45 protein-coding genes (1 of these 45 cut by a window edge) are annotated in these 51,622 nt (G+C 40.8%); 29 read left to right on the top strand and 16 right to left on the bottom strand.

Annotation, left to right across the window (positions count from 1 at the left end; genetic code table 11):
* Positions 1–352 precede the first annotated feature (352 nt).
* Positions 353–2,281 carry a 1-deoxy-D-xylulose-5-phosphate synthase gene (dxs, locus tag DSM08_RS18960; RefSeq protein WP_149527605.1) on the bottom strand — a complete coding sequence of 643 codons (1,929 nt, stop codon included), beginning with the start codon at positions 2,279–2,281 and terminating at the stop codon, positions 353–355.
* 148 nt (positions 2,282–2,429) lie between these two features.
* On the opposite strand from dxs, the gene DSM08_RS18955 reads away from it, so the two are divergent.
* Complete coding sequence (locus DSM08_RS18955) at positions 2,430–3,179, top strand: segregation and condensation protein A (RefSeq protein WP_149527604.1); 750 nt, start codon at positions 2,430–2,432, stop codon at positions 3,177–3,179.
* Here DSM08_RS18955 and DSM08_RS18950 read toward each other — a convergent pair.
* From DSM08_RS18950 to DSM08_RS18940, 3 genes are read right to left on the bottom strand one after another with little or no spacing between them, the layout of a single operon-like run.
* Positions 3,176–3,922, bottom strand: a complete 747-nt coding sequence (locus tag DSM08_RS18950; RefSeq protein WP_149527603.1) for an enoyl-CoA hydratase-related protein — start codon at positions 3,920–3,922, stop codon at positions 3,176–3,178. The two genes, DSM08_RS18955 and DSM08_RS18950, sit on opposite strands and share 4 nt — an antisense overlap.
* Positions 3,912–4,772 carry a beta/alpha barrel domain-containing protein gene (locus DSM08_RS18945; RefSeq protein ID WP_149527602.1) on the bottom strand — a complete coding sequence of 287 codons (861 nt, stop codon included), beginning with the start codon at positions 4,770–4,772 and terminating at the stop codon, positions 3,912–3,914. Before DSM08_RS18945 ends, DSM08_RS18950 begins: the two co-directional genes overlap by 11 nt.
* Positions 4,762–5,913, bottom strand: coding sequence for an acyl-CoA dehydrogenase family protein (locus tag DSM08_RS18940; RefSeq protein ID WP_149527601.1), 1,152 nt, complete (start codon positions 5,911–5,913; stop codon positions 4,762–4,764). The genes DSM08_RS18945 and DSM08_RS18940 overlap by 11 nt, the downstream gene beginning before the upstream one ends.
* A 136-nt stretch (positions 5,914–6,049) precedes the next feature.
* Here DSM08_RS18940 and DSM08_RS18935 point away from each other — a divergent pair, with 136 nt between their 5' ends.
* Positions 6,050–7,657 carry an acyl-CoA carboxylase subunit beta gene (locus DSM08_RS18935; protein ID WP_149527600.1) on the top strand — a complete coding sequence of 536 codons (1,608 nt, stop codon included), beginning with the start codon at positions 6,050–6,052 and terminating at the stop codon, positions 7,655–7,657.
* A 697-nt stretch (positions 7,658–8,354) separates the two neighbouring features.
* Here the strand turns inward: DSM08_RS18935 and DSM08_RS18930 are convergent.
* The 3 genes from DSM08_RS18930 to nadA all read right to left on the bottom strand — a co-directional run bounded on the left by DSM08_RS18930 (position 8,355) and on the right by nadA (position 11,486).
* The gene (locus DSM08_RS18930; protein WP_149527599.1) at positions 8,355–9,092 is read right to left on the bottom strand and encodes a LuxR C-terminal-related transcriptional regulator; all 738 of its coding nucleotides are present in this window, start codon (positions 9,090–9,092) and stop codon (positions 8,355–8,357) included.
* Positions 9,093–9,441: 349 nt separating this feature from the next.
* Complete coding sequence (gene thiL, locus DSM08_RS18925; protein WP_149527598.1) at positions 9,442–10,479, bottom strand: thiamine-phosphate kinase; 1,038 nt, start codon at positions 10,477–10,479, stop codon at positions 9,442–9,444.
* An 8-nt stretch (positions 10,480–10,487) separates the two neighbouring features.
* Positions 10,488–11,486, bottom strand: a complete 999-nt coding sequence (gene nadA / locus DSM08_RS18920; RefSeq protein WP_149527597.1) for a quinolinate synthase NadA — start codon at positions 11,484–11,486, stop codon at positions 10,488–10,490.
* A 479-nt stretch (positions 11,487–11,965) separates the two neighbouring features.
* Between nadA and nadB the strand changes: the two genes are divergently transcribed.
* Positions 11,966–13,558, top strand: a complete 1,593-nt coding sequence (gene nadB / locus DSM08_RS18915) for an L-aspartate oxidase (protein WP_149527596.1) — start codon at positions 11,966–11,968, stop codon at positions 13,556–13,558.
* A 15-nt stretch (positions 13,559–13,573) separates the two neighbouring features.
* Positions 13,574–14,092, top strand: a complete 519-nt coding sequence (locus tag DSM08_RS18910) for a gamma carbonic anhydrase family protein (protein WP_149527595.1) — start codon at positions 13,574–13,576, stop codon at positions 14,090–14,092.
* Here DSM08_RS18910 and DSM08_RS18905 read toward each other — a convergent pair.
* From DSM08_RS18905 to apaG, 4 genes are all read right to left on the bottom strand, one after another.
* A complete protein-coding gene (locus DSM08_RS18905) occupies positions 14,089–15,651 on the bottom strand; it encodes an Ig-like domain-containing domain (protein WP_246172368.1) in 1,563 nt (520 codons plus the stop codon). The genes DSM08_RS18910 and DSM08_RS18905 overlap by 4 nt on opposite strands.
* Before the next feature lie 202 nt (positions 15,652–15,853).
* Positions 15,854–17,713 carry a tRNA uridine-5-carboxymethylaminomethyl(34) synthesis enzyme MnmG gene (gene mnmG / locus DSM08_RS18900; RefSeq protein WP_149527593.1) on the bottom strand — a complete coding sequence of 620 codons (1,860 nt, stop codon included), beginning with the start codon at positions 17,711–17,713 and terminating at the stop codon, positions 15,854–15,856.
* Positions 17,714–17,786: 73 nt separating this feature from the next.
* Positions 17,787–19,634, bottom strand: a complete 1,848-nt coding sequence (locus DSM08_RS18895; RefSeq protein WP_149527592.1) for an ABC-F family ATP-binding cassette domain-containing protein — start codon at positions 19,632–19,634, stop codon at positions 17,787–17,789.
* Positions 19,635–19,731: 97 nt separating this feature from the next.
* Positions 19,732–20,118 (bottom strand): Co2+/Mg2+ efflux protein ApaG, encoded by a 387-nt coding sequence (gene apaG, locus DSM08_RS18890; RefSeq protein WP_149527591.1) that lies wholly within the window; start codon positions 20,116–20,118, stop codon positions 19,732–19,734.
* Positions 20,119–20,346: 228 nt separating this feature from the next.
* Between apaG and DSM08_RS18885 the strand changes: the two genes are divergently transcribed.
* From DSM08_RS18885 to DSM08_RS18840, 10 genes are all read left to right on the top strand, one after another.
* The gene (locus DSM08_RS18885) at positions 20,347–21,060 is read left to right on the top strand and encodes an SAM-dependent methyltransferase (protein WP_149527590.1); all 714 of its coding nucleotides are present in this window, start codon (positions 20,347–20,349) and stop codon (positions 21,058–21,060) included.
* An 89-nt stretch (positions 21,061–21,149) separates the two neighbouring features.
* Positions 21,150–21,635 (top strand): hypothetical protein, encoded by a 486-nt coding sequence (locus tag DSM08_RS18880; protein WP_149527589.1) that lies wholly within the window; start codon positions 21,150–21,152, stop codon positions 21,633–21,635.
* A complete protein-coding gene (locus tag DSM08_RS18875) occupies positions 21,625–22,722 on the top strand; it encodes a Nif3-like dinuclear metal center hexameric protein (RefSeq protein ID WP_149527588.1) in 1,098 nt (365 codons plus the stop codon). The genes DSM08_RS18880 and DSM08_RS18875 overlap by 11 nt, the downstream gene beginning before the upstream one ends.
* On the top strand, positions 22,722–23,459 hold the full coding sequence (locus DSM08_RS18870) for a zinc ribbon domain-containing protein (RefSeq protein WP_149527587.1): 738 nt from the start codon (positions 22,722–22,724) through the stop codon (positions 23,457–23,459). Before DSM08_RS18875 ends, DSM08_RS18870 begins: the two co-directional genes overlap by 1 nt.
* A gap of 220 nt (positions 23,460–23,679) precedes the next feature.
* Positions 23,680–26,979 carry a S41 family peptidase gene (locus DSM08_RS18865; RefSeq protein ID WP_149527586.1) on the top strand — a complete coding sequence of 1,100 codons (3,300 nt, stop codon included), beginning with the start codon at positions 23,680–23,682 and terminating at the stop codon, positions 26,977–26,979.
* Positions 26,980–27,044: 65 nt separating this feature from the next.
* Positions 27,045–27,758: a DsbA family oxidoreductase gene (locus tag DSM08_RS18860; RefSeq protein ID WP_149527585.1), complete on the top strand. Its 714-nt coding sequence runs from the start codon at positions 27,045–27,047 to the stop codon at positions 27,756–27,758.
* Positions 27,759–27,772: 14 nt separating this feature from the next.
* Positions 27,773–28,702 (top strand): CPBP family intramembrane glutamic endopeptidase, encoded by a 930-nt coding sequence (locus DSM08_RS18855; RefSeq protein WP_149527584.1) that lies wholly within the window; start codon positions 27,773–27,775, stop codon positions 28,700–28,702.
* A complete protein-coding gene (locus DSM08_RS18850) occupies positions 28,683–28,910 on the top strand; it encodes a putative signal transducing protein (protein ID WP_149527583.1) in 228 nt (75 codons plus the stop codon). Before DSM08_RS18855 ends, DSM08_RS18850 begins: the two co-directional genes overlap by 20 nt.
* Positions 28,900–29,697, top strand: a complete 798-nt coding sequence (locus DSM08_RS18845; RefSeq protein ID WP_149527582.1) for a phosphatidate cytidylyltransferase — start codon at positions 28,900–28,902, stop codon at positions 29,695–29,697. Before DSM08_RS18850 ends, DSM08_RS18845 begins: the two co-directional genes overlap by 11 nt.
* Positions 29,698–29,703: 6 nt before the next feature.
* Entirely contained in the window at positions 29,704–30,366 is a 663-nt protein-coding gene (locus DSM08_RS18840) for a DUF2461 domain-containing protein (protein WP_149527581.1), read from the top strand.
* Here the strand turns inward: DSM08_RS18840 and DSM08_RS18835 are convergent.
* Positions 30,360–31,556, bottom strand: a complete 1,197-nt coding sequence (locus DSM08_RS18835) for an anhydro-N-acetylmuramic acid kinase (protein ID WP_149527580.1) — start codon at positions 31,554–31,556, stop codon at positions 30,360–30,362. The genes DSM08_RS18840 and DSM08_RS18835 overlap by 7 nt on opposite strands.
* A 73-nt stretch (positions 31,557–31,629) precedes the next feature.
* On the opposite strand from DSM08_RS18835, the gene gcvH reads away from it, so the two are divergent.
* Positions 31,630–32,010 (top strand): glycine cleavage system protein GcvH, encoded by a 381-nt coding sequence (gene gcvH / locus DSM08_RS18830; RefSeq protein WP_149527579.1) that lies wholly within the window; start codon positions 31,630–31,632, stop codon positions 32,008–32,010.
* 66 nt (positions 32,011–32,076) lie between these two features.
* On the opposite strand, the gene DSM08_RS18825 is transcribed toward gcvH, so the two are convergent.
* The 3 genes from DSM08_RS18825 to mqnB form a co-directional block, all read right to left on the bottom strand.
* Positions 32,077–32,823: a DUF6263 family protein gene (locus DSM08_RS18825; protein WP_149527578.1), complete on the bottom strand. Its 747-nt coding sequence runs from the start codon at positions 32,821–32,823 to the stop codon at positions 32,077–32,079.
* A gap of 501 nt (positions 32,824–33,324) precedes the next feature.
* Entirely contained in the window at positions 33,325–34,311 is a 987-nt protein-coding gene (locus DSM08_RS18820; RefSeq protein ID WP_149527577.1) for a pyruvate dehydrogenase complex E1 component subunit beta, read from the bottom strand.
* Positions 34,312–34,431: 120 nt separating this feature from the next.
* The gene (mqnB, locus tag DSM08_RS18815) at positions 34,432–35,058 is read right to left on the bottom strand and encodes a futalosine hydrolase (RefSeq protein WP_149527576.1); all 627 of its coding nucleotides are present in this window, start codon (positions 35,056–35,058) and stop codon (positions 34,432–34,434) included.
* Positions 35,059–35,110: 52 nt separating this feature from the next.
* Between mqnB and DSM08_RS18810 the strand changes: the two genes are divergently transcribed.
* The 14 genes from DSM08_RS18810 (at position 35,111) to DSM08_RS18745 (ending at position 50,646) form a co-directional block, all read left to right on the top strand.
* Positions 35,111–35,524 carry a 6-pyruvoyl trahydropterin synthase family protein gene (locus DSM08_RS18810; RefSeq protein WP_149527575.1) on the top strand — a complete coding sequence of 138 codons (414 nt, stop codon included), beginning with the start codon at positions 35,111–35,113 and terminating at the stop codon, positions 35,522–35,524.
* 26 nt (positions 35,525–35,550) lie between these two features.
* Positions 35,551–36,174: a GTP cyclohydrolase I FolE gene (folE, locus tag DSM08_RS18805; RefSeq protein WP_149527574.1), complete on the top strand. Its 624-nt coding sequence runs from the start codon at positions 35,551–35,553 to the stop codon at positions 36,172–36,174.
* A gap of 141 nt (positions 36,175–36,315) precedes the next feature.
* Positions 36,316–36,951 carry an O-methyltransferase gene (locus tag DSM08_RS18800; RefSeq protein ID WP_149527573.1) on the top strand — a complete coding sequence of 212 codons (636 nt, stop codon included), beginning with the start codon at positions 36,316–36,318 and terminating at the stop codon, positions 36,949–36,951.
* Between the two features lie 48 nt (positions 36,952–36,999).
* The gene (locus DSM08_RS18795; protein ID WP_246172366.1) at positions 37,000–37,479 is read left to right on the top strand and encodes a glucosaminidase domain-containing protein; all 480 of its coding nucleotides are present in this window, start codon (positions 37,000–37,002) and stop codon (positions 37,477–37,479) included.
* A 13-nt stretch (positions 37,480–37,492) separates the two neighbouring features.
* Positions 37,493–38,341, top strand: a complete 849-nt coding sequence (locus DSM08_RS18790; protein ID WP_149527571.1) for a glucosaminidase domain-containing protein — start codon at positions 37,493–37,495, stop codon at positions 38,339–38,341.
* A 68-nt stretch (positions 38,342–38,409) separates the two neighbouring features.
* Positions 38,410–39,171 (top strand): hypothetical protein, encoded by a 762-nt coding sequence (locus DSM08_RS18785; RefSeq protein ID WP_149527570.1) that lies wholly within the window; start codon positions 38,410–38,412, stop codon positions 39,169–39,171.
* 1 nt (position 39,172) lies between these two features.
* Positions 39,173–40,219 (top strand): DUF3078 domain-containing protein, encoded by a 1,047-nt coding sequence (locus tag DSM08_RS18780; RefSeq protein WP_246172365.1) that lies wholly within the window; start codon positions 39,173–39,175, stop codon positions 40,217–40,219.
* Between the two features lie 5 nt (positions 40,220–40,224).
* Entirely contained in the window at positions 40,225–41,151 is a 927-nt protein-coding gene (locus tag DSM08_RS18775) for an N-acetylmuramoyl-L-alanine amidase (protein WP_149527568.1), read from the top strand.
* 83 nt (positions 41,152–41,234) lie between these two features.
* Positions 41,235–41,828 carry an RNA polymerase sigma factor gene (locus tag DSM08_RS18770; protein WP_149527567.1) on the top strand — a complete coding sequence of 198 codons (594 nt, stop codon included), beginning with the start codon at positions 41,235–41,237 and terminating at the stop codon, positions 41,826–41,828.
* Between the two features lie 102 nt (positions 41,829–41,930).
* A complete protein-coding gene (locus tag DSM08_RS18765) occupies positions 41,931–43,112 on the top strand; it encodes a FecR family protein (protein WP_149527566.1) in 1,182 nt (393 codons plus the stop codon).
* An 86-nt stretch (positions 43,113–43,198) separates the two neighbouring features.
* The gene (locus DSM08_RS18760; protein ID WP_149527565.1) at positions 43,199–46,837 is read left to right on the top strand and encodes a SusC/RagA family TonB-linked outer membrane protein; all 3,639 of its coding nucleotides are present in this window, start codon (positions 43,199–43,201) and stop codon (positions 46,835–46,837) included.
* A gap of 4 nt (positions 46,838–46,841) precedes the next feature.
* Positions 46,842–48,290 carry a RagB/SusD family nutrient uptake outer membrane protein gene (locus DSM08_RS18755; protein ID WP_149527564.1) on the top strand — a complete coding sequence of 483 codons (1,449 nt, stop codon included), beginning with the start codon at positions 46,842–46,844 and terminating at the stop codon, positions 48,288–48,290.
* Positions 48,280–49,497, top strand: coding sequence for a thioredoxin family protein (locus tag DSM08_RS18750; protein WP_149527563.1), 1,218 nt, complete (start codon positions 48,280–48,282; stop codon positions 49,495–49,497). The genes DSM08_RS18755 and DSM08_RS18750 overlap by 11 nt, the downstream gene beginning before the upstream one ends.
* A gap of 3 nt (positions 49,498–49,500) precedes the next feature.
* On the top strand, positions 49,501–50,646 hold the full coding sequence (locus DSM08_RS18745) for a TlpA disulfide reductase family protein (RefSeq protein WP_149527562.1): 1,146 nt from the start codon (positions 49,501–49,503) through the stop codon (positions 50,644–50,646).
* A gap of 39 nt (positions 50,647–50,685) precedes the next feature.
* Here the strand turns inward: DSM08_RS18745 and DSM08_RS18740 are convergent, their stop codons facing one another.
* Positions 50,686–51,622, bottom strand: partial view of a sodium:solute symporter gene (locus DSM08_RS18740; RefSeq protein ID WP_149527561.1) — the 3' portion only. The gene runs 761 nt beyond the window's last position; the window shows 937 of its 1,698 coding nt (coding positions 762–1,698); its start codon lies beyond the right edge, outside the window; it ends in the stop codon at positions 50,686–50,688.

Below are 51,622 nucleotides of genomic sequence, written 5' to 3'. Positions count from 1 at the left end.
TCTATATTTGTTAATAACTTGATAACCAATAATTGACAAAAATTCTGTTCATAACTTTTGCCTACTACGAATATGACCATTTTTTTCTACCAAAAAAACTAATTTGGTAAAAAAATGTTAAATCACTTGTTTACAGTATCTTAATTGTAATTTTTAGGATTTAACAGGTTTAGAAATGAACACAAATTTAGTTTTCAACACCTTGAAAATACCGCTATCAAAATTCAATTTTTTAAAGGAAAAATTAAGTTTAAGTTTTTGAGTGTGGAAAACTTTTAATAAAAAAAGAAGCCGTATGGCTTCTCTCCTTTATTCTTTTAAAGTTTCTGTAAAACCTTATAAATGATAGCAATTATCCTACCAAACTTTCTGTCTTTATCCCCTTGGTTAATTTTCTGACCGCCGCTTCGATACCTGTAGCATCATAACCACAAATATGCCACAATTCCGCTTGTTCACCGTGCTCCACGATCGTATCCGGAATACCTAATCGGGTCACGTCAGCATCGTAATGATGCTCCACCATGAATTCCAATACGGCAGAACCAATACCGCCAGGAAGACATCCGTCTTCAACGGTAATAACTTTGTTGAATTTCTTAAATACTTCGTGCAGCATATCCACATCCAATGGCTTTGCGAAACGCAAATCGTAATGCGCCGGATGTATAGCATCTTCAGAAAGCTTCTGAATAGCCTTACTGGCTTCATTACCGATATGTCCAAAGGTCAAGATTGCAATATCTTCTCCATCACAGATCTTTCTACCCTTGCCGATAGGAATCTCCTTGAAAGGTAACTTCCAATCAGGCATAACTCCATTACCGCGCGGATAACGGATGACGAAAGGTCCTTTATCAGGCAGTTGGGAAGTGAACATCAAATTACGCAACTCTTCCTCATTCATTGGCGATGAAACCACTAGATTCGGAACACAGCGCATAAAAGAAATATCATAAGCCCCATGATGCGTAGGTCCATCCGCTCCCACTAAGCCCGCACGGTCTAAACAGAATACAACGTTTAAATTCTGTAAAGCAACATCATGTATCACCTGATCATAGGCGCGCTGCATAAAGGACGAATAGATATTACAAAAAGGAACCAATCCCTGTGCTGCCAAGCCGGCACTGAATGTAACAGCATGCTGTTCCGCAATACCCACATCGAAAGCTCTATTAGGCATTGCTTTCATCATAATATTCATCGAAGATCCACTCGGCATAGCCGGCGTGATCCCCATGATTTTATCGTTAGCCTCTGCCAATTCCACCAAGGTATGTCCGAAAACATCCTGATATTTCGGTGGCTGTGGTTTATCCGATATACTCTTCTTGATTTCTCCAGTAATTTTATCAAATAGACCCGGAGCATGCCATTTGGTCTGATCTTTCTCCGCTAAGGCATATCCTTTTCCCTTTACCGTAACAACGTGTAACAATTTCGGACCATTGATATGCTTTAAATCTTCAATGGTCTTCACCAATTTATTGACATCATGTCCGTCCACCGGTCCGAAATAACGGAAATTTAAAGATTCGAAAAGATTAGAATTCTTTAATAAAGTTCCTTTTATGCTTTGTTCTAGTTTCTTTGCCCATCCATAGGCATTTGGACCGTTTTTAGAGATCTTCGATAATACCGATACCAAATCATCACGGAACCGGTTATAGCTCTTAGAAGTCGTTATACTGGTCAAATACTCCTTCATTGCTCCAACATTCGGATCGATCGACATACAGTTGTCATTCAAGATGACCAATAGATTCGATTTCTCAATACCCGCATGATTTAAAGCTTCAAAAGCCATCCCACCCGTCAATGCGCCATCACCGATGATTGCCACATGCTGACGATCTGTTTCGCCCTTGTACTCTGAAGCAACCGCCATACCCAATGCTGCAGAAATCGATGTCGACGAGTGGCCTACGCCAAAAGCATCATATTCACTCTCCGAACGTTTCGGGAATCCCGATAAACCTCCGATAAGACGATTGGTATGAAAATTATCGCGACGACCAGTCAGGATCTTATGACCATAGGCTTGGTGCCCAACATCGAATAAAATCTGATCATAAGGAGTATTCAAGGCATAATGTAAGGCAACTGTCAATTCAACAACACCTAAACTTGCCGCAAAATGTCCACCATTGACCGATACAATATCGATAATGAATTGCCTAAGTTCTTTACAAACCTGCTCTAGGTCAGCTTCTTTTAAGTCTCTTAGATCTGCTGGATATTGTATTTTCTTTAGTAGCTCTCCTGCTTCTACCTGCATAACTTGAAAAATTTCAAAATAAGATACAAAGTAACAATTTATTCTTTTAACTGTGGTATATATATACAATTTTATCGAGCATATTGTTTTCTCCAATTCCGCAAAAATCGATAACATTCGGGATTAAATCCTTATTTTTGATCCTTCTATGGAGGCAACCAACTACGAAATTAAACTAGCCCAATTTGAGGGGCCATTTGATTTACTTCTCTTCTTTATCGAACGAGATGAATTGAATATACACGATATCCCCATCTCAAAAATAACCGATGATTTCCTAGCCTATATACAACATATGCAGGCGCTGAACATCGAACTGGCGAGTGAGTTTATCTTCGTTGCCTCTACGCTTATGCGTATCAAAGCCAAAATGTTATTGCCTCGTCCGGAGCTTGATGAAAATGAGAACGAAGTCGACCTGAAAAAGGAACTTGTTCAAAAACTATTGCTCTACAAGCAGTTCAAGGAAGTAACAGAAGAACTTAAAGTGATGGAAGAGTCGCGTTCTATGCATTTCCAACGCGGTAATATCGCACAAGACCTCAAGATTGCCTCAAAATCTATCCGCAATACAGAAGAAGAACTTTCTTCCTTTACGCTCTACCGCCTAATGATAGTGTACGAAAGGATGATGTACAATTATACCCATCGGATTCAGGAAGTAAAACATACGGTCGTTAAGTACCCTTATACCATCGAGCAGCAAAAGAAAGCTATTTCTGAACTTATAGAACTAAATAAAACCTTGGATTTCTCGGCAATTGCCAAGCACTCGGAAAATAAAGTACAGTTTGTTTATAATTTCTTAGCGGTACTGGAGATGTTGCAACAAAAGTTACTGGATATCGAAATTGGCTTGGGATACAATAACTTCTTTATCAATAAAAAAGTTTCTTAATCTTTCTTAAGCTGATCAGCAATTTGCTTTTTGACCTCTTCTTTATCTCTAAGTTTAGATAAACAGGTCAACAAGTAGTCGTACTGTCCCTTTGAATCCATTCCTCTGATCGCTTTCATGGCTTCCATTCCAGCTTGCAGAGCATAAGTGTTTTTATTCTCGAAAGAAGCAATCAAATCGCGCAAACGCTCATCCACTAAATAATCGTCGACAATGCCGTATTCCTTTGCCGTGGAGGTAGTAAACGGTTCGCCATCTAAACAAAGCTGCAAGGCTTTCTTTTCGGGCATTACGCGGACTAAGCTCGCCAATACCTGAAACGGAAAAATACCTAAATTAACTTCCGGAAGCTTAAAATTTAAGTTTTCTTTAGCCAAAACATACGTACAACCCAAGATAAACAAAAAGCCACCGGCGATAACATCACCCTCAACCACAGCAATCGACGGCTTGTTCAAACGGTCAAACACCTCACCTAGTGAGATAGTCCGATTGGTAATTTCAGGATTCTGTTGATCTAAGCTTGGATCTTGATAGGTCTTTAAATCCATACCCGCACAAAATACCGGACCATTTGCACGAACGACAACCACTTTCACACGATCATCTGCATCCGCTTCCGCCAGGGCATGAGCAATCTCATTGACCATCGTCGGTGTAAAAGCATTACGCTTCGCCTCACGATTCAGTGTAAGCGAGAAAATATAACCATCAACGTTTGTTTGAATGTAATTATAGTTCATTGCGAATCAAATCTTGAAAACCAAACATCAATTGCTGCACCTGCTCGTAAGACCCCTTATTAAAGCGGTCTACCAACAATTCCGTAGGAATATTGCCTACTAATTCGTCTTTCGCAAACGGACAGCCACCATAGCCTAATATCGCTCCCTCAAAACGTCGACAACCAGCATCGTAAGCTGCATTCACTTTAAGCAATGCACTTTCGATTTGGCTATGCAAATGAATGCTGAAGGAGTTATCGGGAAAATCAGTTCCTAATTTTCTAAACAATTCACCCACGGATTCAGGCGTAGCTTCTGCCGTCGTATCTGCAATAGAAAAATTGCTTACGCCAGCTTCTTGCAACTTACCAATCCAGTCGCTTACCAAATCCATGCTCCAGTCATCCCCATAAGGATTACCGAACGCCATCGAGATGTAAACAACCAGCTCTTGGCTACCTGCTTTATTTAAAATATCCAGGATGCCCTGCACATTCACATAAGCTTCCTGGATACTTGAATTCGTATTATTCTGTTGAAAGGTCTCCGAAATAGAAAACGGAAAACCCAAATAATCAATTTGTTGATGCTCAGCCCCAATTTGAGCGCCTCGTTGATTCGCTATAATAGCCAATAACTTAACCTGCTCATCTTTTTCCAATCCTTCCAATACTTCTTTTGTGTCTGCCATTTGCGGAACCGCTTTAGGAGAAACAAAACTGCCAAAGTCTATACAATCAAACAGTTTACTCTTTATCAACTGATTGATATATTGAATCTTGCGTTTCGTATGGATAGGATATTTTATCCCCTGGATCGCATCCCGAGGACAATCCACTAAGCTTACAAAAGGATTATTATTCGACATCTTTTTTAATTTCTCTAGCAATAACCATACGTTGGATCGAGCTTGTTCCCTCACCAATCGTACATAACTTCGCATCTCTAAAGTATTTCTCCGCCGGGAAATCCTTGGTGAATCCATAACCACCTAAGATCTGTACCCCTTCGTTCGATACTTCAACTGCGGTTTCCGAAGCAAATAACTTCGCCATAGCACCTTCACGAGTCACCTTCTTGCCTTGATCTTTTAATAGACCAGCTTTACGGATCAATAGCTCCGAAGCTTCAATCTTCGTCGCCATATCTGCTAATGTAAAGCCTACAGCTTGAAAATCAAAAATTTTAGAGTTGAATTGTTCGCGCTCATTCGCATATTTCAAAGCACATTCGTAAGCACCACGTGCAATACCTAATGATAACGCCGCGATAGAAATACGTCCGCCATCTAATAATTTCAATGCCTGCACAAAACCATCACCGATCTCGCCGATCAATTGGTCCTTGTGGATACGACAGTTATCGAAGAATAAAGATCCAGTTTCCGATGCACGCATCCCTAACTTATCCATCTTCGCACCAGCTGTAAATCCTGGCGTTCCTTTTTCAATAATAAATGCTGAAATGCCTTTTTTATCACCTTTCTCACCTGTACGAGCCATCACCACGGCCACATCACCGCTAATCGCATGCGTAATAAAGGTTTTATCACCGTTCAAAACGAAGTAATCTCCGTCAACAACGGCTGTAGTGTTCATACCGCCAGCATCGGATCCCGATCCTGGTTCTGTTAAGCCCCATGCACCAATCCACTCACCGCTAGCCAGCTTCGGCAAGTAACGTTGTTTTTGCTCTTCGTTCGCAAAAGACAAGATATGATTTGTACATAATGAATTATGCGCAGCTACCGATAGGCCGATAGATCCACACACTTTAGAAATTTCGTCAAGAATAGTGATGTATTCCTGGTAGCTTAAGCCGGAACCACCGTACTGCTCAGGTACGACGATACCCATGAAGCCGTGCTCTCCCAATTTTTTAAATACGTCGATAGGGAAGGTTTGGGCTTGATCCCACTCCATCACGTACGGCTTAATGTAATTGACGGCAAAATTTCTAGCGCTTTCTTTGACCAGCATTAACTGCTCGTCCGAACTAACTTGAAACATAATATTATTTTATTTTAGTTTATATTTGGGTTTAAATATTTTTTACAAAGATTATAAAAAACAAATAATATTTTATGATATTTATAAAATAAAGTTTTTTTGACCAGTTTAAATTTACATTATTTTAATAACCAATATGCACACTTTAATTAATGAACTTCAGAAAAAGAGGGAGACTTTGCTATTAGGTGGAGGCTTAGATAAGATCCAAAAACAACGTAAAAAAGGGAAGATGTCGGCGTGGGAGCGCGTTATTTACCTGTTGGATGAAAACAGACCTTATACCGAAATAGGGATCTTTGCTGGAGAAGGACAATACAAGGAACATGGCGGATGCCCAAATGGCGGAGTCGTAGTTGTGATGGGCTATGTAAAGGATAGATTATGTATTGTTGTATCAAATGACGCAACGGTAAAAGCCGGAGCCTGGTTCCCCATTACTTGTAAAAAGAACCTGAGAGCGCAGGAAATTGCAATGGAAAATAACCTTCCTATCATTTATCTTGTTGACTCTGCCGGTGTGTATTTACCGATGCAGGATGAAATCTTTCCGGATAAGGAACATTTCGGCCGTATCTTCCGTAACAATGCGAAGATATCTGCGATGGGAATTCCACAGATCGCTGCGATCATGGGTTCCTGCGTAGCAGGGGGCGCATATTTACCGATCATGTCCGATTATGCACTTATCGTTGAAGGTACTGGTTCGGTCTTCTTAGCGGGTTCATACTTGGTCAAATCGTCCATCGGCGAAAATATTGATAATGAAACTTTAGGCGGAGCAGCTACGCATTCCGAAATATCAGGCGTAACAGACAATAAATATCCGAATGATGAATCCTGCTTAGATGCCATCAAGAATATTGTGGATAAGTTCGGAGCTAGCCCAAAAGCGTTGTTCTCCAGAGTGGAATCTATTGCTCCGGAATACTCTGTAGATCAACTATACAATTACTTTCCTGAAGACCGCTTGAAGCCTTACAATATGCTGGAGGTTTTGAAAAGCATTGTGGATAAAGACAGTCTAGAGGAGTATAAAAAAGACTATGGAAAGACTTTAATTTGCGCCTTAGCACGTATTGATGGTTGGGCGGTCGGTATCGTGGCAAATCAACGCGAAGTAGTAAAAGCCAAGAAACCGGGCAACTCCACCGAGATGCAGATGGGTGGAGTAATCTACTCGGATTCGGCCGACAAAGCAGCACGTTTTATCATGAACTGCAACCAACAAAAGATTCCTTTGGTCTTCTTCCAAGACATCTCCGGTTTTATGGTAGGCTCCAGAGCGGAGCATGGCGGTATCATTAAAGACGGCGCAAAAATGGTCAATGCAATGGCAAACTCCGTCGTACCGAAGTTCACCTTTATGGTCGGCAATAGTTACGGAGCTGGTAACTACGCGATGTGCGGAAAAGCCTACGACCCACGCTTGATCTATGCATGGCCGACAGCAAAAATAGCCGTAATGAGCGGTGCATCTGCCGGCAAAACCTTATTACAAATACAGGAAGCTACCCTAAAATCTAAAAATGTCACGCTTAGCGAAGAGGAAAAAACTAAGCTGCTAAAAGATATCGAAGAAAAATATAATGAACAATTAAGCCCATATTATGCAGCCTCCCGACTATGGGTAGACGGCGTAATCGACCCGGCAGAAACTCGGAAAATAATCTCCATGGGAATCGAAGCAGCAACCAATAATCCAAATATCCCAGACTATAAAGTAGGTGTTATTCAGACGTGATTAAATATTAGATTTTAGATATAAGATATTAGAGTATGGAGCCGATTAGGCTCCATTTTTTTGTGCTGCCTGAGGGGTTGCATTTTGGTATTTGGTTTGGATAAGTGTTGTTTTGAATACCAGGAAAGGAAGGATGGAAGGATGAGCAGGATCGGGTCTAAAATTTAATATCTAATGTCTGTCCTGAACCAGGAAAAAAAGGATGAAAGGATTGGCAGGATCGGGGTCTAATGTCTATTATCTAAAGTCTATAGTTCATCTTTTAGTCAAGCACATTTCATTCCCATTTATCACCCAATTCATAGCCCTTCTGAAGCAGCTTTGATTGGGGGTTGTATTGGGTTTGAAAGGGTTTTACAATGGGATTGAGTAATAGTTGATATTAAGACTTATCGTTGCCTTTCATTGGGAAGGAAGCGGATTAGGATTTTCAGGATGGAATCGTCTTAGACCAGAAAAAAAAGGATGAAAGGATGGGCAAGATCGGGTTTTACGTCGAATAAATGGATGGATTGTATTTTTAAAGAGACATTTAGTGAAACGTTCCGACACGGTTCGTCAGAATCAAGAAAGATTAAAAGATTAGCAAGATTCTGTTCATCCTTGCATCCTTCCTTTCCTGGTTCAGACATAGTAGTTACTATTTAGTAGTTAATATGAAGACCTATGCTGCCATCCATACTCTAATAGCTAACCTCTAAATCAACTTCAAGGCTTTCACCTTTTTCAATAAATCGATGGTATTATCACATTCTGTTTTGTTGAGTAGATTCTTGCGGTGGGTTCTAACAGTGTGTATACTGATGAATAATTTTTTTGCTATCTGTTCGGACTTATAAGCCTGATCCAATAACTGCAGAATCTCTATCTCTCGCTTCGTGAGTTGAAACGATGGGGCTGGAGTAAGTACATTCTCTTCTTTTACATGATAGACTGATTCTAGGCCTTTGATATCGATAAAATGAAGATCACATTCCAGACTCGTTTTAATAGTCGTAATATCTATGTGCTGTATCAATGTCTTTAATACACAGACGTCATTCAGTTCATAGGCAACTGTCTGTTGCATTACACGGATATAGCTTCCTGACTTTTTTCTTATACGGTAATCATGGACAATTTTGAAGCGTGTCTGCTTTTCTAATGGAGTATTTAAACAGAATTTTAGTGCTAATTTTTCGTGCGAAATAAAGGTAGGAAGATCATCTGGGTGAATAATAGCTATGAAATCTTCCATGGTAAAACTGTTGGTATCATAACCCAATACGCGGCTAAAGTCCTCCGAAAAAGACAATATCTTGGTATTCTCGCAATCTAAAATGAAGAAATAGCTATCTAGTTTAAGAGCTATATTTTCATTAAATAAACGATCACCTTGCTCGCTCAGCTCCGCCAATAAAGATTCAGCAGATTTAACTAATTCCTTCCAGCTCAATAGTTAATAATTTGGTTTCCAAATATAGTAAAAGTATTTAGTAGTTAGATATGCGATATAAGATGTAAGACATTAGACACGAACCGGCTCATTAAATCTCTTGTCTGAACCAGGAAAGGAAGGATGAAAGGATTGTCAAGATAAGAAAGAGTGCTAATCGTATTGTTTTGAACCAGGAAAAAAAGAATGAAAGGATGACCTTGATCCTGCTTATCCTAAAATCCTTCCTTTCTTGGTTCAAAACAAACTTTCCTTCCTTTCCTAGTTCAAACAACCCCTAAATCAACAAAAAGAAAGGCGCCTAATCGGCGCCCTGCTCTAATATCTAATGTCTAATATCTAAAATCTACTAAGAAAAAGCATTCCAACCTTGTGCTTTCAGCTCATGCACATTTCCTGACTTAGAAATCAGTTGACGGCCGGCAGATTCTTCGGTCATATAACCGATAATCGAGATATCTAGTTGATTTTTAACCTTGTCGTATTCGCTTTGCGGTACTGTAAAGAGCAATTCGTAGTCTTCACCCCCACTAAGTGCGCAAACCGTTGGGTCTAATCCGAACTCACGAGCTGTCTCGTAAGTCATCGGGTCGATAGGAATTTTTTCTTCGTACAGTTTGCAGCCTAATTTTGAGGCATCACAAATATGGAATAGATCGGAAGCTAGACCATCTGATACGTCGATCATCGCATTAGGTTTCACGTTTAAATGGCGGAATAATTCCACCACATCACGACGTGCCTCTGGTTTTAATTGGCGCTCGACGATGTAGTCTTTACCTTCCAGATCTGGCTGTATATTAGGGTTTTCTAAGAAAATCTGCTTTTCTCTTTCCAATAATTGCAGACCTACATAAGCACCACCAAGATCACCTGATACACAGATAAGATCGCCTTCTTTTGCGCCAGAGCGTAAAGCAACCTGATCTTCATCAGCGTATCCAATACTGGTTACCGAGATTACTAATCCTTGAGCTGAAGTGGAAGTGTCGCCACCGATAAGATCGACATTGTATTTTTCGCAGGCAATCAATGCCCCTTGGTACAATTCTTCGATGGCTTCCAATGGAAATTTAGATGATAAACCTATGGAAATAGTCACTTGTGACGCTATACCGTTCATCGCATAGATATCACTAAGATTTACTTGTACTGCCTTGTATCCTAAGTGTTTAAGAGGTACGTAGCGAAGGTCGAAATGTACATTTTCCAAGAGTAAATCCGTGGATATCAAGGTCTTTTTACCTTTGAAATCTAATACTGCAGCATCGTCGCCAATGCCTTTCTCTGAGGATTCATTCTTTAACTCGATTTGGCTCGTCAGGTGTTTGATCAATCCGAACTCACCAAGCTCATTAAGGTTTGTCTTATCTTTATTATCGAACATATTTTATCTTATAGACCTAGTTTTGCTGATATCTCTAACATACGCTCGATTGGTTTTTGCGCACGAGCGATAATATCTTCTGAAAGAACAATCTCCGGTTGTTCGTAGTACAGACAGTTATACAGCTTCTCTAGGGTATTTAATTTCATGTGAGGACAGTCATTACATGCACACAGGTTGTTTGGAGGTGCAGGAATGAATGTTTTTGAAGGGCTAGCCTTCTGCATTTGATGCAAAATACCAGACTCCGTCGCAACGATGTAAGTATCCGTAGGATCTTCAATCGTATATTTCAACATTCCCGATGTAGATCCGATATAGTCAGCTTGTGCTAAGATATGGTCTTCACATTCTGGATGTGCAATAAACTTCGCGTTAGGATATTCTAATCTTAGTGCATCAATTTTTTCTTGTGAGAAAATCTCATGTACCATGCAAGCGCCATTCCATAGTACCAAATCTCTGCCTGTTTTCTTCTTGACGTAGTCGCCTAAGTTGCGATCCGGGCCAAAGATGATCTTTTGATCCGCTGGCAGACTTTCAACAATCTGTACCGCATTACTTGAGGTGCAAACAATGTCTGAAAGTGCCTTTAGCTCCGCTGTACAATTCACATAGGTGATAACCAGGTGATCTGGATATTTCTCTTTGAATTTAGCGAATAAATGCGGTGGACAACTATCTGATAATGAGCATCCTGCTTTTAGATCAGGGAGCAATACCTTTTTCGAGGGTGATAGAATCTTGGCTGTTTCGGCCATGAAATGCACACCGGCAAAAACAATCATATCTGCACCCGTCTTCGCAGCCTGTTGAGATAAGCCTAAGCTATCTCCGATATAGTCTGCAAGGTCTTGAATTTCAGAATCTTGGTAGTAATGTGCCAGAATAACTGCATTCTTTTCTTTTTTCAATCTATTGATCTCAGCGACTAAATCAATCGTCGGGTCAATATCCACATCAATAAATCCTTTTGCAGATAGGTCTTGTTCAAAAGTAGTGTTCATTTGCTTTTCTAAGTAAACTGATTTATTTGACTCATCAATAGCACAAAAGTAAACAAAGAAATTCAAACGAAATCCACATTCCCTTTTTTCAATAAATTATAATGTTTTATATAAAAGAGAATCTTGTTGTTTATTAGTGTGTGGATAATGGGGATAAGTTTGTGATTTTTGATTTTATTTCTTCGTTATTCTATGTTTTTCCACAATTTATCCACAGTTTTCAACCCTTTAAGTGCTGATTTTCAATTCTTATTTTTTTCAGGGTTTATTTTTTCCATATTTTATTGTTCATTTTATTTCTGTTGGGATTTGTTAATATACGTAACACATTCTCTTAATATTTTGGTAATATTTGTGTGTAAAACCTGTGGATTGTGGATTAATAAATAGTTTTCATTTTTAATTCACTTCTTATTTACATGTTTTGCACATTATTTGTTAATTTGTTGATTCCTAATTAGAATAATAGTTGATTATAGATGCTTGATAGAAAAGTAGATTTTTTAGTAGTCGGTTCAGGTATTGCAGGACTAAGTTTTGCATTGAAGGCTGCGGATCTTGGAAAGGTGCTCATCGTGACGAAAGCCAATGAGGATGAGTCGAATACGAAATATGCGCAGGGTGGAGTGGCCGTGGTCACGGATGAAACTGACAGTTTTGAGAAGCATATTCAAGATACATTAATAGCGGGAGATGGTTTATGTGATTCACAAGTTGTGGAAAACGTGGTGAAAGAAGGGCCGGACCGCATTGCTGAGCTGATTGCGTATGGAACTTCTTTTGATAAAGAGGACTCCGGTGAGTATGATCTTGCGAAAGAGGGTGGGCATTCTATGCATAGGATCCTTCATTATAAGGACATTACGGGTTATGAGATTGAGCGTGCATTATTAGCTAAGATTCACGCGCATCCGAATATTGAGATATTAACACATTACTTTGCTGTGGATTTGATTACGCAGCACCACTTAGGTGAACATGTGGATAAACGTTCTGATAATATTACTTGTTATGGTATTTACGCGTTAAATACGCGTACAAAGAATGTGGAAAAAGTGTTAGCAAAGGTAACATTAATGGCCACAGGGGGTGCTGGACACGTTTATTCATCCACAACGAATCCCACAATTGCTACCGGCGATGGAATAGCGATGGTGTTCCGTGCGAAAGGTAAGGTTCGGAATATGGAGTTTATTCAGTTCCATCCGACGGCTTTGTACAATCCTCGGGAATATCCGGCTTTTTTGATATCGGAAGCTGTGCGAGGTTTCGGCGGTGTGTTGCGTCGTGTGAATGGTGATTCCTTTATGGAGGAGTATGACGAACGCGCTTCTTTAGCGCCACGTGATATCGTTGCTAGAGCAATTGATGCGGAGATGAAGAAATCTGGACTAGATTACGTGTATTTGGATATAACACATCGATCGAAGGCGGATATTCTTTCGCATTTCCCTAATATTTATGAGAAATGTTTATCCGTAGGTTTAGATATGACGAAGGATTATATTCCGGTTTCGCCAGCAGCTCATTATTTATGTGGGGGGATTATGGTTGATGAGTTTGGGGCTACTTCGATCAAGAATTTATATGCCTGCGGAGAATGCTCTTCTACAGGCTTACATGGTGCTAATCGTTTGGCATCCAACTCGTTACTTGAGGCGGCTGTGTATGCGCATCGTATTTTCCAAAATGCAAGCGAAGTCTTTCCTAGTTTGGATTTCCAAGAGGGGATTCCTTCCTGGGATGAGTCTAACACCGCTTTATCCAATGAAGATATATTAGTAACACATAATCTACGTGAAACACAGAAACTGATGAGTGATTATGTGGGGATTGTTCGTTCGGATTTCCGTTTAGAAAGAGCGATGCGTCGTCTTGGCTTGTTGCATGAGGAGACGGAGTCGTTCTATAAGAACACGAGATTATCTGTAAAACTTTGCGAGCTTCGGAATGTAATTCAGGTAGCCTTTTTAGTAGTAAAATCAGCTACGCTTCGTAAGGAAAGCCGTGGTTTGCATTATACGACCGATTATCCTCAGCATGCTGATGAATTGAAAGACACTGTTTTATAGTATTTTAGATAGCTTATGGCGACGATATTACCTGTACTGGATAAATACCCTACTTTTGGTGAAGAATGCTTTATAGCGCCTAATTCGACTATTGTTGGCGATGTTTCTATTTCGGATCATTGTTCAGTATGGTTCAACGCTGTTATTCGTGGCGATGTGAATTATATCAAGATTGGGGCTTACTCAAATATTCAGGATAATGTTACTATACATGGGACCTATCAGAAGAATGGAACAGATATAGGTAACTACGTTAATATTGGTCATAACGCTATTGTACACGGTTGTCGCATAGATGATTATGCGTTGATTGGTATGGGTGCTATTGTAATGGATAGAGCACATGTACAGTCAAACGTCATTATCGCTGCCGGCGCTGTTGTATTAGAAAATATGGTTTGCGAATCTGGCTATCTATATGCCGGTGTACCCGCTAAAAAGATCAAGCTGCTCACAGAGGAGCAGCTTGATCTTTTAAAACGTCTTCCGCACAATTACGTGCTTTATAGTTCCTGGTTTACCGATCAGGATTAGTTTTCATCAAATTTAACGTCGATCGTCTCATTTTGTTCCCAGTTAGCTCGGATCGTAAATGTGCGATCTAGATACCAGATACGTTCTTGTTTAGTTCTGGTATAGACATCTCCGGTATCCCATTTGCCATTGTTATTGCTGTCTTCAATAATACGGATACTGTATTTTCCACCATTGAATTTGATATAGGATAGCTTGTTTGTTCCACTGAGAACCCGTTTGTCGAATATATTTTCTTTTTTCTCATCTATTAATTCAATGATATAGCTTTTGGCTGTGTCTAATCCATTGAATGTGAGAATGATATCTCCATAGTTTTCCGTTTCATTCAGCGTAAATTGTAGTTTTGATTCCTTATTGAATTCATCGAATGGACCTAAGATGGCCTTCTCTTGCAGTACAATTTCGTAGTTTCGATTTGGTCGCCAGTTAAAGCGAATATGATACATTTCCTTGTCGATACTATCTTGTTGGAGTTGGAAATTTCGACGTGAAACAGAGTCCTCATTTAGGATGATTTTGTTCTTATCGACCGAGGCAATAGGATAGTTGGAACGTAGTTCGATGTGCTTTACGCGATCTACTTTGTTCGTGATATTGAATTTTGGTTCTATTATACGTTCTGTTTTTAGATTTCGAGGCTTACGGAATTTGATGGTATCCATTACTTCGCCTGCTTCGGATAATTCTATATTCAATGAATCGATTTCAACAGATTCCAAATACATTCTTGCTGTATCGACTGTTTCATTGAAGCGAACCAATTTATTTGCGTCTAGATCTGCCGGGGTAATAATCCTTAATTCAGGATCTTCTAAGGTCCTATTAAAGGTTAGGAAAATACTACCGTCTTTTTCCATTTTCTTGTCCAGGTTCCGTAAGATAGAAGCTTTTCCTTTGGTGTATTCCAAATGTACGTTGTGTATGTTGCTGGTTAATACTAAACTGTCCTGTAAGAAGCCTATCCATTCATCCGGGCCATTGAATATCTTATCGTTATTTTGTTCCTTGATGGCATAGATACGATAAGTGTCTTCACGGAGGTTGTGAAATTGGAAGTTTCCAGATGAATCTACAGCTGTATAATAGGATGCTTTTCGTTTTCCAAAAATGCTGTCGCGGCTGGTCGGGATGAGGATGACATTAACATCTTTGTCTTCTGAATAATCAAAAGTCTTTTTGTAACCATTCATCACTTTACCGGTGATCGATAGGGAGTCGAGTTGATTGCCCGTTGCGAATACATAAGTATAGTTGGGTAGGGGATTACCTTCATTGTAATCTACCAAGCCCTTACCGAAGTTGATCGTATAAGTCGTGTTAGCTTCTAGGGAATCTGGAAGAACAATATGTAAGTTCTTTTTCTTGATTTTATAAATGGGTTGAGTTTCGACATCTGGTGAGATGGTGAACTCTTTCTGCTGATTCGTTATTTTAATGTATTCATCAAATGTTAAAACGATTTCTTTGTTTTTGAAATTTTTCGTTAGGTTGGCCGGAGATTCATTCAATACTTTTGGTGGTAAGGAATCTTTTGGGCCGCCCGTTGGACGTTGCATGTTTGCACATTGAAAAAAGCTAAAGCTGATGACTATTAAAACTAATAAAAATGGCCATTTTGTGATTAAGGCTATTTTTAAGCGATTTAAAGAGTTTTTATCTTTTTTGGAATCAGAAGTCATAAATTTTATTTTATTCGTTTATATCGCTTTATATTAAGTGTTTATTTTTTTTATAGTTAATATATTGATAATCAGTATATTAACTCATATGTACCATTAAAACACTAATATCGGCCGGCGAAACTCCTGAAATTCGTGAAGCTTGGCCCAATGTTCTTGGTTTCACTTTCAGTAGTTTTTGACGTGCTTCAATGGAGAGGGAAGTTAGCGAATTATAATCAAAGTCAGGATTGATTTCTTTGTCTTCCATCTTTTTCATTTTATTCACGATCTCCATTTCTTTCTCGAAGTAGCTTTCGTATTTTACTTTGATCTCTGCTTGCTCGATCGTTTCTTCGTCGAACTGGCTTAAGTAAGTACGTAGTTCTTCGTCGGCTTTCGCTAAGTCCTTGATCTCGATTTGTGGTCTGCTAAGGATGTTGAAGAGTCTAGTTTTTTGTGTCAATAGACTAGAACCTTTGTCTGCTAGAACGGGATTCATCGTTTCTGTAGATACGGAGTTCGTTCTGAAGTAATCTACGATGTCGTCTGAGTTTTTTACTTTTTCATTTACAATGGCTAATCTTTCGTCGGACACTAATCCTAATTTATGAGCGATCGGGGTAAGGCGGATGTCGGCATTATCTTGACGTAATAGTAATCTGTGTTCCGCGCGCGATGTAAACATTCGGTATGGTTCTTCCGTACCTTTTGTCACAAGGTCATCGATCAATACACCGATATAAGACTCCGATCTTTTTAAGATCAATTCATGAAGATCATTTATTCTTTGGTGCGCATTGATACCAGCTACGAATCCTTGAGCTGCCGCTTCTTCGTATCCTGTCGTTCCGTTAATTTGGCCTGCAAAGAATAGATGTTTCACGTGCAACGTTTCTAATGTTAGGTCAAGTTGCATCGGAGGGAAGAAGTCATATTCGATGGCATATCCTGGTCTGTACATCTTCGCATTTTCAAATCCTGGGATTAGTTGTAATGCTTTTAGTTGTACGTCCTCTGGTAAAGAGGTGGAGAATCCGTTGACATATATTTCTACTGTTCGGAATCCTTCAGGTTCTACAAAGATCTGATGTCTTTCACGCTCTGCGAATCTGTTGATTTTATCTTCAATCGAAGGACAATATCTCGGACCTAATCCTTTGATGCGGCCGGTGAACATTGGTGATTTCTCGAAGCCTGTTTTCAAAACTTCGTGTACTTCGGCATTCGTATAGGTGATCCAACAGCAGCGTTGTTCTGTTGGAACATCGACTTTCGTATAAGAAAATCTACCTCTTTTTTCATCGCCCCATTGTTCTTCCATTAAGGAGTAGTTTAGGCTTCGACCGTCGACGCGTGGGGGAGTACCGGTTTTCATTCTTCCGGACTCGAAGCCTAAGGATACTAATTGTTCTGTTAATCCCGTTGCTGCTTTTTCTCCTGTTCTACCACCGCCAAATTTCTTTTCTCCGACGTGTATTACTCCATTTAGGAATGTTCCGTTTGTTAATACGACTGCGTCTGCTTCGATACGAATTCCCATCGATGTGATGACTCCTTTAGCTCTACCGTTTTCAACGATTACCTCTTTTACGGTGTCTTGCCACATATCTAAATTAGGTAGAGATTCTAATTGCCATCTCCATTCTTCTGCAAAACGCATTCTGTCGTTCTGTGTTCTGGGGCTCCACATGGCTGGTCCTTTTGATAAGTTAAGCATACGAAATTGTATGGTTGACTTATCTGCAATGATACCAGTGTATCCACCCATGGCGTCAATCTCTCTAACGATCTGTCCTTTCGCTACTCCGCCGATAGCGGGGTTACAACTCATCTGTGCGATAACACCCATGTTCATGGTGATGAGCAACACAGACGATCCTAAGTTAGCAGCTGCCGCTGCCGCCTCACATCCGGCATGGCCGGCTCCAACTACGATGACGTTATATTTTTTAAACATATTTATATTTTCTGTTCCACGTGGAACGAAGTTTTATTACCCGTTGTTTTAATCTATTGTTTCACGTGGAACCTTATGCAAATTCTGCAAGGGTTAACCAACGTTCGCTTTTCGCATCAAGCGATTCTTTATGCTTTTCTATTTCTTCTGCTATCTTTTGTAACTCGACGTGATCGGTTGTATTCGATAGGGTAATGGTTAGCTCGGCTATCTGCTCTTCCAATTCGGCGATTTCTGTCTCTAGGGATTCAAATTCGCGCTGCTCTTTATAGCTTAGTTTTTGCTTCTTTTCGATAACTGGCTTCGGTTTTTCGACTTTCTTCTCGACCTTTTTGTTAAGCACTTCTTGTTCCAATTTGAAGTCGGCGTAATTACCGTTGTATATTACAACTTCTCCATCGCCCGTAAATATGAAGAGTTGATCTGTCAGCTTGTCTAATAAGTAACGATCGTGGGATACTAAGATGAGTATACCGGGATACTGTTCTAAGAAATCTTCCAACACATTCAAGGTATCGATATCGAGATCGTTGGATGGCTCATCGAGAATGAGGAAGTTCGGGTTAGCCATTAACACGCGCATCAGCTGTAGTCGCTTTCTTTCCCCACCGCTTAGTTTGTTGACTAATCCGAATTGCTTCTCTGGTGGAAATAAGAATTTAGTTAGGAGCTGGGATGCCGTAATGACTTCTCCATTCTTCATTTCGATGAAGTCCGCAATATTTTTAACAACATCCAGGACGCGTTCATCGGATCTTGCCTGTAAACCTTCCTGTTTGTAATAACCGTATTTCGTAGTTTCGCCTACATCAATTTTTCCTTGGGTAGGAGAGAGAGCACCGGTGATCAAATTTAAAAATGTCGTCTTCCCACTTCCGTTCTTTCCTGCTAGACCAATACGGTCCCCCTTCTTGAACGTATAGGTGAAGGAGTTGATGATAGTCTTATCTGCTACGGCAAATCCGACTTCCTCCAACTCTAATATTTTATTTCCTTGACGAGATACTTTGACACTTAGTTCAACCTGATCCTTCTGTCTTGGCCCTTTCGATCGTTCTTCCAGATCATAGAAAGATTCTATTCTCGCCTTCGCTTTTGTACCTCGAGCTTGTGGCTGACGGCGCATCCAATCTAGCTCTTTACGCCATAGATTGCGAGCTTTATCTGCAGCTAGAATATCATTCGCTTCGCGCTCTGCTTTCTTCTCCAGGAAGTATGCATAGCTGCCCTTATACAGATAGATACTGCCCTTGTCGAGCTCTCTAATTTCCGTACAGATATTATCTAAGAAGTACCTATCGTGAGAGACGAGGAGCACCGTTTTGCTTCCGGTTGTGAGTAACTTTTCTAACCACTCGATGGTTTCAATATCCAAGTGGTTGGTAGGCTCATCCAGTATATAAATGTCCGGTTCGTCGATTAGAAGCTTCGCTAGAGCTAGGCGTTTCTTCTGCCCACCACTCAGTGACTCAATCTTTTGATTAAAGTTTTTGATCTGAAATCTATTGAGAATAGTTTTGATATTATTCTCATATTCCCAAGCATTTAATGCGGTGAGTTTGTCTGTTAAATCTTGAAATTTTTTGGAGTTAACATCTTGATTATCAATCATTTCCTCGTATTCCTTAATGAGCTGTTGTTGCTCATTTTCAGCCGAATAGATAAAATCATTGATAGTTTTAAGATCCGAGAAATCGGGATCTTGTGGGAGATAACCCACGCGTAATCCTTTTTCTTTTACCACACGACCTTTGTTGGGAATAACCGTTTCGGCTAATATTTTTAATAGGGTAGATTTTCCTGTTCCATTGATTCCGACCAATGCTACCCGATCTCCTTTCTGCAATGCAAAATGTAAATCAGTAAATAGCCACTTATCGTTATAGGAATGGCTAACTTGTTCTGTGCTTAGTATACTCACCTGCTGTGTTGACGTAATTATCCAAGCACAAAATTATTAAATATTTATAAAAGTACTCTCTATTAATGAAAAGTAGACAGAGGGCTGACCTTTGCTGTTAGTTCAAACGGTAGCTTGCAATAAGATTAAATCGTGGGATGTGGACATGGAAGATGGAGTTGTCCAACTGTCTGAGCATCTCGTAATATCCCTCCATAAAGCCTAAGTCTGTCTTTAGATTACATCCGGAGACATATTGGTGGACTTCTCCAGGTTGGAGCACAGGTTGCTCACCAACAACACCTTCGCCGTCGACTTGCTTTGTATCACCGTTGGAGTCAAAGATATTCCAATGTCTGCGCATAAGCTGTACGGTATATTCGCTCGTATTTTCTATTGTAATACGGTACGCAAACATGAAGTGCTCATTCTCTGGATTGGAGTATTCTGATTGATAAATCGCTTCAACCGATATTTTTACGCCTGATGTGGTTTGTGTCGCCATTTCAGTCAAATATATTAAAACTTATAATTCAGACAAATATAATCATGCGATGGTTTGAAAATAGTATATTTTTCTACATTTATTTTACATAAGTAATTGGAGGATAGCGCTTAGCTCACACAGCTATAGCCTCTGGTTTGTTGAGCGAAGACAGTAAACATGCGCAAAAAGGGGTAATAAATTGTAGTTCCTAAGAGTTTTGAAACTTTAAATAAGTAGGTTTGCATTATGGCAAAAGGAACCCTTTATTTAATACCCGTACCGCTAGCAGAGCAGGCGGAGAAAGCCTCGTATACCCTATTTCATCTAGAATTAATCAACCACATCAAGGAGTATATCGTAGAAAATGAAAAGACGGCAAGGAAATTTCTGAAGGAAGCCGGACTGAAGACTCCGCAAAATCAACTGCTGATTCATGATTATGGAAAACATGCTCGAGATAAGGTAAATTATCAGGAGCTTTTTGCCGCTGCATTGAAAGGTGAAGATGTAGGATTGATGTCAGAAGCGGGTTGCCCTGGTGTAGCGGATCCGGGTGCTGATGTGGTATTTGAGGCACACAAGCGCGGGATTAAGGTGGTTCCTCTGGTAGGGCCAAGTTCTATTCTTTTGTCGCTGATGGCATCCGGTTTTAATGGGCAGAACTTTTGCTTCCTTGGCTATTTACCTATTGATAAAGGAGCTAGAACGAAAAAGATAAAAGATATTGAACAGGAAAGCGCAAGAGAAAAAAGAACACAGATTTTTATCGAGACTCCGTTCAGAAATAATCAGCTATTATCGGAGCTTTTAAAGACAGCAAAGCCACAAACGAAACTGTGTATCGCATGTAATATCACGGCGGACGACGAGTATATCTATACGCAGACTATAGAAAAGTGGCGAAATCAGCCGATAGATTTGCATAAAAAACCATGCATATTCCTATTATTTGCTGGCTAATTTTAATAAGTACATCCATAAAAGTCGATTTAACGGTATCTTTTGTATCTTTATTGGAGTCAATTTTCAATTTGAGTAATAGTAAATAAATGCCCGAAATATTATCCCCTGAAGTTTTAGCAGATTTTCAACGTTTAGCGATCATTTTCTTTATCCTTATCTTATTGGTTTGGATACTATTCGCCAATACCGTCAGAAATACCCTTAAGCTCATTTCTAAAGAGAATCAAGCTATTCTTCCAAATCAGGCATGGTTTCTAGTGATACCATTCTTCAATATATATTGGAACTTCGAAGTGGCTCGGCGTTTATCCTATTCCCTTAATAATGAGTTTTATGATCGTAAGATTGCCGTAGAAGAAAACCCTTCTATGGGCGCTGGAATGACCTTTGCATGGTCTTTTCTAATATACAATCTCCCTTTTCCTATTTTTTGGAAAATGTTGAGCATGATTGTGAGCCTGGTCTATTTCGTTACTTATTGGTTCAAAATCAATCAGTATAGATCGCTATTGCTTGCGCATGATAAATGGAAGGAACAGCAATTAAATAATCAGACGGAAGATGAAAATTAAAGATATTACATCCTATTTGGAGCAAATTGCTCCTTTGAATTATCAAGAGAGTTATGATAATTCTGGCCTTATCGTCGGAAACCCAGAGCAGGAAATTGATAAAGCATTAATTTCACTAGATTGTACAGAAGCTGTTGTCGATGATGCAATTGCAAAAGGATGTGGTTTGATCATATCCCATCATCCCATCGTCTTCTCTGGATTGAAGAAACTAACTGGTAAAAACTATGTCGAGCGAACGGTAATTAAAGCAATTAAGAATAATATCGCCTTATACGCTATCCACACGAACCTGGATAATATTGAAGGTGGGGTAAGCTCGATGATGGCAGATCGATTAGGTCTTCAGAATCAGGCGGTGTTGAGACCAAAAGCAGGTCTTTTGAAAAAATTAGTGGTCTACGTTCCCAGAGCAGATGTCGATGCCGTGAGAGAGGCTATCTTCGAAGCCGGTGCAGGGCACATAGGAGATTACGACCAATGTAGTTATAATACTGCAGGTTATGGAACATTCAGACCATTAGAAGGAGCCAACCCTACTATAGGGGAGGTAGGTTCGCAGGAACGCGTTGAGGAAACGAAAATTGAAGTAATTTTCCCTGTGCAGCTTGAACGCCAGATACTAGTAGCGATGTTTGCTTCGCATCCTTATGAAGAAGTGGCTTATCATATCATTAACTTGGAAAATACGCACTCTTACGTCGGATCGGGAGCAATCGGTAACTTAGCACACCCGATGAGTGAGCGAGATTTCTTGGCTTATCTGAAAGATAAATTCAATTTGCAAGTCATACGACATACAGCAACTCAAGGAAAGAATATCAGCCGAGTAGCACTCTGTGGAGGTGCCGGCGGCTTCTTATTAAATGACGCCATACGTTCGGGCGCTGATATCTTTATCACAGCAGATTATAAATATCATGAGTTTTTTGATGCAGAAGGTAAAATAGTAATCGCCGATATTGGACATTTTGAAAGTGAACAATTTACACAAGAATTATTATTGGATATAATTCGGAAAAAATTTGCTAACTTTGCTGTCCTATTGACGGAAATAGACACAAATCCAATAAAATACTACAGTTAATGGAACAAACCGTAGAACAAAAACTAAAAGCATTGTGGGCTTGGCAATCAGTTCAAACCCAAATCGATAAAATTCGCCAAGTACGTGGCGAGTTACCTATTGAGGTAGCTGACCTAGAAGACGAAATCGCGGGTCTAGATACACGTATTGAAAAAATTCGTAATGAATTAGACGAATTAGAGGATTCAATTGTGAAGCGCAAGAATATGATCAAAGATTCGCAAGCAGCGATCAAGAAATATGAAGCGCAACTGAACGAAGTAAAAAACAATCGTGAATATGACGCAATCTCTAAGGAGATTGAAATCCAAGGATTAGAAATTCAAGTTTGTGAAAAGCGTATTCGTGAAGCGGAGTTCGAAATCAAGAACAAAACTGAATCTTACGATGCTACTTTGAAAAACGTAGAGTTCAGCAAAGGGGAATTGGATGCGAAAAAACAAGAACTAGATACCATTACTTCTGAAACTCAGAAAGAAGAAGATCAGTTATTTGCTGAAGTTCAAGCTGCTGAAAAGAACATTGAAGACCGCTTATTGAAAGTAACGAACAAACTTCGTAACTCTTTCCGCAACGGACTAGCAGTTGTTTTCATTGAGCGTGATAGCTGTTCAGGATGTCACAACAAGATTCCACCTCAATTGCAATCAGAGATTCGTCAGCGTAAGAAAATCATCATTTGCGAGCACTGTGGTCGTATTTTGGTTGATGAAGAAATTGCTAACGGAGAAGGTTAGTACCTTATTTAAATTAAAATATTGCAAAGCCGGACATTGTCTGGCTTTTTTTGTGTTGTAACATGTTCGATATGCGGATTGTTGTAACAACCTTTTTGGTTTCTTTGCGATATAATGAGCGATGAAGTTTCTTGATTGCGCTTGCTCACAGATACTTTCAGAAAAAATAAGTTTATATTAGAGAAATTTTTAACCCAATTTTTGACTACCAATTGAATATATGCTAAAGAATCTATTCACTCTGCTTGCCTTGTCAGCAAGTCAGATTAGTTTTGCTCAATCGACAAACGAAACTCTTCTATTACGACATCCCACAATCAGCGATCAACATGTAGCCTTCGTTTATGGTGGTGATATTTGGATTGCTGAGAAAAACGGTCAACATCCGAGACGCTTAACTGTCAACCCTGCGGTCGAGCGAAATCCTATTTTCTCGCCAGATGGTAGCCAGATTGCCTTTACAGGGAACTATGACGGGAATACCGATGTATATGTTATTTCCATACATGGTGGCGAACCGAAAAGGATTACTAGCCATCCGTCTGCTGATGTGGTTCGGGGTTGGTTATCTAACGATGAGGTTTATTTCACGACGGCTAGAGAGTTTGACTATTCTTTAGGCAGCCGGTTGTATAAATCTAAATTGGATGGAGCATTGGATCTACCTTTAATGATGCCGGAGGCTTCTCAAGGCGCTCCTTCTCCGGATGGACGTTATTGGGCTTATATCAAAAATACCGACCCTACAGAGCGTGATGCTGTGGCTTTCAAGCGCTATAGAGGTGGAGGCATGCCATCCATTTGGATCTTTGATACTAAAACAAAGGACATTCAGGTTGTTCCGGGCGAAAGATGTAATGATGTTAAACCGATCTGGATGGGTGATAAGGTGTATTTTCTATCTGATCGCGATAAAATCGTCAACATATTCAGCTACGATGTCAAAACTAAGAAGGTTGAGAAATTAACTAGCTTTACAGATTACGATGTCCGCACATTACAGGGCAGGGGCAATGAACTCGTTTTTGAGCAAGCCGGCAAAATACATCTGTTGAATACAAGCACTAAAGAAAACCAATCTCTTGCTATACAATTAAACGCTGATGCTGTTTATAAACGACCACATTACGTTGAAATGAACAATGCTATCCGCGGCTGGAATATTTCACCGACGGGTCAGCGCGCATTATTCGAATCCAGAGGCGAGATCTTCACCGTGCCTAAAGAAAAGGGTGATGCTCGGAACATTTCTAATTCACCGGGCTCTCATGAGCGATATCCTGCATGGTCGCCGAATGGAAAGTGGATATCCTACCTTTCTGATAAGAACGGTCGCTACGAACTTGTGCTTCGCGATCAGAAGGCCATGGACGAGCCAACTTATATCAAACTAGGCGATTCAAACTTCTATTTTCAGCCCGTTTGGTCTCCCGATAGTAAGAAGCTGTTCTTCAATGACGCGCATCTGAACTTGTATTATGTGGATATCGACTCTAAGCAAATTACGAAGATTGCAGACGATTATTTGGGTTCTCATACCGGCAGAAGCTACAATCCTTTCCAACCTAGTTGGTCTTTTGATTCCAAACTTATCGCGTATAGCAAAGTCTTGAATAATGGCGTCAATGCAATATTCATCTATCATTTAGATAGCAAGCAATCGCAGCAAATAACTGATGGTATGAGTGCTGTGAGCCAGCCTACCTTTACTCGCGACGGCAAATACTTAGTCTTTAATGCAAGTACGAACATCGGTTTAACGAATAGTGGTCTTCACATGACGGCCTACGATCGTCGGCCAGAATATAATGCGTATGCTTTTATCCTTTCCAGCGACAGCCCTTCTATCTTTAAAAATGAAAGTGATGAGGAGACGGTAAAAACCGATGTGCCAGTGAAAGAAGAAGATAAGAAGGAGAAAGAAACAGCTAAGAAGAAGGGTAGCAAGAAAGAGTCAACCGACAAGTCAAAAACTGAAGACAAGGCGACTGATAAAGTGAAGCCCGTTAAAGTGGATTATGCGAACATCAACAACAGAATCATTGCACTCCCAATTCCTGCAGGCGCTTACAACTTCAATGGAAATGTAGAAAACACACTCTTATACGTTCGAAACGGAAGTTTAATAGCATTTGATCTCAACAAATTAGAAGAGAAAACGTTGGTAGATAAACTAGGAAGCTATGCGGTATCTGCTGATGGAAAGCAAATGCTATATAGCACCCGCCAGGGATATTATATCGTCAATGCCGGCCATAAACCTGCTGGCGAATCAGGCAAATTGAAGATGGAGAATATCAAGCTTCAAGTAGATCCTGCTGCCGAATGGAATCAGATTTTCAACGAGGTTTGGGCGATGCAGAAGGAGTTCTTCTATGTAGAGAATATGCACGGCGTGGATTGGAATGCTGTGAAAGCGAAATATGAGAAATTCCTGCCTTATGTAAATCACCGTTCCGACCTAGGATACCTATTGAATGAAATGATGGGCGAGATGGTCGTAGGACATAATTACATTATGCCTGGCGATGAGCCTTCGGCACCATCCGTGTCTGCGGGAGTTTTAGGCGCAGATTATGCGATCGAAAACAATAGATATAAAATCAAACGTATCTACAACCGTATGGACTGGAACCCTGAGTTTAAAGCACCGTTGGCAGAACCGGGTTTAAATATTCGCGAAGGCATGTATATTCTTGCGGTAAATGGCAAAGAACTGACTTCGGATATCGATATCTATAGCCTGTTTGATTTTACTGTAGGCAAGCAGATCTATTTAAAGGTGAATGACAAACCTAGCCTATCAGGAGCTAAAGACGTTATTGTACGCCCTATTTCCTTCTCGAATGAGGTCGCCTTGCGCAGACAACATTGGGTAGAGCGCAATAGAAAGAAAGTAGATGAGTTAAGCAATGGGCAAATAGCTTACGTTTATATGCCGAATACCGGAAGAGAAGGATACACTTCCTTCAACCGTTATTATTTCTCGCAAATGGACAAAAAAGCCCTGCTACTCGACGAACGTAATAATGGGGGCGGATCGGTAGCCGATTATGTCATCGACCTATTATCACGTGAGCTGATTGCCGGTTGGGGAATTCGCGACGGAAAGAGCTTTACGACACCGGGCAACGGTATTTTCGGTCCGAAAGCCATGCTCATCAATGAAAATGCGGGGTCTGGTGGTGATATGATGCCATACATGTTCCGTTTCAAAAACTTAGGTAAACTAGTGGGACGCACAACCATGGGAATCCTAGTTGGTATCTCCGGATACCCTCCGCTACTAGATGGTGGAAGTGTTACCTCGCCTAACTTTGGTGTTTTCGACTTAAATGGAAATTACATCATAGAAAACGAAGGGGTGGCTCCAGACATCTTTGTCGAGCAAATGCCTAAAGACCTATTGGAAGGAAGAGATCCGCAGTTAGAACGCACCGTACAGCTGTTATTAGAGGAAATGAAAACCTATCCATATAAAGAACTCAAGAAACCAGCGGATCCAATCCGTGTAAACTAAATGGAAAGCCCCGGCAAAAAGCTGGGGCTTTTTCGTTTAATGCCATTAAAACAGTATTTTTGACTATGCTTATAGAAATTTGGTCGGATATCATGTGCCCCTTTTGTTATATTGGGAAGCATCATTTTGAAAAAGCTTTAGCTTCTGTTGATTTTGCAAATCAAATAAAAGTAGCCTATAAAAGCTATCAATTAAACCCAGAAACTCACTTTACACCCGGAGAAACGGTGTATTCTATGCTGAGTAAATCAAAAGGGATGCCGATAGAACAGGCCAAAGAAATGACCTCTCATGTTGTCAAAATGGCTAAGGAAACTGGTCTTACTATAGATTTCGACAGCAATATCCCTGCAAATACATTTAAGTCACATATCTTAATCCACTTTGCCGAAAATAAAGGGAAAGCTAGTGATATGAAAGAACGTCTTTTCGGGGCTCATTTTGTTTCTGGATTAAATATCGAAAATGACGATGTTTTACTACAAGTCGGCGAGTCATTAGGTTTCTCAGCAGAAGAAATTAAAGATGCACTAAGCTCAGAGCAATATGCATACGCAGTAAAACAAGACATCAAAGAGGCGCAACACATCGGTATTCGCGGGGTACCGTTTTACCTTTTCGACCGTAAATATGCAGTTTCCGGAGCACAGCCCGTTGCGTCCTTCGTTGAAGTGCTTGAGAAAAGCTTCAGCGAATGGAAAGCCAATAACCCAGGAATCCAAATGTTAAATGACCAGGATGGTGATGCAAGCTGCGGACCTGATGGCTGTACTTTCTAAGTAGCAATAAGTATATGAACGCCGCCAAACCACATTCGCCATGGCTTTCCCTAGTGACCTTGCTAGGCTTTACCTTTGTAGGAGCATTAGCTTCGCAGATCGTTGTCATTGTCCTTTTTGCCCTATTCTCCGGAAAATTTGATATCACTTCGCTCGGTAACCCACTTAGTTTAGCTGAATCCAACCGTAGTTTGCTCTACCTGCTATTAGCAAGTAGCAGCTTAGGCACCTTCCTCTTTCCTGCGGTGCTATTGCAACGGCTAGAAAGAGAACAGTTCGATTACTTTCCTTCCAGAAATAGCCGATTGAATCTATTTCTCGGATTAAGCTTTCTTTTCCTTTTAGCGGCAAGTCCGATTATGGAACTCATCAGCCGATGGAATATGGAAATGAGCTTGCCGGAGAGTCTTGTCGGCATTGAAACCTGGATGCGCACGCAAGAAGATGCGATGGCAGACCTGACCAAGAGCTTGGTCATGGTCGATAGCCCGAAATGGTTAATGGTCAATATCTTGGTTATGGCTGTAATACCCGCCATTGTGGAGGAGTTTTTTTTCCGCGGAGCCTTACAGAATATCTGTTATCGAATATTCGACAACCAACATGCCGCCATCTGGATCACCGCAATTATCTTCTCAGCGATCCACGTTCAGTTCTTTGGTTTTTTCCCACGGATGATCCTCGGATTGATATTCGGATATGCCTTTGTGTGGACCAAAAATATATGGGTTCCGGTATTTGCCCATTTCGTGAATAATGCCACAGTAACCATCATTGCCTATACCTTCCATAAACAAGGAAAGACATACGACGACCTGCAATCTGCAGACGTTTATTCACCGATCATATACTTCACGAGCTTTATCGCGGCCTTATTGATCGGTTACTATTTTTATAAAAAGTCACAAGAACTAAAAAGATTAGATGAATCCGAATTGGACTAAAGTAAAAGTTTTTACGAATCCGCTGCAGGCGGAAATCGTAAAACAGATGTTGGTAGAAAACAATATCCCCGCTGTGGTATTAAATAAGCAAGATTCTTCCTATCATTTTGGATTGGTAGAACTCTATGTAGATAATGAGCATACCTTGGAAGCGACAGCACTTATGGATAGTTTTAACGATGAAGAATTACTAAGCAATGAAGACTAGAGCAATAACAGGACTCTTTTTTGTGATTGCGTTGGTGTTAGCAACCCTATTGAATCAGTATGTCTTCGTGGCGTTTTTTAGTTTGATCGGGGTGTTTGCAGCACGCGAATTCTTTGTCATTTGCAGAACAGAAGAAACAAAACCATTGATGGCGCTTGGTCTGGGCACTGCTGCAGTATTGGCATTATTGGTTTCTTTATATCTATTGGGGCAAATTGATGTAGAATACCTATGGCTCATTTTACCATTATTCTCCTTTATTTTCATTGCCTCTCTGTTTTTAAAACGAGATAAGCCCTTTCATGATATTGCATACACTTATCTTGGAATTTGGTATGGCGCAATACCTTTTTTATTCTTTATCGCATTGGGTTTTGTTCAAGGAAGCTTCAACCCCTACATTCCTCTAGGGTTCTTAATTATTCTTTGGGCAAACGATACAGGAGCCTATTTATCGGGTAGAGCTTTTGGCAAGACCAAACTATTCGAACGTATTAGCCCGAACAAAACTTGGGAAGGCTTTATCGGAGGCGTTGCATTGGCAGTGCTGATCGCATTAAATCTGGAGCAGTATTTTGGTTCTTTGACCAAGATGCAGTGGGGGAGCGTCGCGCTGATCATTTCGGTATTCGGTACGCTGGGCGACCTGGTAGAATCCATGCTGAAGCGCAGTCTCGGAATTAAGGATTCCGGACAGATACTCCCTGGCCATGGCGGCTTCTTAGACCGTTTCGACGGACTTTTAATTGCCGCACCATTAGTGTTTCTCTTACTCTTATTTATTTAGACGCACATGAAAATCGAAAAGGCAAGCTTTGATTTCTTAGTAAGCTTAAAGGAAAATAACAACAGAGAGTGGTTCCAAGAGCATAAGGCAGCATACGATGCTGCACACAACAATGTCATTGAATTTATTGAGGCAATTATTCAACGATTAGCCGATCTAGATCCCCATATACATACCGATATTTCGGCGAAGAAGTGCTTGTTCCGCATCTACCGCGATGTTCGTTTTTCTAAGAATAAGGATCCTTATAAGTCCTGGTTTGCCGCCGGAATTTCCGTAGACGGAAGAAAGCTCGCGGGCCCGGAATATTATATACATATTGCTCCCGAAGACACTTTCTTAGCTGTTGGCTATTGGCGCCCCGAAAAACAGCACTTAGAAGCCATAAGACAGGAGATTGATTATAACGCGAAGGATTTGTTCGAATCGCTAGAAAAGGGCGGCTGGAAGCCTGAAAACATGTCGAGCGAAGACAAGCTGAGCAGACCACCCGCGGGCTATGCTGCCGATCACGAGCATATTGACATACTAAAACACCGCAGTTTTATTCTATCCAAGAATATCAGTCGCAAAGACATGGAATCTAACAAAGCCCTAGATATCGTGATCAAATCATACGAAAGCATGATTCCCTTCAAGCAGTTTATCCATACTGCATTAGATCAATAGGGAAGGCTGATTTTCCCCATACATACCGCTGGAGAGTCTTTGATGGAAGTCACGTTATTCGGATCTCCGGCCAATGTTTCATTGGCTAGCACCGCAAAAAGACAGGCTTCTTTCGCGTCGGGATCCAATCCCAATTGTAGGAAAGAGGATACTGCATTCGGGAAAGCTGCTTTCAGTTGTTTCATAAGCATAGGATTGTGCAAGCCCCCACCGCTTACATAGACCTTTATGTTTTCTAAGCCTTCGATTGCCCTTTTAATACCCTCTATCATTGTTTCAGCAGAAAATGTGTTCAACGTGGCCATGATATCCGCATGGGAGAAATCTTGATTAGAATGTAAATCTTCCAGACAAAGGCTCAAGTAGTCTAAGTTGAACAGTTCTGGACCGGTTGTTTTCGGGAAAGGAAGGGCCAAAAAGTTATGGCTTATTAAACGTTTCAATAGATTAGGATCTGCTTTGCCTGATAGAGCGAGTTCAGCATCTAAATCCATCTCCTTCCCAAAATGGTGAAATATATACTGATTCATCATGGTATTACCCGGTCCTAAATCTGTAGCATAAGCTTCCAAGCCGGTTCCGACCTGTGGTAAGAACGTAAAATTAGAGATACCGCCAATATTCAATAATATCCTGTGCTCATCGGGAGAGCTAAATAAAAGATAATCGCCATAGGCCGCCAAAGGAGCTCCTTCGCCGCCTGCAGCCAAATGCTTCTGTCGGAAGTCGCTTAAGGTAATGATGCCCGTACGTACTGCAAAATGATCGCCATCGCCAATCTGTAGCGTAGAATTGGGCAAGCGGTTGTCGCCGGTAAGTGACTGTGGCGCGTGAAATACGGTTTGTCCATGACTAGCAATCGCGTCGATTTCTTCCGGATCAATACCCCATTCGGTTAGGGCATCTAGGATAAGACGCGCATGGACCTCAGCGACGTAAGCGTTAAGCCCACAAAGTACCTGATGATCTATCTCGCGTTTCGCAAACACCTGACGGACCCATTCTCTGAACTCGTCTTCATAAGGCATCGTTGTAAAGTGAAGAAGCGATAATTCGGTTGAAGTGCCGGAGCCGGCAATTCTACACAAGGCAATATCTAAACCATCCAACGAAGTTCCGGACATCAAACCGATAATTAAACGCTCTTCCTTTTGGCTTATTTTCGCCAGCTTAACGATACTCTTATTCATACGATAAAAATACATTTAAATTTGTAATCTCCTTTCTTAATCCTATTTTTGGGGAAATACAAAAATTAAAAACATGAATTTTCCTTCTGAATTAAAATACACCAAAGATCACGAATGGATTCGTGTGGAAGGTGATGAAGCTGTTATCGGTATTACAGACTTCGCACAACGCGAATTAGGAGATATCGTATTCGTAGATATCAATACAGTGGGTGAAGAAGTAGCAGCGAACGAAGTATTCGGTACTATTGAAGCGGTGAAAACTGTATCTGACTTATTTATCCCAGTTACAGCGACAATCTTAGAAGTAAACGATGCGATCGATGCATCTCCTGAATTAGTAAATTCGGATCCTTACGGTGAAGGTTGGATTATCCGTGTGAAATTGAACAATGCTGCAGATGTTGATGCATTATTAACAGCAGATCAATACAAATCAGAAATCAACGCTTAATCTTAAGCGAAATCCATAAAAAAAGCCCGATTGCTTGCAATCGGGCTTTTTCTTTATCTAAGTACCTTACGGGGTTACAGTGATGTTCATTTCAATAACCACCTTTTGTCCTTGCGCATCCATATCCATTTTCATATTAGCGCCTTTGGTATAGTGGGTTTTCTCGTCCAATACATATTTCGAAGTGAATGATCCAATCTTCTCGTCAGTCGGCGTGAAAACATCGCCTGTAGACTCGATGATATATCCTTCAGCATCTTTACCTACATACTTGTTCAATGCTTTGATTTTCGTTTGTTTGCTATCGATCTCCGAATTCCAAGTGTCTCCAGGATTTACCGCACCGTCAGGGTAGCTCGCTGTCATCCCCATGTTCTCCATCGACTGCCCGGCAGGTGTATCCACTCCTTCAGGCATCGCTACATCCACCAGTTTTCCTTTCTCTGAGATAGTCATCACAGTCTTCTTGCCGATTAATTTTTCCATCTCCGCAGCCAGCATTTTTGCCATAGGATCGTCTGAAGGATTTTCGGAATCATATGACATCGTCATCATCCCCGCGTCCATATCCATCTTAATAGCGTCTGTTACGGACTCAAATACATAATTGCCACCCTCTTTCTTAATCCCTGTAACAGTATTTTTCATGTTCATGTCCATGATTAAGCTTTGCTCTCCTTCCACATCCGTTTTCATGATGGTCGTTTGCTTAAAAGACTTATTTAGAGGAATATTGATTTTAAATTCAACTTGTTGCGCTTTAGTATATAATGCAGCAGATGATAGTAAGAATAATACGAATAGTTTTTTCATAGTTTATGTTTTGTCTACAATGTTAGTGTTATATGCTTAAATTTATAGAATGCTCTAAAGTACATAAAAAAATAAGTAATTGAACCGCTACCTAGCCAGGCATCTACAAATATTTAACTTCCTATGAGTACATCCCCTTTTAAGGTCATATCAAAACCCTATCACAACCCTTGGAAGCGGGTCTGAAATGGTTATACATAGGGTTTGAATTGGGGAGTAATGTTTTTTTGTCGTAGTTGGTAGTTAGATTTTGATGTGAGATATAAAACATTAGAGTATGCTCGGCTCGTTTTTGAACCTTTGGTTTAGAATGAGAAGATTGTTTTGAACCAAGAAAGGAAGGATTTAAAGATTCGCAGGATCAAGGTCATCCTTGCATCCTTCCTTTCCTGGAATTCAAATACAGCATATTCTAATGTCTAAAATCTAATATCTAACGTCTAAATAAACCAAAAAGAGCTGCCCATTTGGGCAGCTCTTTTTGGTTTATTTAAATATTTTTTACTTTTTAACGTAAGATACTTCTTTCACCGCTTTTACAACTTTAGCGATGCTAGGAAGTGATGCTTCTACTAATGTAGGAGCGTATCCTAGAGGTACATCTGCAGATGTAACGCGGATAACTGGAGCGTCTAAGTAGTCGAAAGCGTGTTTTTGAACGTGGAAAGTAATTTCTGAAGAAATTGAAGCGATAGGCCATGCTTCTTCAACAATTACTAAACGGTTTGTTTTCTTTACAGATTCGATGATTGCTGGGAAGTCAATTGGACGAACTGAACGTAAGTCGATTAATTCAGCATTGATACCTTCCTTCGCTAGTTCTTCTACCGCAGGGATTACTACGCGAGGAACCATTTTACCGAAAGAAACGATTGTAACGTCTGTACCTTCTTTTACTAAGTTTGCTTTTCCGATAGGTAAGTAATACTCTTCTTCAGGAACTTGACCTTTATCACCATACATAACCTCAGACTCCATAAAGATTACTGGATCTGGATCGATGATCGATGATTTTAAAAGACCTTTTGCGTCATATGGGTTTGAAGGAACTACAACTTTAAGTCCTGGAGTGTTTGCAAACCAGTTCTCGAAGTTTTGAGAGTGCTGAGCCGCTAATTGACCCGCATTTCCTGTAGGACCTCTAAATACGATTGGACAGCTGAATTGACCACCGCTCATTTGGTGAATCTTTGCAGCAGCATTGATAACTTGGTCGATAGCTACTAAAGAGAAGTTGAATGTCATGAATTCAACAATTGGTTTTAAACCATTCATAGCAGCACCAACACCAATACCTGCGAAACCAAGCTCAGCGATAGGTGTGTCAATAACACGTTTAGCACCAAATTCATCAAGCATACCTTGACTTACTTTGTAAGCACCGTTATATTCAGCGACTTCCTCGCCCATTAAAAAAATTGTTTCATCTTTACGCATCTCTTCGTTCATTGCTTCGCGAAGCGCTTCTCTGAATTGTATTTCTCTCATCAGTGTTAGGAATAGTGTCTTTTTAAGATATGCAAAAATACTATATTTTCTCAATAATTAGCACGAACACATGTACTATTTTCGAGGGACACGTATCGTTCATCGCAAATAATCACAATATTATGACCTATGTTGGAGGATAAATTCCCGCAACCAGCGGTTCAATTTGCTTAGTGCATCAGGAATGTTCCAGTTTTTTGTGTTTCGGGGTTCTACATGATTGGAGATGGATCGAACCTGAATGGCCGGCACATTGGCTTGCGTTGCGCAGTAGAAAAAAGCGGCGCCTTCCATGCTTTCAATGGTTTGGGTGCTTAACGTATGGTTAAGCTCGCTGATGGACTGTTCACTGCCGTGCACTTTGTTGACAGAGATGCCTTCAACAGCATCCAATTGCGTATATACTGGAGGGAGCTGCATTTCGGGCAATACAGCGTGAAAGCTGGAGTGTCCAAACCCTAGTGTCTCGATCGAAACAAAGTTGCCCTTGTCCTCAGCTCCGAATTGATATATCTGGTCTTTCGTAACCCGAACAAGGTCGCCCAGCGATCGCGAAGGGTCGAATGTGCCTGCAATGCCGACGTTGACGAGCAGATCATAGGATTCACTAGCTAAACGTTGTCCTAGCGCGAATGCTGTTGCGGTCATACCGACGCCAGTAATCAGATAATCAACCTGATACTCTTGTAAAAAGGGGATGGATTCTGCTATTTCGAATTCGGTTGCTGCGACGATAAGAATTTTCATATGTCTAAATGGATGCACGCTAAATTACATTAAATAACGCTATCTTTGTACTATGATTTATATAACACGACGCGAACGATTTAACGCTGCCCATAAATTGCATAGAGAAGACTGGACTCCGGAAGAAAATGAACGAGTTTTCGGGATCTGTGCAAACCCTAATTGGCATGGCCATAACTATGATCTGTTTGTTACCGTTAAGGGCGAGATAAACCCAGAAACCGGGTTCTTGATCGACCTTAAGTTGATGAAAGAAATCATTAACACGCAGATTATCGATAAACTGGATCATAAGAACATTAACCTCGATGTTGACTTTATGAAAGACAAGATGGCTTCGACGGAAGTGATTGCAATGGAAATCTTCCATATCCTGAAACCTCACTTTGCAAAGGAAAATGTAACGCTTCATGCCATTCGTTTGCACGAAACGGAAAATAACTCGGTCGAATACTTCGGCGATTAATTCATCATTAGTTTAAAGGAAAGAATATGCACGATTTTGACGAAGCAGAACAAGACGGCTATATCAAAATAGATCAATACAACGAAAAACATGTGGAGCGCATTGCAAACCACTATAAAGATATATTAGACGCCTTAGGTGAAGACCCGAACCGCGAAGGCTTGGTGAAAACACCGGAGCGCGTGGCGAAGGCATTGCAATTTTTGACACACGGTTATGACATCGACGCTTCGGAAGTATTGCGTAGTGCGATGTTTGCAGAGGAATACAGTCAGATGGTCGTCGTGAAGGACATCGAAGTGTATTCGATGTGTGAGCATCATATGCTTCCATTCTTCGGGAAAGCGCATATCGCGTATATTCCAAATGGTCATATTGTAGGGTTGAGCAAGATTCCACGTATCGTGGATGTGTTCGCTCGCAGATTGCAGGTACAAGAGCGCTTAACCAATGAGATTCGCGACTGTATTCAGGATACCTTGAAGCCAGCTGGTGTTGCTGTCGTTATCGAATGTAAGCACATGTGTATGGCGATGCGTGGCGTACAGAAACAAAACTCGGTGACTACCACATCCGCTTTTACCGGCGCGTTTCAAAATGATGTAACGAGATCGGAGTTTTTACGCTTAATTACGGCATCTTTGGACTAAAAGTCTACGAATAAAATACTTGTTAAAACCGCTTTAAAAGCGGTTTTTTTGTTTTCCCGTTACCGTGTAACACTTTGATTATTAAGTGTTTAAATAAAAAATCATTGTTTTATAAAAACTAAATTTTTACCTTTGCGCAGTATGTTTGAAGAATTTGAGCGTCTAAATTCCTATTTGGAAGATACTACCGATGAGGAAAATGCGTTGTTAAAAAGGGTCAATCGAGAGACATATCTTAAGGAGACCATGCCGCATATGTTGTCGGGACATTACCAAGGAAGGGTGCTGTCCATGCTTAGCAAATTGGTACAACCTACATTGGCGCTTGAAATAGGAACATTCACCGGCTATGCTACGATTTGCTTAGCGGAGGGATTGGCAGAAGGAGGCGTTTTACATACCATAGATATCAACGAAGAGCAGCTAGAGCGCGTTCAGGGTTATTTTGAACAGTCGGATTATGCATCGCAAATCGTTTATCATATCGGAGACGCTGCGGAGGTTATCCCAACAATCGATGGTCAGTTTGACTTGATATTTATAGATGCTGATAAGAAACGCAATCTATATTACTTTCAGGAGCTTATTGATCGCGTGAAGACTGGAGGCTTGATATTAATAGACAATGTCTTATGGAAAGGCAAGGTTTTTGATGATAAGCCGGACAGTCAGACAAAACAAGTTATTGAATTAAACAAAACACTGGCGAGTGATAATCGGGTAGAAAAATTGATTCTTCCCATACGTGACGGGCTTTTTGTGCTACGCAAAAAGTAGTGTTAAACTAAAAACAGGTTTATGCTAAAACATTGTAGAAAGATTTTTATGGTATGTATACTTACCGTAATTACAACTTTAAGCTTGCATGCGCAAGACTACACAACAAAATCGTATATAGCGAAGCACAGCACAGATGCGCAACGCTTAATGCGAGAAACAGGGGTTCCAGCATCAGTAATACTAGCTGTAGCCATCCATGAAAGTGCTTACGGCAATAGCCGTATCGCTAAGTACCTAAATAACCATTTCGGGATTAAGGGAAAAAACAATAGTACGAAGATTCGTTCTGCTTATAAAGGCTATGGTTCAGTGTTAGACTCTTACAGAGATTTCGTTGGGCTATTGCAAAGAAGAAAGGCTACCAAACCTTTGTTCGATAAGCATGAATCAGACGACTATAAATCTTGGGTGAAAGGGATTGCAAGATCTGGCTATTCGGAAACCGGAGATTGGTCGCGTAAGGTGATTTCTACGATCGATAGATACAACTTAGAAAAATACGACGAAAAGATAAATCTGAATTAATCGTACTTAACGAATGACAAAGAGATTGATGTTGGCCAGTTTAATATTGGCCATATTTTTTGTTTCATGTGGAACGAAACGCTCTACGGTATTACAGAAACCGGGTTCTAACAAGGGGACAACCCATCGCCCCAATGGTTCTGGAAATGCTGGAAACAAGGGTGCTGTATCCATGACCGGTTTAGCCTATATCGATCGATATAAGGGCATTGCCATCGAAGAAATGAATAAGTATGGTATTCCTGCAAGTATTAAGCTAGCGCAGGCGCTATTGGAATCGGGCAATGGAAACTCCTACCTAGCGGTCAATGCAAACAATCACTTCGGTATCAAGTGCGGCGGCTCCTGGACAGGCCGCTCCGTAACCCGACCTGACGATGCAGTCAATGATTGCTTCCGCGTATATAACAATCCTGAACAATCATTTAAAGACCATTCTCAATTCTTGCTAAGAAAGCGATATGAGTCTCTCTTTACGTTGAAAAAAGACGATTATAAAGGCTGGGCACGCGGGCTGAAGGCGGCAGGCTATGCTACTAACCCTCGATATCCGGAGCTGCTCATCGATTTAATCGAGCGCTATAATCTACAGCGGTATGATGTGGCAGAAAGACCTATCGAAGTAATTGCCAGAGCAGAACGGGTAGAAGAAATTATCGAAGAAAAGAAAGTAGAAGAGCCACAAGTGCAGGCCGAGGAAATCAAAAAGCCGGTGGCCATGCAGATCTATGAGGTGAAAGCCTCCGACACACTAACAAATATTGCCAGCAGATATCAGACCACGGTTGCCGCATTGAAAGAAATGAATGGCTTATCGGGAGATAGCGTCTATGTTGGGCAGCTTCTAGTCGTATCAAAATAGTTACACGGCTCATTAAAAGATGTTAAATATTAGCAACCTATTCTTCTAAGACGTAGTTTTGGTATTAGATGAAAAACCTAATAGCATTACTTTTTTTAATTTTAGTTTCTTTATCTAGCGACCTATACGCCCAAACTTCGGTGTCTGGTATTGTTTATGATAGAGAGTCTAAGCAACGCTTGGGAGAGGTACAAATTAAAAACTTAAGCACTAACGTACTGCTATTTAACGATTCGCGCGGAGAGTTCAATATCAAGGCGCAATCCGGCGATCGGATATCAATCCGTAAATTAGGTTATGTTGGCGATACATTGACGTTTACGAATCAACAAGCATTGATTATTAACTTAACGCCTGCTGTGAAGCGAATTGACCCCGTACAGGTATATGGTCGTCGCTCGCCGGATGATGTATTGAAAGAGATAAAAAGAGACTATAAAAAGGCTTTTGATCTGGCACAGCCGAAGGACTATTTTACGGTCGGACCGACTGGCGCCGGGGTTAGTATTGATGCGCTGTATAGTTTGGTAAGCCGGGAAGCAAAGAATGCAAGGCGCTTCACCCAGCATATCGAAAGGATACACGAAGAGAATATCGTTGATTTTTATTTTTCACCTGATTTAGTGCGCTCGTTGACAGATCTTGAGGGTGAGCAATTGCAGGTTTATATGCGCTTGTTTCGGCCTTCATACGAGTTTATCTCGAAGGCGAACCACTATCAACTGGTTCAATATATAAAAAGTAAGTACGAAGTGTTTAAACTACACCCAAATTTGCGACCTTTGCGTGAGTTGCCTGATATAAAGCTGGATGTTAATCAAAAAAAATAATATGAAGATAAAATTCTACCTTTTACCATTTTTTCTTTTGATGCTTGGGTTTACCGTAGCATATGCGCAGGATTTGAAGGATTTGCGCGTCAGACCCGACACGACAATCAATGAAAACAAAGCAGGACAAGCGTTGAATGTTAAGAATATTAATGTTCCTATTCCGAAGTTGGATTTAGAAGTGAACTACTGGAAACATTGGAGCAAGATTGGAATCAACTTTAACCAAGCCGCTTTTAGCGAAAACTGGAAGCTGGGGGGTATCAACTCTTGGGCTATCATGGGCTTAATATGGCACAAATCAGACTATACAAAGAATAATTTCAACTTTACTACCGAGATTGACCTGAAGTATGGTAAGATCAGAAACGAAGGTCAACTGGCAAAGCCTAACAATGACCGTGTGTTCTGGGATAATAAGCTTTCCTACAAATTGTCGAAAAGCTGGGCGATCTATACCTCGTTCACTTTCGAGTCGCAGTTTGACAGTCGCTATACCTATGCGAAGGGTGCTGATGGTCAGGACTCGATCACCGGTGTTGTTTCTGCGTTCATGTCGCCAGGATATTTTACAGAATCCCTGGGTTTGGAGTATAAGCCAGATAATACATTCTCGTTACGTTTTGGTACGGGTACAGCACGCCAGACCATTATTTTGGATGAAAGAATTAAGCCAAGATCTGCGGAGGCTTATTTCCAACGCTATGGGGTTTACCCAAATCCTAAGGATCATAGCAAAGGAACCGGCGAGAAATATGGTGTGGAAGAGGGTAAGAACTTTAAAAATGAGCTGGCCTTCCAGCTTACAGCGAATTTAGATCGTAATCTGACAAAGAATCTAAATCTGAAAGCGCGTTATAACTTATTTGCTGATTATGAGGATATGAACGATCCAGCACACCGCTTGGACGCAACCTTTTCAGCAAAAGTAACCTCATTAATAAATGTATCCTTAAGTGGTACAATGCTTTACGATTCGGCGATGGATGGAGCGGTACAGTGGAATCAAGCTTTGGCAGTAGGTTTGCTTCTTAACTTACCAAAATAGATTGGATGTTGAATATAAAACAGTTTTTGGTAGTAGGAGTTGGGTTAGTTTTCTTGGTTGCTTGTTCACCAGCCAAGAAAACAACCGTCTTACAAAACCCACAAACTGCCGTTATAAAGCCTTCTGAGGCTATAGAAAATACAGTTATCCCGAAAGATACTGTATCGCTGAATGAGCAGATTACCCAACAGGCGAATCAGCAGAATCAAATCGATCCGAATGCTCCATTAAGTCCGGAGGAGCAAGCAAAACAGCTTTTTACGACTGGTATTCATAAGGAATACGATTTCGCGCAAGCGATGCATTATGATTGGAGGAAGCCTTCCTACGTCATGATTCATCATACTTCCCAAAATAGCACAGCACAGACTATCCGTACCTTTCAGCTGCCGCATACCAAAGTGAGCAGCCATTATGTAATCGGTCGCGATGGGCGGGTTGTGCAGATGCTGAACGATTATATGCGTGGCTGGCATGCCGGAAGAGGGAAATGGGGACAGATTACGGATATGAACTCCGTGTCGATTGGAATCGAGCTCGACAACAATGGTTTCGACGCTTTCCCAGAGCCGCAAATTAACGCCCTGCTGACCCTATTGGATACGCTAAAGACTAGATACACTATTCCGCAATTAAACTTCATTGGACACAGCGATTTCGCGCCAGGCAGAAAGGATGACCCGAATGTGTTATTCCCATGGGATAAACTAGCGGCACGTGGATTTGGAATTTGGTTCAATGAATCTTACTTAATGCCTGCCCCAGCGACATTCAACCCTATCGATGCGCTTAAGTTGATGGGCTATGATATGAAGAATCAAAGTGCAGTAATCCGAGCTTTTAAGAAGAAGTATGTGAGGACGGATCTGAGTCCGGTTCTGACGGATAGGGATAAGGCAATTATATACGATTTGTATAAGAAGTATTATTAGAATTTGCTCCTTTCTTTCTCATTTACCTATTCGCATTATTACTCCCTGTTTATTCTTTCTTAAAATTTGGGTAATATTGAAATGTGAAATCATCATCAAAATACGAGAATGAGCTTGATTTGTTAGCGCAGTTTAAACGAGGAGAAGTCTCTGCGTTTGAGATCATATTTAAGATGAATTATCCTGCGCTCTGTTTGTTCTTAACAAAAATGGGAATTGAGCGTTTTCAAGCGGAAGAAATAGCCCATGACATCTTCTTAAAACTTTGGGATAAGTGCGGTAATTTCGACTCCTTAGATAGCGTTCGTGCTTTTCTGTATATTTCTTCCAAGAATGCTGCCCTTAATTTCTTAGATAAAACAAAGCGACTTCAGAAAAAAGAGGAGACTTTTCTGGCACAGCAGGAATGGACAGAATTCTCTGTGGAAGCGCAAGTTGTTTATCTGGAAACACTGAAAGTGATCCAAGAAAACATTGAATCGCTGCCTGAGCAGTGTAAGAAAGTGATGCAAATGCTTGTTTTTGACGGGCTTGAGCCGCAGGAAGTAGCGGATCAATTAGGAATCTCCAGAGGTACTGTCTATTCTCAGAAAGCGCGAGGGATTGCACTTCTCAAAGAAAGACTATCCTTTGATCAATTCTTACTATTTCTTTTCATTTTACAATATTCGCTTTAATATTCTAAAATTTATTCGTCTATATATCAGTTAATTACAAATTAATTGAGTTTCTTTTTGTAGATGATATCTTGAATTTCTGTTTCTATATTAGAATCGGTTATGAACACTCTGCCAAAACATATAGTCGCTATTCTCGCGGCCCGCTCTTTGGGTCAGCTCTCCAATCGTCAACAATTGGAACTAGATGTCTGGTTATTGGAAAATCCCGAAAATGAGAAGCTATTGGCTTATATGGACATAGTGAAAAGAGTGCCACAAGATCTTACCGAGCTTAGTCTTTATTCATCGGATGATGCCTGGAAAAAGCAATTGGAGAAATTTTCTGCAAATGCGGGGAGTTCATCGAAGCCCCTTGCTATTAAGCGACTATTTACCTGGGCATCAGCTGTAGCAGCAGTATTGATTGTCTCGTTTGCATTATATCTATTCTACGGAAAAGAGCATGAACCAGTCCAAGAACAGGTTCACTTAATTAAGCCCGGCGGAAACAAGGCAACACTAACGCTAGCAAATGGAGAGCAAATCATCCTTTCAGAATCTGAGTCGAAAGTGATTGTTGATACAGCAATTCAATATGAAGATGGCCATAAGGCGAATAGCGATCTGCGAGGGTCACGCATTACTTCCTTTGCGTTAAATACTCCAAAAGGAGGACAATATCGAATGCGCATGCCAGACGGCACAGAGGTCTGGTTGAACTCAGAAACGGAATTAAAATATCGGGAAACAGAGGATGCTCGGTATGTTGATTTAGAAGGAGAAGCCTATTTCCATGTTTCGACGATTAAGATTGGTGAAGAAGGCGGGCCCATGCGTAAGAAACCGTTTTTCGTTTCTACGAGAAATCAACGTATAGAGGTGTTGGGAACACAGTTCAATGTTAAATCCTTTGCGAATGATAGAACCACTGCTACAACGCTTGTTGAGGGCAGTGTAGATGTGAAGACTGAGAAACAATCTTTGCGATTAACTCCGGGAGAGCAGGCATTAACCTCGCGTGGTAATACCCTGAAGCAAAAGGCAAATTTAAGCTCCGTTCTAGGGTGGAAACAAGGGGAATTTGTATTCTCTAGTGAAAGCCTATTAGAAATTACGAAACAACTGGAGCGATGGTATAATGTTGAGTTTGAGTGGGAGAGCAAAGCATTGGCTTCCCAACGATTTGAAGCGATGGTGTCAAAGAATCTGGAAATTCGAGAAATACTCACGCTGTTAGAAATAACAGGAAAAGTAAAGTTTAAGTATAAAGGAAATAAGATTTTGATAACGAAAAATAAATAGCAAAAATCAAAAAAGCAGAGACGATTGCGGCGTCCCTGCTGGTTGGTCTAAATAAAATCGAGTAATAATTATTAAAACCTAATCAAATGTATGAAAATTATGAACAAGATAAGCTCCACTGGAGAGCATATTTTGTGCGGAAAAAGCGTGGATTAACCCATCGAGCTAAAGCTGACGAGGGACTATTGAGGAGATGCATTATGCGAATTTCAGCTACTTCTATTTTAATTACTTTATTGTTTTCACAGTTATGGGCGACTGGGGTAGCCCAAGTTGTGTCACTTAAGGGGAATAATGTGTCGATACGACAGGTGTTTAAAGATATTAATAGGCAAACAGGCTATCATTATCTATGGTCAGCTCAGGATGTTCAGCCGAATGCGCTGGTAAGCGTTAATATCGATCGGAAACCTTTAACGGAGGCTCTACCTAAGATTTTGAATAAGTTTAACCTTACTTACGAGATTCAAAAGAAAACCATCGTAATTAAGGAAAGACCCAATCCAATCAGCCCAAATGCTAACACAGCATTGAATAACACCAACAATTTATCCCTTCAAGATATTAGAGGGCGACTTGTTGATGTTAATGGTCAGCCTGTTTCTGGAGCTAGTATTCGTATAAAAGGAACTAACATTGGAACAATTACGGATGAGAACGGCTATTTTAAAATAAATCAACAAGCGATATCTGGGCAAGTGCTCGTTTGTTCTTGCGTAGGATATGAACCTATAGAAATCGCTGCTTCAACCGAGATCGGCACAATTGTCTTGCAACAAACGAACAATACAATTGAAGGAGTTGAACTTATTGTAAATACCGGTTATCAGAAAATCAGCAAAGAACGTGCTGCCGGTTCTTTCGCTCAGGTGAGTGCTCAGGATATGGAAGGACGCTTGCAAACGAACTTCATAGATAGAACGGAAGGGCTATTGCCGGGGATGAACTTAAATTTAAATCGTTCTTCATCGAATCCGCAGAACAACAGGAATACCATTGGAATTGAGGTTAGAGGTCGATCTACCCTAAATGCGCAAGCTGCTCCGCTCATTGTGGTGGATGGGATGCCATATGAGGGCGATCTGACTGCTATTAATCCCAACGATGTTGAAACCATGACAGTATTAAAGGATGCATCCGCAGCATCTATTTATGGTGTCAGATCTTCGAATGGCGTTATTGTTATTACAACAAAGATGGGGAAAGAAGGTCCTGCGCAAATCAATTATACTAATACACTTGCTTTTAGAGGCCTGCCAAGTAGAGCGTACTTAAATCAAATGAGTAGTGCTGAATTGGTCGATTTTCAGAAAGAAATGTTCAATTATCGCTCTGGAGACTACGCTTCGATCGACCCAAAAAGAGCGATGAACGATGTATATAGAACTCTTTATGAGTTTAAAGGCGGCAAGATTGATGCGGTTGAATTAGAGAGACAACTTGATGTTTTCAGAAATAGAAACCGTAACGATCAAATGGGTGAATTCCTGAATCAGGTTAAAGTTGACCAACAGCATAATCTTTCTTTGTCTGGCGGAACAGAGCGTTATAAATATTATTATTCAGTAAACTACAACAGACCGGGCGACTACAACAAAGGCAGACCTGTTGTTGAAAGTATTGGATTCAATATCCGTAATTCCGTTAAATTAACGGACTGGATGAATTTAAATCTTAACGTCCTTGGGAAAAATCAGAAACAAAAAGGCGGAATAGGCTTTAATTTTTACGACAATTATATGGGTGGAAAGGCCTCGTACTTTTTGTTGAGAAATGAGGATGGAACGCCAGCACAATGGTACAGCAGTAAATCGCAGTTTGAGATAGACAGATTGAATGGACTGGGATTAGAGGATGAAACCTACATACCAATCAACGAGGTCGACAAGACAAAAGTTGATTTTTATAATAAATACATCAACTTAAATTTTGGTGCTAATTTTAAGCTGATGCAAGGCTTAACGCTTGATTTATCTTATCAAACAGAGCGTACCGAAGGCTATAACGGAACAACTTATAGTAAGGATGCACAGAGCGTAGTAGCACAGATTAATGATGCTACACAAATAGATAAGGATGGTGTGATTAAACGTAATGTTCCGCAGGGCGGGCAATTTGCGGAGCGCAGAGATGATAACAACTCCTATACGTTAAGAGCGCAGCTTAACTTTGATCGTGTTCTTCAAAACAACGATGAAATTAGTTTCATTGCAGGTGCTGAAAGAAGACAGATAAATTCCAGATTCACCGATATCTACAAATATGGATACGACGAAAGCAGTTTGGTCTACAAGGGTATAAATGAGGAGCTGTTTGGGATTAACATCAGAAACACAGAAGCTATTTTTAATAGCTATACCTTATCGAAGAGAGAAAGAGGATTTACGGACGTGCTTGACAGGTTTGTTTCCTTTTATGCAAATGGTTCATATACCTATGGCCGTAAATTAACCTTGAGCGGTAGTATTCGAGTAGATCAGTCAAACCTTTTCGGAACAGATATAAAGAATCAATATAAGCCTTTATGGTCGCTGGGCGCCTTGTATAAGTTGCCGACCTTTGATCAAGAATGGTTGAATCGATTAGCGGTTCGCTTAACCTACGGTGTCAACGGGAATGTTCCGAAGGAAAATGGTCCATATTTGATATCGAGAGTAAGTTCAAACCTAAATTATTATACAGGAGAGCTACAGGCGAATATCACAACGCCTCCCAACCCATCTCTCCGGTGGGAGAGAACCGATGTATTAAACTTCGGGGTTGATTTTGCTGTTTTAGCGAATCGTATCAACGGTAGTATCGATATCTATAACAAGAAAACAGCAGATCTTCTTGGACCAACTGCCGTGGATCCAACACTAGGCTGGGATATTGTGAATTTGAACTATGGAAACATGAAGAATCGCGGTATCGAGCTTGGGCTTAATGGAAAAGCAATTGATAGAACGAATTTCAAATGGAACACCACGCTAAACTTCAGCTATAATAAAAACGAGATTACGCATTTATACGTTCAACAGAACACGCCTGTTTATTATTATAATGCTCCGCAAAACAGAGTTGGGAAGCCTGTAGGAAGTTTATATAGCATAGACTATGCTGGACTTGACGAAAAAGGGGAGCCTTTAGCGAGAAAAGCAGATGGAACTTTAGTAAAATCTACGCAGCAGTTGGAAGTAGCAGACCTGATTTATGAGGGCACGAGCGTACCTCCGTATAGTGTAGCATGGAGAAATGGATTTAGATATAAAAGTTTCGACCTGAACTTTATGTTCGTATTTAATGGCGGACATGTCATGAGAACAGTACATCCGGAAGCATTGAGCAAGTATGCTGAGCTCAACTACAACAGCAACTTCGATCGCCTTTGGTTAAACTACTGGAAAAAGCCAGGAGACGAGGCTAATCCCGATTTGGCACCGGCTTTTATTTCCGGAGCGTCGGGGAATGTGACAGATATCTATAATGCAGCGACAAAATTTGTTGAGCGCGCGGATTATATCAAATTGCGTGATATATCGCTCTCATATACACTTCCACAACAGATTCTTGGCAGAACGCCTATTCGTCATGTGCGTATTACCGGACAAATTTTGAACGCTTGGCGCTGGGCAGCCAATTCCCATAATCTAGATCCAGAAGTATGGAATGGCTATGGCCTAGCTCCCGCTAGAGGAGTTCTCGCACCGGTAACTTATAATTTTGGACTCTCAATTGGTATTTAAGACAATGAAAAAGATATTATTTATGGCCGGATTGGCCTCATTGATATTGCTAGGATGTGATTCTTTCCTCGACGTAAAGCCGAAGGGTTTCACTATCCCTGAATTATTAAACGATTATAAGCAGCTATTGAACGATCAGGGACTCATTCGTGCATCACCTGCTTACCCAGATTATCTTTCTGATAATGTGCAATCAGGCGATCCCACAGATGTTAATCGCTCCGCAAGCTTTGATAGCTATCCCACAGTAAAAAAACGACTGTATACTTTCGAACATGGTGCTATTTTCGAAGATGGGCAATACGACCCTTATTGGGAATCGGCGTATAGCCATATCTTCACTTACAATGTCGTTATCAACAATGTGCTTTCGGCAAAAGATGGAAAGGAAGAGGAAAAGAAACGTGTTTGGGCGGAAGCAAAAATAGGACGTGCATTCGAATATTTGACTTTGGTTAATATCTATGCAAAACACTATGATTCAAAGACTGCATCTAGTGATTTGGGTGTTCCTCTTGTGCTGTCGGAGGATATCAATAAGTCGTATGAACGAGTATCCGTGGCGCAGATTTATGAGCTGGTGGAAACAGATCTTCAAGAAGCTTTGCCGCATCTTGCGAGTAGTTCTGCTCATCGCTTCCAGCCATTAAAGACCGTAGGCTTTGCTTTCTTAAGCCGCATGAACCTTTATAAAGGGAATTATGGAGAGGCTCTTACAAATGCTAGGGAAGCTCTTAAACTGAATGAGTATTTAGAAGATTATAAACTATACACCACCAAGGACAAAACAACATGGGGGCGTGTCTGCTTGATCACAGACGAAGATGTGCCTTTCCCAGATGTTAGAGAAAGCAATGAAACGGTTTGGGGAAGATTAGGAACCAGCAGTTATGGGGCGCTGAATGCAGAGGTGTATGCTAGCGCAGATTTAAAGAATGTTTATTCTAAAAATCTTCCGAATGGTGCAAAAGACATGCGTTACGAACTATTCTTCTGTCAAGACAGTGCTTCTTTTGGAGCGAATGTTACCAGGTTTCCCGGAAGAACATTATGGGCTCCATATGTGGAAATGAACACCGGTTTCAGCACGCCTGAACTTTATTTGACGATTGCAGAATGCGAAGCTCGTGTTGGATCTACTGCTCAAGCATTAAGCTGGATCAACAAACTTAGAGACATGCGTATCAAAAATAATAGTCCTATTGCTAATCTTTCCAAAGATGAAACATTGAAGTTAGTACTTGATGAGCGTCGTAGAGAAATGCCTTATACGGCGAGCACGAGACTTATTGATCTGAAGCGACTGGCGACATCTGGAGATTTAAACAAAAACATTATTCATGTTTTAAGCGGCAAAGAAATGTCTATGCCCTCTAATGATCCGAGAATGATCCTTCCGGTTGCACCTAAAGCATTATCCTTAAATCCTAATATGCCACAATATGAACGTTAATAAGAGTTTAGTACAGATAACAGTGACGTTGGTTTTGATCTTATTTCATATCAACGCTAATGCCCAATCCTCGATACAGTTTCAAAAGCTATCTTTAGCCGAAGCTAAAGCGAAGGCAAAAAAGGAGAACAAATTAATCTTTTTGGATGGATACACGTCATGGTGTGCACCATGCAAATGGATGGAGGGAAATGTATTCAACCAAGCTGCGATAGCAGATTATTATAATACGAACTTCATCAACACTAAATTCGATTGTGAAGTTGGAGAAGGGATAGAAATAGCAAAAAAATATAATATCCGCAGCTTCCCAACGTATCTGTTTCTGGATTCGGAGGGCGTACTAGTTTATCGTACGCAGTCGAGAATGGAAATGGATGAATTCCTAAAAGAAGGACAACAAGCCAATAACAAGGATTTTCACATTCCGACATTGCAGGCTCGCTACGCTGCGGGAGAGCGTGATCCGGCCTTCTTATTACGACATATTGAGGTCATGAAAAATGTAGATCCGAAAGAGTCACAATCAGCGAGAGCAGCTGTGGATGAGCTCGCAAAGAACGAGGATTTCATGAAATCAGAGATTGGATGGAAGGCAATCATGCAGCTGGGACAGACAGGCACAGACCCTTATGGAAGTTACTTTCTAAAGAATAAAGCATACTTCAAGGAACATGTTCCTGCAGCAGAATTCTTAGCAAAAGAACAACAACTACTGCGTTTCGCGATGTATGGTTACATCCGCGATAAGAATAAAGAGGAGTTCCAAAAAGGACTACAGTATTTTACTTCTAACCCTGATCAAGAAGCACAGATTGAAGGAGCCATGTATGAAGTTGAATGGGTGGCTAGCCATGGGACTGACGATGATTTCATTCAACTTACCGACAAATTGAGAAAGGGACTTCTAAAGGATCAAGCTGAGCGATTGAGCTTTATTGCACGCAGAAATTCTGGAAAATACGCGACAGGCAGCACACCTACCGGTGCGAGAGTTTTGCAATGTTACGTACTTGCTAAGCAAGCTGTGGAGCTTGAGGAAGATTCTTATTCCAATCAAGGGACACTTGCTGAAATTTGCATTCTATTGAATAAAAAGCAAGAAGCGATTAAAGCGGCAGAGGCTGCAAGAGCACTAGCGGAGTTTGAAACATCGAAGATTATTAAGATCGCAGATAAGTTGGTCGAACGCGCAAAATCCATTTAAAACATGAATTCGGTTAAAATATCTATAATAGCGCTATTGGGTCTAATGGCTTCTCATGGCGCACAGGCACAAAATAATACCTTCCAACTAAAGTTTGAAAAGGAGAAATCGGCGCCGAATGAAAAAGTGTTTGTTCGCTATCTCGTGGAGAATGAATTGCATCTGGATTCTGTCATCCTCGATCAATCAAAGGAATACAAGGGCGAGGTAAAGGGGCCGACTATAGTCACTCTTTATTATTCGCCCCAGGGAACTCCGTTCTTTGGTCAGCGAGGATTGAGAATATGGGATAAGGTGAATCTGTATGTCGATCAAGGCTTATCGACTGTTTCATTTAGCGACAAAATTGCTGATGCGAAGATTATAGGCTCTGCCGTCCAACGTGAATATGCTGACTATGCAGACTACATGAAGGCATTCGAGCTTAAAGCGGAGGAAATCCAAACAGAGCGCTCGAAACTCTATCAGAGTAAATCGCCTGATAAACAGCAGCTAGCGGCTATAAATGCTAGGATGGACAGTTTGGAAAAAGAAGCAAACAAGGCAAAGGAAAGCTACATCGCTGCAAATAAGGCTTCTTACTTTAGCTTATTGGCACTCAAAGATATCGCAGGTTATAGCATTGACGTAGAAAAAGTGGAGCCGCTTTACGCTCTACTCGATAGTAAACTAAAGTTGAAGGAAGACGGACAACAGCTAGGGAAAGCGATTGAAACGGCAAAGAAGCTGGCCATTGGACAGCTTGCTCCAGACTTTACCCAACCAGATCTTAGCGGAAAAGAGGTAAAATTGTCGGATTTCAAAGGCAAGTATGTGTTGCTTGATTTTTGGGCTTCTTGGTGTGCTCCTTGTCGTGCAGACAATCCTAATCTAGTTAAAGCCTATACGGCTTTCAAGGACAGGAACTTCACCATCCTAGGTTTATCACTCGACAAGCCGGGGAAAAGGGATGTTTGGCTAGGGGCAATTGAAAAAGATGGATTGCCGTGGCACCATATAAGTGATCTCACAGGATGGAAGAATGAAGTTGCGGCTCTGTATGGTATACAGGCAATTCCGCAAAACTTTCTAATCGGACCCGACGGGAAGATTATTGCAAAAAACCTGCATGGAAATGAATTAATAGAGAAACTTGATAAACTATTATAGTTGTTGATTGAGGTCGCTGAAAAGCGGCCTCATCTTTTCTTAAGCCAGTTCCTTTTTCTTTCCTATCAATTCCTGAAGAACAAAGCCTAATACAATCACAAAGACGCATCCAATCAAGTTAAGCCATAGGAAGGCAACAACATCCAATCTCCAGATACCAACGACGATAATCTCCGAAAGAATAGCTGCCAGAAACACTGCTTTTCCGCCGATTCTTTTGATATAGAAAGCCACCAAGAAAATACCGAGGATAGTTCCATAGAATAGGGAGCCGAGGATATTCACTGCTTCCAGAAGATTGCCAAGCTTACTCGAATAGAGGGCGATAGCAATCGTAAAAACACCCCAGAAGGCGGTCGCAATTCGAGAAGCATTCAGATAATGTTTTTCATTGGCATCTTTCTTCACAAAGCGCTTATAAATATCGATGACAGAGGTAGAGGAGAGGGAGTTGATTGCACTAGCCGTAGCACCCATGGATGCCAGGAAGATGATCGCAATCAATAAGCCAATCAAGCCCTTTGGAAACACATCCGTAACGAACTTTAAGAAGATATAGTTATTATCATTGGTGTCAGCAGCGCTATCATTTTTCTTCATCAGGTCCACCAAATCTGCGCGGAGTTCCTTTTCTTGATCATTATAGGCGGCAAGCCGATCACGGATGCCATCGATTTTCGAATCTTCTTTATTTGCGAGTGCATCTGTGAGTTCATTAACGACTAGGGTTTTCTCTGAGCTTATCTTTTCATGCGTTTGCATGATCTGTTGATAATCGGCTTTGTAGGCACTTTGCTCCAGTTTTATGGTTTCCTGCTCATTAAAGAATAGAGGCGGTGTGTGATACTGATAGTATGCAAAGACCAGTATACCTATCAACAGGATACAAAATTGCATAGGCACCTTTAAAAGGCCATTCATAAGCAAGCCTAGTCGGCTCTCTTTAACCGATGAACCTGTAAGATATCGGCCAACC

The sequence above is a fragment of the Sphingobacterium hotanense genome (assembly GCF_008274825.1).
In the GTDB taxonomy this organism is placed as follows: domain Bacteria; phylum Bacteroidota; class Bacteroidia; order Sphingobacteriales; family Sphingobacteriaceae; genus Sphingobacterium; species Sphingobacterium hotanense.
The sequence above is the reverse complement of the archived record's forward strand: the minus strand, read 5'-3'. Positions and strand labels throughout refer to the sequence as shown.

Excerpts from the sequence above, each read along its gene's own strand:
- dxs (WP_149527605.1), bottom strand. The coding sequence starts at position 2,281 with ATGCAGGTAGAAGCAGGAGAGCTACTAAAGAAAATACAATATCCAGCA.
- DSM08_RS18955 (WP_149527604.1), top strand. The coding sequence starts at position 2,430 with ATGGAGGCAACCAACTACGAAATTAAACTAGCCCAATTTGAGGGGCCA.
- DSM08_RS18950 (WP_149527603.1), bottom strand. The coding sequence starts at position 3,922 with ATGAACTATAATTACATTCAAACAAACGTTGATGGTTATATTTTCTCG.
- DSM08_RS18945 (WP_149527602.1), bottom strand. The coding sequence starts at position 4,772 with ATGTCGAATAATAATCCTTTTGTAAGCTTAGTGGATTGTCCTCGGGAT.
- DSM08_RS18940 (WP_149527601.1), bottom strand. The coding sequence starts at position 5,913 with ATGTTTCAAGTTAGTTCGGACGAGCAGTTAATGCTGGTCAAAGAAAGC.
- DSM08_RS18935 (WP_149527600.1), top strand. The coding sequence starts at position 6,050 with ATGCACACTTTAATTAATGAACTTCAGAAAAAGAGGGAGACTTTGCTA.
- thiL (WP_149527598.1), bottom strand. The coding sequence starts at position 10,479 with ATGTTCGATAATAAAGATAAGACAAACCTTAATGAGCTTGGTGAGTTC.
- nadA (WP_149527597.1), bottom strand. The coding sequence starts at position 11,486 with ATGAACACTACTTTTGAACAAGACCTATCTGCAAAAGGATTTATTGAT.
- nadB (WP_149527596.1), top strand. The coding sequence starts at position 11,966 with ATGCTTGATAGAAAAGTAGATTTTTTAGTAGTCGGTTCAGGTATTGCA.
- DSM08_RS18910 (WP_149527595.1), top strand. The coding sequence starts at position 13,574 with ATGGCGACGATATTACCTGTACTGGATAAATACCCTACTTTTGGTGAA.
- DSM08_RS18905 (WP_246172368.1), bottom strand. The coding sequence starts at position 15,651 with ATGCAACGTCCAACGGGCGGCCCAAAAGATTCCTTACCACCAAAAGTA.
- mnmG (WP_149527593.1), bottom strand. The coding sequence starts at position 17,713 with ATGTTTAAAAAATATAACGTCATCGTAGTTGGAGCCGGCCATGCCGGA.
- apaG (WP_149527591.1), bottom strand. The coding sequence starts at position 20,118 with ATGGCGACACAAACCACATCAGGCGTAAAAATATCGGTTGAAGCGATT.
- DSM08_RS18885 (WP_149527590.1), top strand. The coding sequence starts at position 20,347 with ATGGCAAAAGGAACCCTTTATTTAATACCCGTACCGCTAGCAGAGCAG.
- DSM08_RS18880 (WP_149527589.1), top strand. The coding sequence starts at position 21,150 with ATGCCCGAAATATTATCCCCTGAAGTTTTAGCAGATTTTCAACGTTTA.
- DSM08_RS18875 (WP_149527588.1), top strand. The coding sequence starts at position 21,625 with ATGAAAATTAAAGATATTACATCCTATTTGGAGCAAATTGCTCCTTTG.
- DSM08_RS18870 (WP_149527587.1), top strand. The coding sequence starts at position 22,722 with ATGGAACAAACCGTAGAACAAAAACTAAAAGCATTGTGGGCTTGGCAA.
- DSM08_RS18865 (WP_149527586.1), top strand. The coding sequence starts at position 23,680 with ATGCTAAAGAATCTATTCACTCTGCTTGCCTTGTCAGCAAGTCAGATT.
- DSM08_RS18860 (WP_149527585.1), top strand. The coding sequence starts at position 27,045 with ATGCTTATAGAAATTTGGTCGGATATCATGTGCCCCTTTTGTTATATT.
- DSM08_RS18855 (WP_149527584.1), top strand. The coding sequence starts at position 27,773 with ATGAACGCCGCCAAACCACATTCGCCATGGCTTTCCCTAGTGACCTTG.
- DSM08_RS18850 (WP_149527583.1), top strand. The coding sequence starts at position 28,683 with ATGAATCCGAATTGGACTAAAGTAAAAGTTTTTACGAATCCGCTGCAG.
- DSM08_RS18845 (WP_149527582.1), top strand. The coding sequence starts at position 28,900 with ATGAAGACTAGAGCAATAACAGGACTCTTTTTTGTGATTGCGTTGGTG.
- DSM08_RS18840 (WP_149527581.1), top strand. The coding sequence starts at position 29,704 with ATGAAAATCGAAAAGGCAAGCTTTGATTTCTTAGTAAGCTTAAAGGAA.
- DSM08_RS18835 (WP_149527580.1), bottom strand. The coding sequence starts at position 31,556 with ATGAATAAGAGTATCGTTAAGCTGGCGAAAATAAGCCAAAAGGAAGAG.
- gcvH (WP_149527579.1), top strand. The coding sequence starts at position 31,630 with ATGAATTTTCCTTCTGAATTAAAATACACCAAAGATCACGAATGGATT.
- DSM08_RS18825 (WP_149527578.1), bottom strand. The coding sequence starts at position 32,823 with ATGAAAAAACTATTCGTATTATTCTTACTATCATCTGCTGCATTATAT.
- DSM08_RS18820 (WP_149527577.1), bottom strand. The coding sequence starts at position 34,311 with ATGAGAGAAATACAATTCAGAGAAGCGCTTCGCGAAGCAATGAACGAA.
- mqnB (WP_149527576.1), bottom strand. The coding sequence starts at position 35,058 with ATGAAAATTCTTATCGTCGCAGCAACCGAATTCGAAATAGCAGAATCC.
- DSM08_RS18810 (WP_149527575.1), top strand. The coding sequence starts at position 35,111 with ATGATTTATATAACACGACGCGAACGATTTAACGCTGCCCATAAATTG.
- folE (WP_149527574.1), top strand. The coding sequence starts at position 35,551 with ATGCACGATTTTGACGAAGCAGAACAAGACGGCTATATCAAAATAGAT.
- DSM08_RS18800 (WP_149527573.1), top strand. The coding sequence starts at position 36,316 with ATGTTTGAAGAATTTGAGCGTCTAAATTCCTATTTGGAAGATACTACC.
- DSM08_RS18795 (WP_246172366.1), top strand. The coding sequence starts at position 37,000 with ATGGTATGTATACTTACCGTAATTACAACTTTAAGCTTGCATGCGCAA.
- DSM08_RS18790 (WP_149527571.1), top strand. The coding sequence starts at position 37,493 with ATGACAAAGAGATTGATGTTGGCCAGTTTAATATTGGCCATATTTTTT.
- DSM08_RS18785 (WP_149527570.1), top strand. The coding sequence starts at position 38,410 with ATGAAAAACCTAATAGCATTACTTTTTTTAATTTTAGTTTCTTTATCT.
- DSM08_RS18780 (WP_246172365.1), top strand. The coding sequence starts at position 39,173 with ATGAAGATAAAATTCTACCTTTTACCATTTTTTCTTTTGATGCTTGGG.
- DSM08_RS18775 (WP_149527568.1), top strand. The coding sequence starts at position 40,225 with ATGTTGAATATAAAACAGTTTTTGGTAGTAGGAGTTGGGTTAGTTTTC.
- DSM08_RS18765 (WP_149527566.1), top strand. The coding sequence starts at position 41,931 with ATGAACACTCTGCCAAAACATATAGTCGCTATTCTCGCGGCCCGCTCT.
- DSM08_RS18760 (WP_149527565.1), top strand. The coding sequence starts at position 43,199 with ATGTATGAAAATTATGAACAAGATAAGCTCCACTGGAGAGCATATTTT.
- DSM08_RS18755 (WP_149527564.1), top strand. The coding sequence starts at position 46,842 with ATGAAAAAGATATTATTTATGGCCGGATTGGCCTCATTGATATTGCTA.
- DSM08_RS18750 (WP_149527563.1), top strand. The coding sequence starts at position 48,280 with ATGAACGTTAATAAGAGTTTAGTACAGATAACAGTGACGTTGGTTTTG.
- DSM08_RS18745 (WP_149527562.1), top strand. The coding sequence starts at position 49,501 with ATGAATTCGGTTAAAATATCTATAATAGCGCTATTGGGTCTAATGGCT.